This is a genomic window from Fibrobacter sp., from assembly GCF_045112255.1.
Lineage (GTDB): Bacteria > Fibrobacterota > Fibrobacteria > Fibrobacterales > Fibrobacteraceae > Fibrobacter.
This window is the reverse complement of the sequence record NZ_JBGUHR010000040.1, coordinates 57672-103601: the sequence shown is the minus strand read 5'-3', so window position 1 is coordinate 103601 and position 45930 is coordinate 57672. Positions and strand designations below refer to the sequence as shown.

Sequence of the window (45930 nt, the reverse complement as noted above, 5' to 3'; positions counted from 1 at the left end):
GAATTGGTAGACACGCTAGCTTGAGGTGCTAGTGGGAGCAATCTCATGACAGTTCAAGTCTGTCCGACCGCAGAAAAAGACTCGATGGAAATCGAGTCTTTTTTATTTGCATTGGCGCCCTTTCCCTCTCCCCCATAAAATTCTACATTTGCGACCATGAACCGTTTTGAACTGAAAAAGACGTCAAAGAAATCCAAGGCCCGTCTAGGTGTTTTGCACACCGACCACGGCGACATCCAAACGCCGATTTTTATGCCGGTGGGCACCGAAGCGACCGTAAAGGCCGTAACGCCCGCACAGCTCAAGGAAGACATCAAGGCTCAGATTATCCTCGCAAACACGTACCACTTGTACTTGCGCCCCACAACGCCCAAAATTGCTGCTGCAGGCGGCATCCACAAGTTCATGAGCTGGAATGGCCCTGTGCTCACGGACAGCGGTGGATTCCAGGTGTGGAGTTTGAAGGAACTTCGCAAGATCAAGCCCGAAGGCGTTGAATTCCGAAGCATTCTTGACGGTTCCAAGCACTTTTTTAGTCCGTCAAGCGTAATGAACGCCCAGCGCGAAATCGGCGCGGATATCATCATGGCGCTCGATGAATGTACGCCGTATCCGAGCACGGTCAAGGAAGCGGAACACAGCTTAAACTACACGCTCCGCTGGACCGCCGAAGCAATGGAATGGCTCAAGGAACACCCGCCAATCCACGGTTATGACCAGCAGTTCTTTGGCATCATCCAAGGCGGCATGCACACGCATTTGCGCAAGCAAGCTATCGAACGCATCGCAGAACTCGGCCCCGATGGCTACGCCATGGGCGGACTTTCCGTCGGCGAACCGACCGAAACGATGTACGAGATCGCAGATTTCTGCACGGATTACTTGCCCACAGACCACCCGCGCTATGTGATGGGCGTCGGAACGCCGTGGAACTTGCTGGAATTGATCGGTCGCGGTGTCGATATGTTCGACTGCGTGATGCCCACGCGCAACGCCCGTAACGGTATGCTTTTCACAAGCGAAGGTGTGCTCCGCTACAAGGCTGCCCGCCACGCCGAAGAATACGACAAGCCGGTCGACCCGAATTGCGACTGCTACTGCTGCCGCAACTTCAGCCGAGCCTACTTGCGCCACCTGCACCACGCCGGCGAATCGCTCGGCTACACGCTCGCCAGCATCCACAATCTGCACTTTTACCTGCACCTCATGCAAGAAGCGAAGGACCACCTCGCCGACGACACCTTCGAAGAATGGGCAAAGGCCAAGTGCGAAGTTCTTCAAAGAAACCTTGAATAGTTATTAGCATTTGGAAAAGGTGGGTCTTAGGGAGGGCGCAAGCCCTCCCTTGTCATAGATGCCTTGCGATAAGCAAGGCATCGAACCCAATGGGCAAAGGCTAAGTGCGAAGTGCTACAGCGCGACTTGCAATAAAAAACTGTATAAGGTGATCCCGGCACAAGGCCGGGATGACAGCTTTGGGAGGGCGTGAACCCTCCCTTGTCGTAGATGCCTTGCGATAAGCAAGGCATCGAACCCAATGGACGAAGGCCAAGTGCGAAGTGTTGCAGAGAAATCTTGAGTAAACAAGAGTACAAGAAATAATGGATTCCCTCCCTTCGGTCGAGAATGACTGAATCCGGGGAGGCTGCAAGGAATGGCGATGCCGGAACAGAGTCCGGCATGACAGTTTCGGGAGGGCGCAAGCCCTCCCTTGTTGTATATACAAAAACGCCCCGGACTATTGTCCGGGGCATTTTGATGGTTACTTAAGCGCTCCGCAAAGGAGCGCATCAGTCTTTACTTGATGGAGATACGGGCAGTTTTTGCAGCGCCGTTCATCATCACGCGAACAACGTAGTTGCCATTGCTCAAGTTCTTGAGAGAGAACTGGCTTGCACCGGCATTCACATTTTCGCTGAAGCTTTCAACGACATGGCCCATAAGGTCGAAGACCTGGACACGAGCCTTGCCAGCCTTGTTGAAGTTCACATTCAAAACGTTGCCGTTCATACCGAACTTGATACCGCTAGCAGCGCGAGCAACAGTCTTGATGCCAACCTTCGCTTCGACACACTTGAGGTCGTCCACATAGAGATAGTTGATCTTCGGCTGATAGACAATGCCCTTGTAGCCAACAACTTCCCAAGCCATCTTCTTGATAGCACCCCAGTTGAGGTCCTTCGGGTCATTAGTCCAGTCCGGCTGAACAATGTCTTCGACATTGATAACCAAGGTCTTCCAAACCTGGGAATCATCAAGCTGATATTCGTGGTAAGCATAGTCCGTCACAGAACCATCCTGGACCTTGAATGTATGAGCAGAACCCTTGTAACGGTAGCTAATTGCACCGCACTTGCTCAAGTCAATGCCCTTAGAGGTATCAGCATTTGTATTGAGGCCAAGAGCCACAAACGGAGCTTCGGTATAGGTTCCCTGATCCCAATTGATGTCCTTCAAACCAACGAAGCCCTTAGTGCCATTCGTCTGATCTTCCGTACCCGGGAAAACAACCACATAGCCACCAAGCTGTTGGTCATAGACGTTAGAAATAGAGGACTTTCCACCCGGTTCCTTATCCGTGTAAGCATACCAGGTACCAGTCGTCTTGAGAACTTCGTCAAGATCTTCGACATCGTCGATATCCACAACAGTCTTTGCAACAACCGTAGAAGAAGAACCCGGAACGATTGCGCTAGAAGAAGTCGGAGCAATGACGCTGCTAGAAGAACCAGCAACAACAGAAGAAGAACTCTGGCCAACAGCAGCACTAGAAGAAGACTTCGGCGTATCACTTGCACCACCGCTAATAGCAGTGAAGGAAAGACCGTCGCACATCACGTCATCCACATAGAGGTACGGATACTTGGGCTGGTTCACTTCGTCCGGGACCTTTTCGAGGCCCTTGATTTCCCAAGAAAGGCGAGTGGCGTTTTGCATCTTGATCGGCTTAGAGCGAGAATCGTCCCCCCAAGTTTCCTGCTTCAACATATCCGCCGTAATTTCAACTTCCTTCCAACCTTCAGAAGCATCCTTGTTCACGCGATGATAGTTGTAGTCGGTAACATCGGTCGTTTCGATAGCAAAGTTATGGCTTGCACCCTTGTACTTGTACTTGATGGTCTTGCACTTGGAGAAGTCCGCATAAGCCTTCGGGGAATCCTTTGCCGGTTCCTTCAAGAGCGTGAGGAACATCTTGATGTACGGACCGTAAGAGAGAGAACCCTTACCAATCTTGACATCCTTAAGAGCGGCAACATACTTGGACGTATTCTTGTTATCGCCGCTAACCGGGTAGACAACTTTATAGGTCGTATTGCCGAAGTCGTCTTGGATCTTTTCGTTAGAAATAGAGCTTGCGCCACCGTTTTCCTGGTCTTCGACAGCAGCCCATGCACCACCGAGGTAGCCATAACGGTCGCCATCTTCCATGTCATCGAGAATGGAAGTCGTAGCGCCATTGGCAACGCCCGTGGAGAATCCGCTTTCTTCAGAAGCAGAACCGTTCTGGAGGCCGCAATCCTTATAAGTTGCACCACCGAGCTTGCTCTTTACATACTTACCAGAATTGGTGTAAGTGAAGCCATTTTCGAACACAGCATTAGCAAATGCAGCAGAAGTTTCGTTCATGGCAGAAGCGTTCCAGTTCGTCCAGGACACGCCCTTCTGAGCCATCCATTCTACCCACTTGTTGCTGGAGCCTTCATCCGGCTGGCCGTCACCGTTAGCATTGACGGTACCCCATTCGGTAGCGAACACAGGCACGCCTGCAGCCATAGCCGTTTCTGCAGCCTTGTTATAGCCACCATCACCCATTTGGTGAGTTGCAGCATAGAAGTGGAGCGTACAGCCGTAGTTCTTGTCGGAGATGCCTGCGGAAGCGCAAGCATTCGGCTGGCTGGACCATCCCGGGCTACCCACGAGGATGAGGTTGTCAGAGTACTTACGAATAACCGGAATCACGCGATCAGCATGCTGCTTCACGGCATCCATGCTACCGGTCGGTTCGTTCCAGATTTCGAAAATCACGTTGTTGTACTGGCCATATTCCTTGGCTGCATATTCAAAGAAGCTGACAGCATCATTGGTATAACCTTCGGAACTTTCGATGTGCCAGTCAATAATTACGTAAATATCCTTGTCAATAGCAGCATTCACCACAGACTTGAGCAAAGCCTTCTGAAAGCCTTCGCCACCCGTCGTGTAAGAACGGCCCGAGCTGTTGAACTTTTCGTCAGCGGCACCAAGAGCAAAACGCACAACTTCGATACCCATGTCATCAACCAGGCGGTTGATGCCCTTTTCGGAATAGAAGTCGGTAGAATAGGTGTTGCCCGAGCTCCAGAAAAGGCTCATACCCTTGACCTGAACAGCCTTGTCAGAGTATGTCTTGCAAGTACCGGAAAGTTTGCCACCGTTTGCGACGAGTTCACCGTATGTGCTCACTGGGCCAACACGACTTGCTTTCACCGCCATGGCAGAGGTCACAGCAGCGCACATCATTAATGCGAAGATTTTTTTCATAAACATCCTTTTGAGTTCACCCAATCTCCGCAACCATATAATCCCAACCGAAAGATAAATATTATGGGGGAAAATAGATGTAATTTATTTGGAAACATTGATTTCCATTCAAAAAAGGCAATTTGGGATAGAAAATTTTACAGAAAAAACTTTTGGTCATTAGTCAATGGTCTATTGTCACCAAAAGAGCTATTTCAACCAAAGACTAACGACCAGCCACCAGAGACCAATAACTAGTTCTTTGCAAACTTCATGGTCCGCAAGCCTAGAGGAGTCTTGAAGCGTACGATGTAGACGCCGGCACGGAGCGCACTCAAGTCCACAACTCGGGCGTCACCTACGTTCTTAAGGCCAGCAATATTGACGCGGCGGCCGTCGATACCGACAATATCCAAACGGGAGACGTCGGAAGTTCCGATGACAAGGTGTGCAGAACGGGAATCGTAGAAAATCTCACGAGACACCGCCGGCATGACATTTGCAAACCCAGTCGTTTGAGAAGAACTCGAGCTTTCGACCTTTTCGCCGCTGGAACTAGACTTCGGCGTTTCCGAAGAGCTAGAGGATTCCGGATCGGGGTCCGGAATGACGCTAGAAGAACTTTCACTGGACCCTTCGCTCGATGAGCTCAGGATGACGGAAGAAGACGAAGAACTCTGGGTGACGGAAGAGGAAGAATACTCCATCACTTCGCCGTTACCGCCCTTGTAAGCCATAAGCGCGTCTTTGAGCGCCTGGTTCACGTCAGAGGAGGCGTCATCGACAGAATTGTCAAACGTCCACTTGAAATCGCCACCCTGCAAGCGGCCAGCATAAGCACGAACGTTCGCCACAGCCTGTTCCGGAGAATCCGCCGTGTAGCTGTACATGATGGACTTGTCCGTATCGAAGTTGTTGTAGGTGTTTTCGCCCGAATAAGACTTAACACTGGACGGCACCTGATCATCGCGCGAAGTCACCACGTAGGCATCGAAATCGGCCTTGGAATCAATATTGCCAATGGCGGTTTCCTTGCCCTTCAAAATGTACTTGCTTGCACCATACGGAATGAACGTGTAAGTTCCTTCCATATAATTGTTGTAAGCCTTGATCGTACCGCCCGCTTCCTTGCTGAACGTGCCGTTGTTCGTCGCATCACGCTTGGTACCGCCCGCATAGACGTCAGAACCTTGCAAGGACGTCATCATCGGATACTTACAGTTGCGGAAGTAGTTTGCTTCCATGAACACGGACGAACCGAGCGTAGAACCCGCACCGTACTTGGCATTGCCATCGTAATAGTTGTTGTACACATGGGCGCTGTAGTAACGCACTCGCGGATGGCGGCTATCGGAATGGTCGTACCAGTTGTGGTGATACGTGATGTAGTAACCTTCGCTCTTACCTTCCTTGAGGCCTAGCAAGTTCGACTTGCCATTATCCCAGAAGTGATTGTAGCTAAACGTAATGTAGGTGGACATTTTGCAGTCCAACGCACCATCGCCCTTGACCTGGTCCTTGTCGCTACCGGCATGGCCGTAGAAAAAATCATTGTTGTGGACCCAGACGTACTGGTTATTCTGCTGCAAGCCAATGTTGTCGCCTTCATCGGAATCGACGTTCATGATACCCAAGTTACGAATTTCCACATTCTGCGCATTCTTGACGCGGATGCCCCAGCCGTTTACGGTTGCATCGTTACCGATACCTTCCACAGTCACATAAGAATTTTCGGAACTGCCAAGGTCAATCATCATGTCGCCCTGCACGAGCGAATCGGAATCCGTCACATTGCCAATGAAGCGCAAGTCGAGCGGAGTCGTCTCGAAGCCCTTCTTGTAGCAATTCAAGATGCCCTGGAAGCTCTTGCAAGTCTGTTTTGTACCCTTGGATTTGACAGTCACGTCCATCGTCACCGAATTCTTGGTACTCTCGTTAATATAAAGTACGGCGGCGCCGTCCTTGAGCGTACCGTCAGCCTTGTAGGCACCCGGCACTCGTCCATTGCTGAACGCAAAACCGGCTCGGTCATGAGATTTGACCGTCAGCGATTTTGAAGTCGTCGAAGCGGTCTCTTTGCCGCCTTTTACAGACGCGACCTTGAGCGTGTAGCTCCCCGCCTTGAGGCCGACCACGTCCACACGGTACTTGGTACCGTACTTGCGGATGAGCGGAGCATCCACCTTGACGTTACTTGCGCCAGCGCCTGAATAATAGACGTTGTAGCTATCGGAACCATCAGATGCCCATTCGGCATAGGCCGATTCCAAAGCACCTGAGGCTGTCTGAAGAGAAACTTGCGCATTGGCCACAACAAAAAGGCCGGCACACGCGAAAACAGAAACGACGTGTTTCATAAAACATCCCACCACAAAAACGGGCTAACAAATAGCCCCACACCAAATACTAATATACAGCAATTGTCAATTTTTCGCAACATATTTTTTCGTTGCATTGAAAAATCTGATAAAAGACGCATTTTGTCGTTTTCACGAAAGGTGAATTTTATTTTGCGTGAAATTTTCAAATAAAATTTTATATTGTGGTCGCTAGGTGTGGATGGGATACCTTTGAGGATGATTATGTTAAAAAAGACTTTTTTAGCAGGGCTTGCAATATTTGGGCTTGCTTTTACAGATAGCTATGCAGGCCTAAGCGATGACGATTACATCGAAGCCGCATGGATGACGACCCGTTTCTATGGTGCCCAGCGTTCTGGTCAGGGGCCGAACTGGATCCTCGACGGGACAAATAATCCCACCAGCTTTACAAACGAAAAATACAACGGTAAAGACGTAAGCGGCGGTTGGTTCGACTGCGGTGACCACGTGATGTACGGCCAGTCCCAGGGTTACTCCTCTTACGTTTTGGCACTCGCATTTGCTGAATTTACCACAGGTTTTTACGACCTCTACACCGGTGACTACACCGACTACAAATCAAGCAAGGATTATACACGCAAGGGCGGCAAGCCAAACGACGTGCGTGACCTTCTCGAAGAACTTCGCTACGAAGCCGATTTCTGGGTCAAGGCCGCCATTGACGAAAATAACTTCGTGACCGTAAAAGGTAACGGCAACCAGGACCACAACAAGTGGGTGACCGCAGGTGCCATGACAAAGCTCGGTACGGGTGACGGTGGCGAACCGCGCGAAATTACGGGTAACGCAAACGATGCTTATACACCGGGCATGGCCGCAGCAATGCTTGCCGTGATGGCTCGTATCGACCCCGATGAATCGGCTCGCGAAAAATACCTGAAGGCAGCAAAGACTGCATTTGCCTACGCCAAGAAGCACAAGGGCGTCACAAATTCCCAGGGATTCTACGAAAGCAGCTGGTGGAATGGAATCTGGGAAGACGGTCCGTTCCTTGCGGCAACAGAGCTTTACCGTACCACCAAGGATGAATCTTACAAGACCGAAGCCAAGAATTTCTACGACAAGATCGACTTTGACAAAAATAGCTACTCTCGCTTTAGCTATTCTGATGCAAGTCCGCTCTCTAACATTATGGGCGAATACACTTTCAATTTCCACCCGCCTGCAGACTTTTCAGGAGCGGTTGGCTACCTCGACAGAATGTACCTGGAACAAAGAGACAGCAAGGGTATTTACAATAAAGAAACGGGTGGCCCAGGCAAGTTCTCTACACGCACACCATCTGGCGGCGCATTCCTTTACGCCCTCTATTCCAAATTTTCAGGGGACAATTCTTACGACGAAGCCATCGAAAAGAACATCGCATACCTTCTCGGCGACAACAGCAACAAGAAGTCATACGTTGTCGGTTTCGATCGCAACGGAGCTAAGGCGCCGAACAGGCCGCACCATCGCGGTTACTATGGCAACGAAGATCCTGGTCGCGACGTCAACGGAGCCGGTTCTCCTCCAGAAAAGAACAAGCTTTTGGGCGGCATGATTGCTGGCGACTTCACGAGTGGCAGCCACAATGGTTCTACCGCAGACTGGCAGGTGAACGAAGTTTGCGTAGACCTGAACGCACCGCTCGTCGGCGCTCTCGGCTACATCTTGAGCAAGCGCGCCCCGGTCAAAAAAGTCGGAAGCGATATTGAAGTTCCGGAAGAAAAGCCAGACTCCTCTGGAAAAGAAAGCATCATTGGCGGACGCATGCTGAACTCAATTGCCTTCAACATCATTCGCAATTCGTCGTCGTTCACAATCAGCAGTGCAAATAGCACCCCGTTCAAAGTTCAAATTTTCAGCTTGAGCGGCAAGCTTGAACAGGAGTTCACAAGCAAAGGAGCAAGCCTGAATGTGAGCCTCAGAAATAAAGGCATGCAGATTATCAAGGTTATGTCCAAGAATGCAACAAAGACATTCAAGGTGAATAATTTTTAGTAGGATGTAGACAGTAGGAAGTAGACAGAATTTTAGAGTGCGCAGCACTCGAAGCAATTTGATCGAACTTAGAAGCCCGTGCAAGATGCGCGGGCTTTTTTGCGTTATTGCTTAATACGTTCAATCGCTTCTTTGAAAATCGCGGGATCTTGCAACAAGCTCATCACGACCCAGCCGTCTTCATCAAAGTCAAAGAAGAAGCCCGGCTGCACAAGCACATGCTTTTCGCGAAGCAAGCGGAGCGTGAGTTCTTCATCGTCTTCACCGAGACGCACTACAGCATACCAACCGCCAAGAACTTCGGGGCAATACTTGGACGGGAACGCTTCGCGAAGCGTCTGCCAATTCTGCTGCAATCGTTCGAGGACTTTAGATTCGTAAGCTGCGGAATGTTTGAGCAGGGATGCGCCGAGAGCCTGCGCAGGCGCGGAAACGCTCAAGTAGGCGTCTTCGACGAATTCAAGAGCCGCGCGAATTTCTTCGAAATTTTCGCGCGGGGCGTAGAACGCCATCCAGCCGAGCTTTAGCTGCGGCGAGCCCACGGCCTTGCTGAGACCGTTCAGCCAGAAAATCGGGCACTTCGGTCCATCTTTGGGAAGGTTGATAAAGTCTCCCCCGCCAGCATCCCAGAGCGTATTTTCACTCTCGTCTCTCGTCTCTCGTCTCTCGTCTAAAACATACTTCCAAGTGCGCGAGACTTTATCTGTGAACGTGTAATCGCCAAAGACTTCATCGACGACGAGAATCATGTTGTTCTCTTCGCAAAAGCGAACCGCCTCGTTCCATTCTTCACGTGAAATGCAATGACCTGTCGGGTTATGCGGCGAAACAAGCAACAAGATTTTTGCACGTTCCGGTGCTGCCAAGAGGCTGTCGGAATCTAAGACTAAACGGAAAGTAGATGTATTTGCTTTAGATTGCTTCGCACTTTGTGCTCGCAATGACGTACTAGGCGAGCGTTGCGACAGACTGCTTGCAGGCTGGCATAACTGAGCCGACGAGTCATGCGCTCTGCGCAATGACGTACCAGGCGAGTGTTGCGCCAGACTGCTCGCGGCATTCTCACGTTTCAACTTCAAAAAATACGGAGCGCATTCCAAATGTTCCAACTGCGCAAGCGTATCCAAAAGCGGATAGCCGGGCATCGGCGTCAAAATCACGTCGCCCGGATCGCAGAAAGTCTTAAACAAGACGGAATAAGCTTCGCTCGTACTTGCGGTAAGAATTATCTGCCCAGCCGTAAAAGCGCCACCGCGTTCACGGTAATACTCCACCACCGCCTCGCGAGCCAATTTCCAGCCCGCCGCATCTGGATTCCAGTTGCCAAAATCTTTACGGCCTTCATCGACCGCAATATCCAAATCCACCGGCAAGCCAGCCTTCACGGGGCTGCTCACCGTCATGTCGATCAACGGGAGCGCATCCGAGTTCGCGCACTCCGCAAACACATCCGCTTTTGCGCGTTCCAGTTCAGCAAAGAACGGCGACGGAGAAAGATCTTTAGGAAGTCGAGAAGAAAGCATGATAGCACAAATTTAGCAAATACAAATGGCGCTCAATATTCGAACTTCCTAATTCACAAATTTTAGTCCTTGAGGCAACGGACGGAATATCGACCTTTGTCCATCTTGCCTAAAATGCCATCATTTCTAGAATTTCCGTCATTAGAAAATAAAGTCGCATCGCCCGAATCAAAGCCCATCAACAGCATATTGAAACGACATGGTGCATTTTTACGCGACACAATGAACCAGGCTCCAACATTCAAATAATAGAAGCCAAGGATATCATCACCATACCTGCCTGCCGCTAGAGCCGAAAAACCGAACACATCAAAACCATTTCCACTCACCCCTTCATCATAATCTTGCCATCCCGTCTTGGACTTCAAAAAATAGCCAGCATTATGCCATAAAGACTTTTTTTCTTCATCTTGCACGCCACCAACATTTTTCAAAAGCGTTTCGACCTCGCTCACCTGTGGCAAATGCCAACCTGGAGGGCAAGCTTCTTCCGCCTCATCCCATGAATAGAGACGACCATACTCTTTACAATTGGCGGAATCATTTTCATAGCAAGCTGCATCCCCCTGTTTATATTTCAGGTTTTCAGCCGTCCACCATTGGTCACCAATTTTAACAGTCTTGTACTTTACGCTGTCTCGACTATCCTCAAAAAAATCCTCAACAATTTTTGGGGGCGAAACTTTTTCCAACATTTTTTCAGCGGATTTTCTATCTCTTATTTTACCAAAGGCTGTAATCTTATCTTCTATTTTGAAGATAAATTCCATAGCCTCTTCAGAGGACATTTTTCTCTTTTGATCTTGAATAGAAAATTTATACGTCATTAAAAGGAACACAGCAACAGATGCAAGTATTATCCAAATGCGTTGCATACCTATTTAATTCCTATAATAACGTTATACTATTTCTTGCGCTTTTTCAAGAAGCTTGCGAGGGCAAGTGCGAGAACAATGCCCGCGGGGAGAACAACAGCGATTGTCAAGAGAATGAGCTTTTGAGCATCGCTCAAGCCCTTGAGGGATTGCTTGAAGTTTTTGAGTTTAGCGCGCAGGCCCGGCTTTGCAACCTTGCCATTCTCGCCATCCACGAGAGTTCCATCAGCATCATCCGCATTCGCCAAGTCTTCGGAACCGGCGAAAGCCTTGAAACCGGGAATCAGGGCGAACAACTTAGACGCCGAATCCTTGACGGGTCCGACAAAACAGCTGACATAGGAGCGCACCTTGCCATAGACTTTTTTGAAAGGGCGTTTCAGTTGTTCTAACATAATTTTCTCCTTTATTCCCTCGACAAGAAGGCGATGCCGCAACAAGTGCGGCATGACATTTCAATAGTGCGCAACGTTAAGCTTTCTTATACAGCAGGTTCACGCCGCCGAAGAGAGCGCGCATGTTAGCCTTGAGCGTATCGCTCGAAACACCGCGACCTTCAACTTCTTCGCCGTTTGCCTTCAAGACAATGCGGCTTAAGCCACGACCTGCCCACAACGTATCCTTTTCAGGAACGACGAGCTGGCGGTACTTCACGAGTTCGACCGGCATGCCGATTTCACGCATGAGCATCAGGGCTGCCTCGATCGGGCCTTCTGCCGTCACGGACTTCACAAGCGCTTCGCCATCCTTCTTGAAGTGGAAAATGAAGCGGTTTTCGTCCGGGATAACTTCGATGTTGTTGAACACCAAGCGACCGTTCACGTTGACGAAATGTTCGCGGAACACATCGAGCACGCGTTCGGCACTGAGTTCGCCTTCCTTTTCACTGCAAGCCTTCAAAATCGGCTGCAACTTGGAAGCTTCCTGCAAGGTCATCTTGTAGCCGAACTTCGTGATGATTTCGTACACGGCAGTACGGCCGCTCTGGCTCGTGAAGCTGAGCGAATCGTTCTGGTTACGGCCAATGATCGAGTAGTCAATCGGACGGTAAGCGCCCTTCTTCATGTCCTTCGTCTTGGAAGCACCATCCTGATGGATGCCGCTGCGGTGGACGATAGCTTCAGTACCGATCAACGGAGCGCGGATGTATATAGGCACACCGCTCCAGTGGCTCACGAGAATTGCGGTTTCGTAAATGCGTTCGAGATGCAGTCCCGTATCGACGCCGGAGTTATGCAGGCCAATTGCGACTTCGTAGAAGTTCGTGTTGCCGCAGCGTTCACCGAGGCCGTTCAAAGCGACTTCGAGCTGCGTTGCTCCGACGAAGAAGCTTTCGACGGTAGCAGCCGTTGCCATGCCAAGGTCATTGTGGCAGTGGACAGAAATCGTGATATTCTTGGGCAAAGCTTCGTAGACCTGCTTAACCTGATCGACGTAGAGCTTCGGCCGGTAGCGTTCCACCGTGTTCGGCAAGTTAATCGTCGTTGCACCGGCTTCGACAACAGCCTTCAGAACGTCAATCACAAAATCCATGTTTTCGAGGCAGTCGCCAAAATGTTCGGCACTGAATTCCACATCGCCCTTGTCACCGACGAGCGACTTTGCAAACTTCACGCACTTCACAGCCTTTTCCTTGACCTGTTCGGGCGTCATGTGCAGCACGTTTTCCATGGACAAGGGGCTTGTCGCGAGGAACGTATGGATGCGCGGATGCGGAGCGTACTGGACAGCTTCCCAGCAGCGCTGGATATCGCTTTCAATGCAGCGAGCGAGGCCAGAAACCACGACGTTCTTTGCAGTTTCGTCGCCTTCTTCCGCCATCTGCGCGGTGAGCTTTGCAAGTTCCATGACCGATTCAAAATCCATTTCGCTAGACGCAGGGAAACCGACTTCGGCACCTTGCACACCGAGCTTCAAGAGCAACAGATAAACATCTTTTTTCTGGGCGTTGTTCCAGGGCTTCGGAAGAGCCTGGTTACCATCACGCAGTGTTACGTCATAGAAGAATGGTTTTCTCGTTTCAGTCATTTTTATCTCCTTGCCGGCTTCAAGACCGCAAAGTTCCTTTAATTTTTCAATTCAAAAATAGAATTTCGCCATAAAAAAGAACCCGCTTCGTTCTCGAAGCGGGCGCTTTGGGGTTGAAATTCGTTTGAAAATCTTTGAAAAATCCCTAAAACCTCGCTTCGGTAGCGATGCTAAGTAGAAGTAGAAGGTTCAAGGTTTTTCTCATGTGCATGAATATACAAAGTTTTGAAAGGAATGGCAAGGGGCGAACTAATTCAAGCATTTCTATTTGTTCGCGTATCCGCCCTTTTCTTTCATCCGGACAACGATACTCAACGGGTAATGTACCTTGTCACCGATGCCAAGGACCGATGCTCCGTTACCATTTTTAATTCCGAGCGTTATTTTGTCAGAATCTTTCTTGACGCGTAGGACGAATTCACCCGACTTGACATCGTCATCGTTTGCAGCAACGGGAACGTCCACCGTGCCGTAGCCCACCACGAGAACCGTGACGATATCGCCATAGTCGAAAGTCTTCAGGAACGACTTTGCCGACATGTCAAAATTTAGGTTTCCATCCTTCGTAACCGAGCCAGCATCCGGAACGGTCGTCGTAAGAGTTGTCACTTTCTTCTTCAGCCATTCGCTCCATGTGACCTTGTAGTTCGATTTTCTGTTCTCCTGGATATACATATACAGCAGTTGAACCTTTTCGGCAATGTCATCGAAAAGCGGAGACTTGTAGTGGTCCGATTTTTCCGTATAGAGGAGGTAGTTGCCACCCGCTTTCGCCTGGCGTATAACAATATCCCTCATCGACACGTCAGGATTCTTCATCATATCGTAAATTACCATGAAGATCGCCGTACGCCCCTTGCCCGCCTGGCAATGGAAATGGAGCCAGACCTTGTCCATATCCAGTCCCTTCACAAATTCGATGAACTCGTCTATCATTTCCGGTTCTTGCCAGTGATTGTTGAGGGCGACAAACCTCTTGTATTCGAAACCTTCACTTTCGACAAGCTCACGTTCCATCATGATGCTTTTAACCTTCAGCGTCATCGCCTCACCGGGCGACTCGCCATCCTTTTCGTTGAAGGTCTGCTTGGTTCCGACCATTTTGCCAAAGCGCTCCTGCTCGTCGGCCTCGACCTCTTCCAGCGTCAAACCCTGGTTACCCCAGTTGTGCTGTTCGAAATACGAAATCGCGATTCCGTTCACAAGCGCGTGACTTTCGCTTCGGCAATCGATGACATACACCTTTTTTTTGCCAGCAAGAACCCTTATCGAGTCAGCCAGGTCCCTAAACTGCTGTTCCGAGAACTGAGCGCTTCCGGAAATATTCAGGGTTGCAAGGCCCTCTTCGGAAGGAGCATACGCCGGATCCAAATCATACTTTTCGTCTACGGCCTTGAGCTCGTACGTCCCCGCCGTCAGGTACCTCTGGTTGTCAAGCGGCTCCTGCCACTCGTTCACGTTGTCGCGGTCAATCCTGTAAAACGGATGAAACTCGGCAACATCACCTCCATTGTTCTTGGATTTTTCAGCAGAAGTACTGGAAGAATCATCGCTGCACGCGGCAAACAGCGCAAACGACATGAATAAAGTAAGTAGTTGCTTTTTCATTAGGCAGCCTCCTTCATTTTTTCGGTTACTTTACTACCACGGGGAGTTCTGTCCACAGGGATATGTTCCTTGCCGTGGTCACGCCTATCACGTAACAATTCAATAATAGCCTGGTTGTCAATCGGGGCTTCTGCCTCGGGGTAAACCGGAGTCTTGTCAATGAACACGCCATTTTCTATGGTCGCATTGTAATTCGAAACGATCACCCTATAAATAGGTTTCTTGCCGTGAATATCGACCACCGTTCCGTCATCCAGCGTTATGCTTACAACTTCAATATCAGGCTTTTCCTCCGTCCCGATATCACGATATTCAAACGTCAGGCCCGTCACTTGGTCACCCATATCGGACGATTTCCACCCGTTGACAATCTGCTGGGCGAGTTCTTCGCCAGTAAGGTCATACAACAACCAGGTATTGTTGAAGGGAGCGACCGCATAAATATCACCAACAGTCATGTTGAGCTTTCCGCCTTCGGGAACCTTGAAGTCAGCGCGAACGCCCTTCATATTGAAGAAAGCCGCCGAAACGTCTTCGTCTTTTATTTCCCTGAAGTATTCAAGCATCATACCGGTTATAAAGTTTCCGCCCGACGCCGTATGCCCACCAACAGTATCTTTTTTTCCAAAAGAGGCGTCAATGTAACCCAGATACTCTTCCATTTCGTCACTAATGGCAGCCCACGCTGTATGGGAGAGTTTCAACACCTGCTCATTGAAGTTTCCGGCATTTTCCGGAGTGTCATAGAGAGACTTCGCATCTTCGGTAATCGGAGTGTACATCAAGTCTTCTACAGTCACCTTGCCTTCACTATCGATTATGATGGTCGCGTTCGCGTAACCCTGAGCGTAGTAATTGCACTGAATGTAGGGAATACCGTTATCTGCAACACCGTAGATGCCATCATGACGATGGCCACCAGTAACGAGATCCACATCTTTTGAAGAAAGTCCATTCGCGACGTCGGTAGGGCGCTCATGGGCAACGACAATCGTGACATCGGGCTTTTCCGCTTCCTTGATTTCCCTAACGCGTTTCGAAAAGGTGTCCAGGTCGGCCTTTATTTCGTAGGGTTCGACCATTTTGCGCATAATTTCGTCCGAGTAATCGGGAATATACCCAATCAACGCGATGCGATAGCCCGCCTTTTTAACAACAACGTAATCCTTGGTAAAGCCGACCCTCTTGTGCGTATCGGAATAATAGAGGTTTGCCGCCAGCACTGGAATTTCGGGGTCTCCCGAAAAATCGCCGATTTCGTAAGCAGGGATCGTTCCGTCCTTGTCCGTTGCGTATTCTTGAATACCCCAATCAAACTCATGGTTGCCAAGCGAAACGGCATCGTAATCCATCAAGTCCATCGCCGCACGCATCACAGAACCCTTCGTAAGGTTGGATACCGGAGCGCCCTGGTAGATATCGCCTCCATCAAGGAGAAGAACATCGTCGTATTCACCGGAAGCCCTTGCTTTATCGAAAATCTTTGCCAGATAGGCAAGCCTGTACTGGAAGGCGTCCTCTTTACCTCCAGTCGCATCCATGATGTAGCCATGGATGTCGCTCGTTTCGAAAACCTTAATCCGAGCACCCGTTTTCTTTGAGTTATCGCTGCCGGAGCTGTTGGAATCATCGGAGCAGGCAAGCAAGGTAAACGCAGATACAACGCACACTAAGAAGAACTTTGCTCTAGTCATAATGAACCTCTAGAAACGATAAAAGTCACCTCTGCAAAGCAGCGGAAACACCGCATTGTACAATAAATATAACGAAAATAATAAGAAAATAATAAGAAAAATTTCAATTTAATACTAATTTTTTTTGGGGGCTTCGTTAGCCCACGAAAAATGCATTTTCACTGCTTTTTTGCGATTTTTTGCCCGTTTTGGGCATTTTGGGCAGTTTTGGTTTTGCAGCGTTATTGCAACTATACGACTTGTCTGAACCATGCCTATATTTTTATTTTATTCACTATGATACGTAAACTATTCCTTTTTTCGGCCATTTTGGGCCTTCTCGCCGCCTGCGACGACGGAAACACATCTGACCCCGGGTTGACACCCGAACAGCAGCAGAGGTCGGACGATCTGGACGCCATCTCGTCCACACTGAAAAATTTGAAGTTCTGCTTCTATGCCGAAAACGCAGGCGAACAGGACTGCCCCGTCAATGACGACCTGTTCTACCTGCAAAACTGGGAAGGCAGGCACCGCGACTACACCATTCCGGTAAGCAACATCACGACAGACTTGTATTTCTCAGCCAATTTCAAGGCAGAATCTTCATGCGATTTGTCCAATATGGAATTTACCCTAGACGGAAAGAGTGTCGTGCCCACCCTGGCAAAAGACATCTACGACAGGCCTTTTCTAGCGTTCAAGGCCCCCGAGAACTTCTACACCGAAGAGCACAAGCTGCACGTCCAAATGGATTCCACGATGTGCGAGGACATCTCGGTCACGTTCAACTTCATTCCGTCAGACCGCAAACCCAATGCCATTGCCGGAAGACCCATCTTCCAGACCAGTCGCGAAAAATGCAACGACGTGTTCTTTGAAGACATGTACGCGAGCATATACCAGCTCGGCTCTCACGCCATCTACGCCGACACTGTACGCTCCCAGTGCTTTTTGGACAAGAACGGCGACACCCTGATGCTAGACGTCCTCTTCGACACCTACGGCATTACAAGCCTGAGCGGACCTTCCCGCGCCCAAGCCTACCTGAAGGGGGATGCACTGACCAAGTTTATCGGCGAAGACACTTCGGCCACGCTCACTTGCGCCCTTGTTTACCAGAGCTGGATTGAACCCGGCGAACCGCTTAGCCTAGACTACAACGACAAGGAAGTCCATTTTGCAAAATGCGCCCCGCACCCCGTGAAGAACATCATCGTAGACGATTCCCTGCGCATCACCACGAGCACATACAACGTGCGCAAGGTGTATGGAAAGGTATGGAACAAGGGTGTAGTAAACCGCTTCGCTGTCAACTACGAAAAGCTGGGACTGAGCTATGAACCCAACGACCCCGACTGCGATGCATACACTGTCGGATGCGATCTTGGAAGCCACCCAATCTATTCCGTTGGACCCAAGTACATCTGCGAAAACGACTGCCTGTCTGATTACGACTCCATACAGGTTGTCGTACAACATATGGCTTTCCAGGGATATTCATCATTTGGAGAATACATGGCAACCATCTACCTGCCGCGCGTATCGCTCCCTGCAGATTCGGCGACGTTCGATTCCACATTCGCTGCAATGACCGATGCAACAGGCGACATTCTCCCAGACTACAGGCTGTTCGGCGCCAAGCGCGTTTCGGGCAAATAGATATTTTAAAAAGCCCATTCTTTGAGGTACCCCCAAAATTCATCCTGATTTTTTATATTCAATCTGTTATATGCAAATAACTAAAATAACGATACCTCAAGCAGTTGAGTTTTTTAAAAAGAATGATTTGTGGGCAAAAATCGCATTTACCATAGCCTTTCTTTCATATTTGTCTTTGTGTCACTCCTGTTTTAATCCGATTGCAGGGGATACTTATCCTATTTATGAAAATAATTATCCGGGGGATGTTTTTGGCTTTCGGGCGAAAAATAAAGGAGCTAAGCAATGCGAATTGGGTGGCAAGAAAATTTTCCTAGAACGGGAGAATCAGAACGAATCCTTTTGGTATGACTTTTTTGTTGATTCTGGGGATCTTTATGTTTGGCATCTCCAGTATCAGGACGATGATGGTTCTAGAAAAAACATTTTGACTTACAGGTTTGCGCCTCATGGAGGTATTGGGGCTGTTGTTCAGGGAACGGGTATCGGTATTAATGATGGGCAAGATTCTATCGTAATTATTTATGATGCAGAACCATTAGATGGCTTTACAATAGAGCCAAGCCCGTTCAGTGATAAAATTGTAATTCAGAAAAGTGCTCCGAGCGACGTTAAGAAAAGAGGTCCGGGCAAGGAAGTCATTTCAGCTCATTGCGCTATGGAGTGGTTCAATTGATTAAGAAACTGATAGACAAGCTCTTTACCTTGACTGCGTTTATTTCTGCGGTGTGCTTGGCAGTTCATTATACACCGGCAGCCTTGATAAAAGGGACCTACAACTTTTGGTCAGACAACGTTGTATTTTTGCTATTCCCTTTAGTGATGTTGGTTTCGGCTGTTTTGTTATTGCTTGATTTGTTTTCGTTGAAAATAGAGATTGTCCAAAGAAAGGTTTGGATGATTTTTGCGGCGATTGGAATTGTTCCAATTTTGCCTATAGCCTCGTTTGGGTTAATCTTTTTCGTGTTTGGAATCATTGAATATATAAAACAATTTTTCGAATTTATAGTCGGCTTGTTTTAGCGGGTATATAAAAAAAAGATTGATAGTCCACAAATCGACTAAAATCCCTTAAAAACTCAAAAATTTTATATCTTTTCGGCAATTATGATTTTACTCGTCGCCGAAAAACCTTCCGTTGCCAATCAGCATTACAAGCCAATGCTGGAACGTATTGAGGGTGAAAAGTTTACGCAAGGCGACGGGTGCCTAATCGGCAAGAACCATTGCATCACGTGGTGTGTGGGTCACTTGATTACGCTTGCGCCGTTGGATGCCTACCCCGGTTTCGAGGGCGGCTGGCGACTTTCGAACTTGCCGCTTTTGCCCGAAAAATTCAAGCTGATGGAAATCGAGAGTACGCGAAAGCAGCTCGCGGTTGTGCGCGATATGATGGCAAGGGCGGACGTTCTTGTGAACGGTGCGGACGCGGGTCGTGAAGGTAATTTGATTTTCGACTTGATTCTCGACTACACACCGGACTTTCGCAAAAAGCAAATCAAGCGTTTGTGGGTAAACAGCTATGTGGCGAAAGATTTGGACAAGGCTTGGAAAAATCTGGAAGACGCGACGGAGCGTTTGAACTTGAGCTATGCGGCAAGGCTCCGCCAGCGTGCCGACTGGATGGTCGGGCTGAATGCGACGCGAGCATACACGCTCACTGCCGGGCGCGGAAAGATGATTTCTGTGGGGCGTGTGCAGACGCCGACGCTGAACCTGGTCGTGGAACGCGATGCGATTGTCGAGCAGTTCAAGGAACTGTTTTATTACAGCGTCGTGGGAACGTGGAAAGGGTTCCAGGCTCAGCTTGTTAGGAATTCGGAATTAGGAAATCGGAATGAGGAATTAAAAAAGCAATCCTCCCAAGACGTCATTCTGAGCGAAGCGAAGAATCCAGAAAAATCATCGGATAAAGTAAATGACAAGGGCGATTCCGCCCCGGAACAAGTCCGGGGTGACAATGAGTCCGGCATGACAGCAGAAGCGAAGGTCGCGACAGACAAACAAAGCAATTTAAAAGTTGCGATTTTTGAGAAAGAAGAGCCGGCGCAGGCTGTTATAGATAAATGCTCGCCGCCAGAAGAAGCGACAATTGCAAAGATTGACATCCAGCAGAAAAAGCAGTTCCCGCAAAAGCCGTTCGACTTGACGGAACTGCAAAAAGAGGGCAACAAGCGTTTTAAATACAGCGCCCAACAAGTCCTTGACTGCGCACAAAACTTGTACGAAAAGAAGTTGCTCACCTACCCTCGTACAGACTCGCAATACCTGCCGGACACGATGCAGCAAGAGGCTTACGCTCTTGCGCAAAGGCTCGCCACGCCACAAGAAAAATCCGTCATGCGAGACGGCAATGAAAACTTTGTTTTCATCAACTCCAGTAAAGTCACAGACCACTTTGCCATCATCCCTACGGGAGAAGAACCGCAAAACCTCCCTGAGATGGAAGAGAACATCTACAAGCTCGCAAAGGAACGCTTTGTGCAGGCATGGCTCAAGCCGTATGTCTGGAGCGAAATGGAAGTTCTGTTGGAATCTGCGAAAAATGGCGATGCCGGAACAGAGTCCGGCATGACAAATGGCGAAATCTTTAGGCTGAAGCTCAAGCGGAATGAAGATTTGGGTTTTCGCGCACTCGTCAAGGAAGAGAAAAAGAAAGGCAAGAAAAAGGGTGATTCCCGCTCGGAGGCAGGAATGACAGGTGAAGCAGCGACCGAAGGCAAGGGCGAAGGCGACGACATCACGAATATCGTCGAGACTTTCCCGGAATGGAATCTCGGAGACCACGCACCGTTCGACAGTCTAGAACTGCAAAAGAAAAAGAAGAGCAAGCCCAAGTACTTCACCGAAGCGACGCTCCTTGCCGCCATGAAAACGGCGGGCAAGCAAATCGAAAATGAAGAACTTGCCGAAGCCATGAAGGAACGCGGTCTCGGCACACCGGCCACGCAAGCAGGTATCATCGAGACGCTCAAAAAACGCGGATTCATCGAAGCGCAAAAGAATTATCTTGTTAGCACCCAACGCGGGCGCGAAGTCATCGCGCTCATGGACGAAAAAGTCAAATCGCCCGAAATGACCGGCGAATGGGAATTCAAGCTTTCGCAAGTCGAGAAAGGCAAACTCACGCCGATTGAATTCCGCGACGGCATCGTGAATTATGTCAAGGAACTCTTCGAACATCTGCATCAAAAATACGGCAGCCAGTTCGAACGCGAAACCGTTACCGACGCGATTCCCTGCCCGAAATGTTCCAGCCCGCTCGAAATTGCGCCATGGGGCTACGTTTGCAAAAACGCTGAATGCGGCTTCAAGGCAGGCCACACCATTGCCGGCCGCACATTGAGCCATGCCGAAATGGCGACACTCCTCAAAACAGGCAAGTCCGATTTGCTCAGCGGATTCAAGAGCAAAAAAGGAACAACATTCAGCGCCACGCTCACATTAGGCGATGACGGCAACATCGGCTTTGAATTCTCCGACGACGCCCGTGCCAAAACGCCGACCCATTACAAATGCCCCAAGTGCGGCAAGACGCTTTTAGATTCCGGGAACCGCCTCATCTGCGAAGGGAGCGATGTCACCACATCGAACAACGAAAATGGCGACCCGACACTCACGCCAGACACAGCCCCGACTTGCGACTTCGTTTTCTACAAGACGATTGCCGGGCATGTCATGAGCGACACGGAAATTGCAGAACTTTTCAGCAACGGCACGACCGAAATCATCTGCGGATTCTTGACCAAGAAAGGAACGACTTTCAACGCCAAAGTCGTCTGGGACAAGGATTTCAAGGCGACATTCGCTTTCGAGAATGACGGACATTTCCACGGCACCGAAACCAAGTTCAACTGCCCGCTCTGCAAAAAGAAGCTCGAAGAAAACAAGAACGCTATTTTCTGCCCAGCTTGCAACTGGACCTTGTTCAAATCTGTTGCAGGCAAGAAGCTCCGCGTGGCAGACATCAAGGCGCTCCTCACTGGCGGCAAGACCGAACTTTTAACCGGATTCAAGAGCAAGAAAGGGACTGAATTCGATGCCTACTTAAAGCTCGGCGAAGACGGTCGCACGAATTTTGAATTTGTCCACAGAGACCTCCCCTGCCCTTGTTGCGGCGACCAACTGCGTTTCCGTAGCGGCACGACCACGCAGACGCCAAACGGCGAAGTGCAAACGCTTGCGGCATACGTGTGCATGAACCCCGCCTGCAATTACGGGATTCCAAAAACATTCTTCAAGCGTGAGTTTTCTGACGAAGAAGTCGAAACGCTCCTCAAGAACAAATCTACGCCGATTCTTGAACCGTTCAAGAAGAACGACACAACGTTCAGGGCTGCGCTAGAACTGCGCGAAGGCGGGAAAATCGCGTTCAACAAGCTCACCGTGGAAGTGATTAAGAAAGGGTAAACCCTTAGACCCGCAATTATGCGGGCAGGGCCGCGCTTAGCCTATTACATTTGTAGGTTAACCTAGAAATAGCGTAGTCCTTGTTTGGAACCTCTTTTACATTTTACTATCTTTGCACTCGCAAAAAACGCGGTTAAAGCGGGTTAAAGATGAGCGAAAATTACAAATACGGATTTGTCACTGATATTGAAAACGAAGCCTTCGAAAAAGGTCTTAACGAGGATATCATCCGCAGGGCGTCAGCGCTCCGTGGCGAACCGCAGTTCATGCTCGATTTCCGCTTGAGAGCCTACGAAAAGCTCAAGACGATGGAACAGCCCAACTGGGGCGAACTTCAATTCAACCCGGTTGACTTACAGGACATCGTCTATTACTCCGCACCGAAGACCAAGAAGAGCCACGAAAAGATCGAAGACGTGGACCCGGAACTCTTGGCGACTTTTGAAAAACTCGGTATCCCGCTCGACGAACAGAAGCGACTCGCAAACGTAGCCGTCGATGCCGTGTTCGACTCCGTCAGCATTTACACGAGCCACAAGAAGAAGCTCATGGAAATGGGCATCATCTTCTGCTCCATCAGCGACGCCATCAAGGAATACCCCGAACTTATCGAGGAATATCTGGGTAGCGTGGTCCCCGCTGGCGACAACTACTTTGCGGCCCTCAACAGCGCAGTCTTTGGCGACGGCAGCTTCGTCTACATTCCGCCTGGAGTCAAGTGCCCGATGGACCTTTCCACCTACTTCCGCATCAACAACAAGGAAGCAGGCCAGTTCGAACGCACGTTGATCATCGCCGATGACGATGCAAGCGTGAGCTACCTCGAAGGCTGCACCGCCCCCGAATATTCAAGCAAGCAGCTCCACAGTGCCATTGTTGAACTCGTGGCCAAGGAAAACGCCAGCATCAAGTATTCCACCGTGCAGAACTGGTACGCCGGCGACCGCGAAACAGGCGCTGGCGGCGTCTACAACTTCGTCACGAAGCGCGGCAAGTGCCTGGGCAAGAACAGCCGCATCAGCTGGACGCAGGTCGAAACGGGTTCCGCCATCACGTGGAAATACCCGAGCTGCATCTTGCAGGGCGACAATTCCGTCGGTGAATTCTACAGCGTGGCCCTCACGAACGGCCACATGCAGGCAGACACCGGCACGAAGATGATCCACATCGGCAAGAACACCAAGAGCACGATCATTTCCAAGGGCATCAGCGCGGACTACTCCAGCAACGCCTACCGTGGCGAGGTGAGCATCCGCAAATCCGCTACAGGCGCCCGCAACTACACCCAGTGCGACAGCATGCTCGTCGGCACCAAGAGTGCCGCCCACACGTTCCCGTACATCACCGTCGCAAACGCAAGCGCCCAGACCGAGCACGAAGCTACGACCAGCCGCATCAGCGAAGACCAGCTGTTCTACTTCGAAAGCCGAGGCATCAAGCGCGAAGACGCCATCCAGGCCATGGTCGGCGGTTTCTGCAAGGATGTGTTCAAGGAACTCCCGGGCGAATTTGCGACCGAAGCGCGCCAGCTCCTCACCCTCAAGCTCGAACACAGCGTCGGTTAACGCCATTTAGAACGATTTAACTCAATCGTGGACATTTAATTCAAAAGGAAAGGGCCGGAAATTTTAGTTTCCGACCCTTATTGGTGTATATGGAGTACTTTATATATAGCATTTTTTAAATTACATAGTGTCATTTATTTCCTTTTTTTAATAAAAAAATATTTTTTCATACAAACATTGTACTTATAACTTCACAACTTAAGAACTAATAAACAAATTATAAACTGTATATAAAAAATTCTCTATAACTTTATAGAGAATTTTTTACAAATGAGTTTATTCGATTTGTCAGTTTTGGTGTATTTTGGGGCTTTTCGCTTAAATACGTCAAAAAATTAAATGATACAAATAACTTATCTTGCAACAATCTGGTGCTGAATCTGTTCTGAAAGTTCCACACTGTCGATTTCAGCAATGCACTTTAGAGCAAATTCTTCTGCCGTACCCGGTCCACGGCTCGTTATGATGTTACCATCGACTACAACGCGATCTTCCGTAAATTCACGACATACAAGTTCCTTCTCGCAGCCGGGGTAACATGTAGCCTTTCTATCCACAAGAATTCGAGCCTTGCTGAGAACTGTCGGCGCAGCACAGATGGCGAGAACCCATTTATTATCGTCATTAAGGCTGCAAATTGTGGTTTCAACAGCGGCGCTAGCCTTGAGATTCTGTACACCGACACCGCCACCCGGCAAGAAAACAGCATCAAAGTCAGTCGGTTCAAGCTTGCTCAAGGCCACATCTGACAGGATTTTCAGCCCATGAGCACCACCAACAACTTCGGCCCCTGAAACTGAGGCTACTGTCACCTTAAATCCGGCACGGCGCCACAAATCTACAGGAACCACGAATTCCGTTTCTTCAAAACCATCTGCCAACAAGACAAGTATCTGCATAAAACCTCCGATATCTTTATTTAATTATTATAGCTTTTTTTAGTTTATTTATCACATTTTTTAGTAAAAATAGCGCATTCTCAATCCATTTTTCATCCTATTCTCAGTCGGTAATCCCGTTAAATTCTATATTTGGGCTATGAATTTCAAAGATAGAATCATCCGTGCGACGGGCAAGAAAACGCCCTTCCGCCTTATTGTGGTCGATTTAACAGAGACCATGAATGAAATCGGTCGGCACCACAACGCTAAAGGTTTTGCACTCAAGCTGCTTGCAGAAAACTCTATCGCAAGCATTTTCCTCAGTGCAGGGCTTAAATTCGCAGGAACCGTTTCTTACACCACGACTTTTGGTGGCGAAATTACAAAGATTCAGACGGACTCCACTCCGATGGGTCTTGTCCGCGCCATGATTCCGCAGGCAGAACTCCAAGCTATAGGCGCAAACGAACCCGCGCTCGTGCCGCAACACGTGCAAGTCGTAAAGCTGAACGAACAGGGCAAGCGCGTTCACGAAAGCATCATCGAAGCTCCGTCCGTCTCCGTAGGCCAGAACCTCGCCACTTACCTCTTGCAGTCCGAACAGATTCGTTCTGCCGTGGGCATTGAAGCACAGTACAACGTTCAGGACCCGAGCCATCTCGACTACGCCGCAGGTTTCTACATCGAGGCTTTCCCGGACCTCGAGGATAAGGACATCAACCTGATCGAAGTCATCGTGCAAAACCTTCCGAAGTTCTGCGACATGTACAAGGCAGACAAGGGTTTTGACCTTGACGAACTTTTGGACCAGCTCCGCGGCCCCTACGACATCGAAGTCGTGCGCGAAATCGACCCGAAGCCCTTCTGCCCATGCAGCAAGGACCGCATGCTCGCAACCCTTGCAACACTCCCGCTCAAGGACTTGCAGGAACTCAGCAGCGAAAATAAGGACTTGAACGTCGTCTGCGACTTCTGCCGCACAAACTACACGATTACACCTGCGGATTTGCAAGAAATTATAGACGAGAGGAATAAATAATTCGGAATTAGGAATTAGGAAGTAGGAGTTATCTAATTAGGCGGCTCTGCCGCGATTATAAAAATTCCGCATTCCGAATTCCGCACTCCTAATTATCCTGATCACTAACCACTAACCACTAATCACTATGTTTACTAAGCAATGTGTTGTCACTCTTGACCTGGAAGGCGTTCTTGCGCCAGAAATCTGGATTGCCGTCGCCGAAAAGACGGGCATCAAGGACCTCCGCCTCACCACGCGCGACATACCCGACTACGATGTGCTCATGAAGGGCCGCATCAAGATTCTCGAACGCGAAAACATCAAGCTCTCTGACATCCAGAACGTTATTGCAAATCTCGGACTCCTCGAAGGCGCCCGCGACTTCATGGACACACTCCGCGACGAAGCACAGGTGATCATCCTCTCGGACACGTTCCAGGAATTCGCCTACCCCATCATGAAGAATCTCGGATTCCCGACGATTTTCTGCCACAATCTCGTGGTCGAAAACGACATGATCAAGAGTTACCACTTGCGCATGAGCGACCAGAAGACGAAGGTCGTAAAGCACTTGCAGGAACTCAACTTCAAGGTGTTCGCCTCAGGCGATTCCTTCAACGACACAGGCATGCTCAAGCAGGCCGATAAGGGCTGCTTCTTCTGCGCCCCCGATTCTATTGTTGCCCAGTTCCCGCAACTCGAAGCAACAAAGACCTACGCAGAGCTTTTGGACAAGTTCCACAAGTTCCAGGACTCGCTGTAAATTAGACGAGAGAACGCCACTTTGCGGCTACAGACGAAAGACGAGAGAAGCCCCGCATCCGCGGGGCCTTTCTTTTGCGTTTTTAGCAACTAATTCAAATTAGGCGTTTCCCAATCAATCCATTCAGACTTCTTGAAGCTAATCGTCTGCGTGTTCTTGGTATAGTCAATCTTACCCGTCTTGGCATCCTTGCCTAGCAAGAACTTGTTGATAAAGTCCTTCACTTCGTCAAATTGCCCATTCGGAAGTTGGCAATGTCCATGACCGCCTTCTTGGCTGTAAGTGTAATTTTCGCTCACGCCGAGCGCGTCGAAGACTTCCTTGGAAGCTTGTCCGCAATAGTTCGACGGAACCTCGCCAAGCCATTCCTGGCCAGCATTGTCAATCACAAGAAGCGCACGCGGTGCCACCATGCTCACAAGCATATGCTGGTCGAACGGGAGCGTATTTTCCTTACCGTCATAATTCTTGAAGGAGGAAATCATCCACTTGCCTTCGGTACCGGCGCTTGCAAGCCCCTGAACAAACTGTTTACCCTTCTGCTTGTTCACCTGAGCGCCCACACGCCAAAGCGATGCGCCACCAGAACCGGATTCCTGCGGGATGGTAAGCGCAATGCGTTCGTCGAATGCGCCCACGGCAAGCGTTCCCTTGCCCCAGCGAGAGCAACCCGTCATGGCAAGATGCTTCACATCAATACCCGCATCTGGAGTCTTTTCGAGAGCATCGATAATGCGGCTCACGCCCCATGCCCAGGCAATGATCGTGCCCTGGCCGCCGTTATAAAGCTGGAAGAACATGCCACCGCCGCTTTCAGGAGCGACATCGTCCGGGTTGAACGTAATCATGGCGATGTCAAGGCCGTCAGTTGCCTTACCGAGGCTTCCGCAACCGCCCATCATGCCGCCGCCAAAACCGATGAGAGCCGGCTTCGGCTTGTCCTTGGTGCCGGCGTTGCTGATTTTCACGGAGAACTTGCCGGATTTACCCTTATCTGTTACGTTGATCGTAAGCGTTCCGTTAGAATAGCTACCTTCGACCTTTTCAGGATTGCGCGGCTTTGTACCGAACATGAGCTTTTCGTACATGGCGCCGATTTCTTCACGGCGGCACTTCCAGTCGGCCTTGGACGAAATGCGCGTACCATCAAGCTTTTTGAACGGATCCGGGAGTTTTGCATTGTCCACGCTCGACGGGATATTGCCAATCTGGCATTCGCTGCGGTGGTCTTCGACAAATTCATTCACCGGAGACGGCGGCGGTTCAGTAGCACTCGAACTCACCGGCGCTACAGCAGAACTCGATTCAACCGGAGGTTCCGCAACAGAGCTGCTGGAACGATGTCGATGTACGCTTGAGCTAGAGCCTTCAAGCCCAGAGCTTAGCGATGCAGAGCTAGAAGAACCTTCGACAGGTCCAACACCGCTACTGGACAAAGTCCCGTCCATACCGCTTGATGGAGATTGCAGATTGTCCGAAGAACTGGACTCACCCGCATCTTCTGCGAATGAGCTAGAACTAGCACCATCGTCAGGCGCTTCGCTCGAAGAGCTCCAATATCCCTCAAGACATTCAGGTGTTAAACATTGCACGTCTGATGGCAATTTGTCATCACCGCACGCCAATAAGCCAAAGGCAGCTACTGCCATAGGCATTAGTTTCATCCACTTATTCATTGTATACCAACCCCAACAACAGCCGAGAATTCGGCAAAATTGTTGTCCTTAAAATTAATCTATTCTAAAAAAACAAAACCCGATGTAATAATATTTTTGTTGTAAGAGTTACAACAGCCTAGAATCATCCCGAATCCTTTTTTCCGATTTTTCACGACATTTAGGCCAGGGAACGCATTTTTTGTCTTATTTTTGGCATATTTCCAAAAAAAAAGACGCTTAAGTATCAAATTATTAGATAAATTGAGAATGATGGATCAGGCTAAATTTACAACTAATCAGGAGCACATTGTAAATGTGCTCCTTAAGAAGAATCCAAAGCTAGACGAAGGGATTCTCAGAAAAGCTATAGCCTTTATTGCCGATGCCCACGATGGTCAATACCGCAAAAGCGGCATGCCCTACACAGAACACCCATACGAAGTGGCCAAGATTCTTGCGGACTTAAAGCAAGACCAGGCAACGGTACTAGCAGGCTTATTGCACGACGTGGTGGAAGACACCCCGCATACCCTCAGTGAAATTTCAGAACTTTTTGGCGAAGACACGGCTTTCATGGTCGATGCGGTGACAAAGATTACCGCCGTCCAGGAGGCAAGCAAGACGGCGCAAAAGGCAAGCACCTACCGTAAGCTCATTACGGCCATGGCGAAAGACCCGCGCGTCATCATGATCAAGATCGCTGACCGCATCCACAACATGCGCACCATGCGATACATGAAGCCCGAAAAGCGAAAGATTATTGCCCAGGAAACGCTCGATATTTACGTGCCGCTCACCCATAGATTCGGTCTATACAAGCTGAAAACCGAACTCGAAGACTTGAGCTTCAAGTACGTAAATCCGGATGAGTACCAGAAGCTCGTTGACGCCCTCATCGAGAACAAGGAAAAGCGCGAAAACTACGTACAATCCGTGATCGGGCCGCTCCAGATCAAGATGGCCCTCGAAGACTTCGACTGCACCATCCAGGGACGCACCAAGAATATATACAGCATCTATAACAAGATGATCGCACGCGGTTGCGGGTTCGAAGACATCTTCGACATTTTCGCCATCCGCATCATCGTCGAGACGATTCCGGAATGCTACCTCGCTCTGGGTTACGTACACAACCTCTGGACGCCTTTGCAAAGCCGTTTCAAGGACTACATCGCAACCCCGAAGCCAAACCTTTACCAGAGTATCCATACAACGGTCATCGGTCCTGAAAACAAGATGGTCGAAGTCCAAATCCGCACAAAGGACATGGACTTAACCGCCGAAAAGGGATTCGCCGCCCACTGGGCCTACAAGATGGAAACGCAGCACGAAGGCGAAGAACTCGCCTGGCTCGACCACATGGTCAAGCTGCAATCCGAAATCTCGGACTCCAAGGAATACCTCGACTTCTTGAAGGTGGACTTGAAGCCCGAAGGCATGACGGTGTTTACCCCGAAGGGCGCTTCGATTGAACTTCCCGAAGGCGCCATCGTTTTGGACTTTGCATTCGCTGTGCATTCGGAACTCGGCCTGCACTGCATCGGTGCCCGCATTAACGACAAGGTCGTGAGCCTTGACGAACCTGTACCGCACGGCGCTACCATTCAGATTTTAAAGAGCCCGAACCAGGAACCAAGCCCGGAATGGCTCAACATGGTAAAGACCATCAAGGCAAAGCAGGAACTCCGCAAATGGATGAAGACAAGCATCATCATCCAGTCCCGCAGCCTGGGTAAAGAAATCTGGACACGTGAACTCCGCCTCCTCAAGATCGAAAAGGACAAGAGGCCAAAAGACGAAGCCATTCTACAGTACTTCGGCATGACGAGCCTCAATGAATTTTTCGAAAAGCTAGGTCAGGGCGAACTGCCGCTCCAGGACATCCACCGCTTCTTGAACGGCGGAAACGACATTTCCAAGGAAACGACAGCGCTCCGCTTCTACCCGAAATTCGGAAAAGACATGGACAACACGCTCACCGACGAAATGCCGTTGATGATCGGTCACGAGACCAGCCTCCTCATCCATTTCGCAAGCTGCTGCGGCCCTGTTCCGGGCGATAAGATTGTCGGCGTGATGCGCCCGCAGATCGGTATCGAAGTCCACAAGAGCGATTGCCCTTGCCTCAAGGACTTACCGACCGACCAACGCCTGCCCGTTGACTGGAGCGCCGATGTCACAAAACCATTTACAACGCACCTCACGATTGAAACAGACAACCGCAGGAACTTGCCGTTAAGCATCCTGATGGTTCTGAAAGACGAAAACCTGTCGCTGGATAGAATGAGCATCGCCAGTGCCCAGTACACTGGACGCATCCGCATGGAATTCAAGGCATTCCGAAAGGACCAGGTCGATGCCATTGTGACCAAGATAAGGCAAGTCGAGGGCGTCAGAGGGGTTGAAAAAGCATGATATCGTCCCTACACCATTGCGACTACACACAAAAAAACCGTGCGTTCAACTGCCGCATGAGGAATCGCTATTACGAAGAAGTGTATTACGCGTTCCGTGCGCTGTTTCCGAACGAAATTGCAGAAGTCAAGGAATCTACGCCAGAAGAAAACAATGCATGGTACCAGCATTTGAGCAAGGACATCAAGCGTTATGAACGCCTTCTGATGACATGCCTCGAATATGCGCAAGCTGCGATTTTCTACGGCAAGGCGGAAAATTCTTCGCTTTACTCTAAGGACAAACGCTGGGGTATCTTGCAAGAAGAAATTTTCCTCGTGCACTTTTTGCAGGAACTGCTTTCGACGACGCGATATGTCATCGCCAGAATCGATACGGACAAAGTGTTGCAGCAATGGAGTGGGGAAATGCAGGGCATGAAATCGAGTCCTGTCGTTTACGGTTTCGTGAGTGATATTCAAGGCAAGTTGAATACCATGAACGCAGGCACCATCGATGAATTTAAGGACTTGTTGAAACACGTTCTGGACCGTTTCCAGATTGCCAACACGCTATTCGGAACCGTCCAGGACTTGCAGAACTTTTATTAGACGAAAGACTAAAGACGAGAGACGAAAGATATGTCTGAATATATCATTCTATCCATATTTCTTTTTCTGGGCGCGTTTATCGCGGCGGCGGCAACCGTCACGGGCCTACTGCTAGGCTACCGCACCAAGAAGACAAAGAACAAGATGGCTCCGTACGAATGCGGTATGGAAACCATCGGCAACGCAAGAATTCAGTTCAAGGTGGGCTACTACCTGTTCGCCTTGCTCTTCCTCGTGTTTGACATCGAAGCGCTGTTCCTCTTCCCCGTCATGATGAACTTCAAGGAAATCATGGCAGGCCACACAGCGCTCCCGCCATCAGTCGTCGTTATCGACCTTATCATCTTCATTGCGATTCTCGTTTCGGGCCTTGCTTACGCCTGGAAAAAAGGAATTCTCAAATGGGAATAATCAATTTAGCTCCAAAGATCTTGGACCCGATTCCCGGTGGAAAGTACGTTGTAAACGCCATCGACTATGTTGTGAACTGGGCCCGTGCAAACTCCATTTGGCCTTTGACATACGGTACTAGCTGCTGCGCCATCGAAATGATGTCGAGTTCTATGGCTCGTTATGACATTGCCCGTTTTGGCTCTGAAGTGTTCCGCTCGTCCCCGAGACAGGCGGACTTGTTTATTTTGGCAGGTACGATTACCCGCCGCATGGCACCAGCCATCCAGATGCTTTGGGAACAAATTCCCGGTCCGAAATACGTCATCGCTATGGGCGCCTGCACGATTAGCGGCGGCCCGTTCATCTACGACAACTATTCCGTTGTCCGTGGTGCACAGAACTTGATTCCGGTTGACGTGTTCGTTCCCGGCTGCCCGCCGCGTCCCGAAGCTTTGTTCCACGGACTTTTGACGCTCCGCGACAAGATTCTGCACGAAACCTGCCGCAACCCGTGGCATGAAGGTGAACCGAAGGACGTTTCGACGATGGACCGCTATCGCGAAGCCGCGAAGACTTGGGCCGCTCTCGAAGAAATGAAAGACGAGCAGATGGCCGAAGCCCGCGCAAAGTTCAAGGAAGAAAATCCGGACTACAAGAGCGCCTTCAAGCCGATTCGCGTCAAGAAGCCGGACATGCCGGAAGTAGAACGCGTACCCGCCAAGCGTCTGGGCCTCACCCAGCAAGAACTTTTCACAAAGCTCCGCGCCAAGTTCCCGAACGTGACCGTACATACGCGCGGCGAAGACACTCCAGAAGATGTCGTTGCCAAGCTGCCTGCGGATTGCCCGCTTGAAGTCATGCTCGAAAAGGAAGACTACCTGAACGTCGTTGAATTTGTCAAGAACGATCCTGAATTCAAGATGGATTACCTGATTGACGTGACTGCGATTGACTACGACGATCACTTCGACATGGTAACGATGCTCAGAAGCCTTGAAATCGGCCACAAGATTTTCCTCTGTGTGCAGCTGAAGAAAGACTTCTCGATTGACGAAGAAAAACGCCCGACATCGCTTTTGGCAAGCGTTCCAACAATCTCGCACCTCTACCCCGGTGCAGAAATCAAGGAACGCGAAGTTTACGACATGTTCGGCATCAAGTTTGAAAATCACCCCGACCTTCGCCGCATATTCCTCGACAAGGACTTCGTGGGTTACCCGCTCCGTAAAGACTTTACCCACCCGGAAATGATTAGGAGGCCAATATGAGTCATCAGTTACCTCCGGGATTTCGCCTCGAACGCAAATCGAATACTGAAGAATTTTTTATCAACATGGGCCCGCAGCACCCGAGTACTCACGGTGCTTTGCGACTCACGCTCCGCATGGACGGTGAGACCATTGTAGAAGTTGTCCCGCACTTTGGCTATATCCACCGCGGTATGGAAAAGCAAGCGGAATCAATGAGCTACTTGCAGTACATCGCGATGTCGGACCGTCAGGACTATTTGACGGCCATCCAGAATAATTTGGGCGTTGTCATTGCTCTTGAAAAAGGCATGAACGTAGGCGTTCCGCTCCGTGGCGAATACATCCGCGTGATGCTCCAGGAACTTGGCCGCATTGCATCGCACCTGGTGTTCTACGGTTGCTTTGGCGGTGACCTTGGCGGACAGACTTGCCTCTTGTTCGGCTTCAAGGAACGTGAAATGATCCACGACATGCTCGAAGAAGTCACAGGTTCCCGCCTCACGACGAACTTCTTTAGACCGGGTGGCAGCCGCTATGACGTGCCGGATACATTTATCCCGCGCGTGAAGGCTTTCCTCGACCACATGGAAGACACGATGAAGGACTACGAAAGATTCCTTTCGAAAAACATCATCGTGTTGGAACGCAGCATCGGCATTGGCGTACTCTCCAAGGAAGACGCGATTGCTTACGGATGCTCTGGCCCTGTGCTCCGTGCTAGCGGCGTGAACTTTGACGTGCGCCGTGCAAACCCGTATAGCATTTACGATCAGCTCGACTTTGACGTGCCCGTGTTCCATAACGGCGACTGCTACGACCGCTACCAGATCCGCATTGCAGAAATTCATCAATCGCTCAAGATTCTGCGCCAGTGCGTCGAAAAGTTCCCAGAAGGTCCGTGGCGCAGCAAGGAAAAGCCAGTACGACTCCCCGTAGGCCGCTACTACAGCGAAATTGAAACTGCAAAGGGTCTTTACGCCACTTACGTTGTCGCCGCAACGACCGGTGAAAAGCCGTACCGCATTCACACACGCGGCCCAAGCTTCCCGCATATTGGAGCGATTAACAAGATGGCCCAAGGTCACAAAATTTCGGACCTCGTGACCATCATGGCAACTCTTGACCCCGTGATTCCGGAAATTGACAGGTAGTTTATGTTTGTACCTTCAGTAACACATCCTATTGGCGACTTTGTCCGTGAATGGGTCCCGCGCTTGGCAGAATATCTGCCCGCAAACATCCAGTCCGAAGACCTCAACAGCGTCGTCGCCTTCCTCATCAACGCTGTGATTTGCATTATCGCTGTCTGCGTGGTGAACATCGGCTCTGCCCCGATTCTCATTTACATGGAACGCAAGGTTTGCGCTCACGTGCAATGTCGCCTTGGACCGATGCGACTCGGTTGGCACGGCACCATCCAGACCATCGCGGACGTGATCAAGATGCTCTTCAAGGAAGTGTACGCTCCGAGTGGCGCTGACAAGCTCATGTTCTACTTGGCTCCGCTAATTGTCTTGATTGCACCGTTTATCGTCTGCGCGTTGATTCCGTTCGACAAGAATCTCGTCGTGGCCGACGTCTCGATGGGCATTCCGCTCATTATCGCAGTGAACGGCTTTGGCGTACTCGGCATTTTGCTTGGCGGCTGGAGCAGTAACAACAAGTATTCCTTGCTCGGTGCGCTCCGCAGTGGCGCCCAGATGATCAGCTACGAAATTTCGTTTGCGATGATCCTCTTGTTCGTCGTCATGATTTCAGGTTCCACGAACCTCATGAGCATTACGATGGGCCAGGAAGGAACCATTTTTGACTGGTGGATTTTCAAGATTCCGGTCCTCGGTTTCATTGCGTTCATCCTCTTCTTTATTTCTAGTACCGCCGAAATGAACCGCGCTCCGTTCGACATTGCCGAAGCAGAACAGGAACTCACAGGCGGTTACCACACGGAATACAATGGCACTCCGTTTGCCATGTTCTACCTCGCCGAATACATTGCCCTCATCACGAACTCCGCACTCGCAACCACATGCTTCCTCGGTGGATTCTTCCCGCCGTGCATCGGCATTGCTGCTGTGGACAACGTCTTGAACATGGTACCCGGCGTCGTATGGTTCTTCGCAAAGATTTACTTTATGGTCTGGTGCTACATGATGGTCCGCTGGACGTTCGTACGCCCGCGTGTTGACCAGCTCATGGACTTTGAATGGAAATTCTTATTGCCCGTCAACCTTGTTTTGCTGGTAGCAGGAGCAGCATATATCGCCCTTGGGCTCTAGACGAGAGACGAGAGACGAAAGACGAGAGATTATGCAAAAGCAGATTTCAACAATCGAATACATTAAACGCTACCTCAAGCGTTGCATTACAGGTCCGTGGAGCCTTATTTGCGGATTGTCCGTGACGCTCAAGTATTTTTTCAATCCTAAGCGCATCGTTACGGAACAGTATCCCGAAAACCGCAAGACGCTCAAGATGCACGACCGCTACCGCGGCCGCCTCGAAATGATCGAAGACGCAGACGGCAACAACCACTGCACCGCTTGCGGCATGTGCGAACGCGCCTGCCCGAACGCCTCCATCAACGTACTTGCCACAAAGAACATTGCGGGCAAGAAGGTTCTCGGACGTTACGTGTACCACTTTGCAAGCTGCACCCAGTGCGGCCTCTGCGTGGAAGCCTGCCCGTTTGGAGCCATCCAGATGAGCCCCGCTTTCGAAGTCGCGACAACCGACCCGAACGATCTCGAAATGATTTTAAATAAGAAGGAGGGACAAGGTTAATGTTCCCGGATTTGCCTTTAGCATTCCCGATGGGAGGCATGGACATTGCGTTCTATGTCGTCGCATTCGTGATTTTAATAACAGCGGTTTGTTGCGTCGCCGTCAAAAACATTTTGCAAAGCGCCGTGTTCCTCATCTTTAGCTTTGTCACGACCGCAATTCTCTATATGCTCATGCATGCCGAATTCATTGCGCTTGCCCAGGTGATGGTTTACGTGGGCGGTGTCGTGATTTTCGTGGTGTTTACGATTCTTCTCACAAGCCATTTGGGAGAAGACGCTTTCACGACAAAGATTCCGCGAGTGTTCACCGCATTTGCGCTCTCCATTGCGTTTGTATTCGTGATGGTCAAATGCGTGTTGCCGACTCCAGACTTGGCAAGCGGCATCGTGAACTCCCCCGCCGACTATTCTTCACTCCAGAACTTCGCCTTACGCTTGCTCGGTAACGATCCAAACGGATTCATCATCCCGTTTGAAATCGTGAGCGTGCTCCTCTTGATGACGCTCATTTGCGCAATCACGGTCGCCCGCCGCACCAAGGAAGATGCCGAAGAGGAGGCTAGCAAATGAACCTTTTGAATTGCTTGATTCTCGCATTTTTGCTGTTCGGGATTGGCGTCTGGGGCCTGATGCGCCGCCGCCATCTCATTGGCATGCTCATTTCCATTGAGCTTATGCTGAATGCAGCAAACATCAACTTTATCAGTTTTGCCTACTTTACCGCACACGATGCGACTGCAGGCGCTCTGTTCAGTATCTTTGTCATTGCCGTGACGGCTTGCGAAATGGCCATCGCCCTTGCGATTATCGTGACCATGTACCGCCGCCATAAGAGTCTTGACGTTGACCAGTTGAGGGACCTCCATGATTGATGATATCACTCTCGGCTATCTGATTCTTTTGTTCCCGCTCATCACGTTCGTCGTGAACGGGCTTTTCCTCGGAAACAAGTGCGCAAAAGCAGCTGCAATTTTCGCAGTCATCTGCAACGGCCTTGCATTTGCCGCCGCAGGCACACTCGCCTTCCACTACTTCAGTTCGGACTTTGCACCGCAAAAAGCGATTCTCTTTGACCACACGTTTATCCCGTTCATCGGGAACCTGGTCGCAAGAATCGGCATGCTCGTAGACCCGCTCTCCGTGATGATGCTCGTGGTTGTCACGTTCATCAGCTTCATGGTGAACATCTACAGCATCGGCTACATGCGCGAAGACCGCGCCGCCGGGCGATTCTTCGCACTGCTTTCGCTGTTCAGCTTTAGCATGCTCGGACTCGTCATCGCGACAAACCTTTTCCAGATGTTCATCTTCTGGGAACTCGTCGGCGTTTCGAGCTACTTGCTCATCGGTTTCTGGTACCACAAGCCAAGTGCCGTGAGCGCATCCAAGCAGGCGTTCATCCTCACCCGCTTTGCCGATAGCTTCTTCTTGCTCGGTATTGTGCTTGTGAGCTATGTCGTCGGAAGTTTCGACTTTTCGACACTCAATTCGCTTAGCCTCCTTGATTTCCAGAAGCAGTTTATCAATCTCGGCCTTGTGACAGTCCCGAAGTCCGAAGCTCTCGTTCTCGGTTCCATCTTGATTTTCACCGGCGGCTGGGGCAAATCCGCCATGTTCCCGATGCATATCTGGCTCCCGAACGCGATGGAAGGTCCGACACCCGTCAGCTCCATCATTCACAGTGCAACGATGGTCGTCGCAGGCGTTTACCTTGTCGCTCGACTCTTCCCGTTCTTTGCCATTTGCGATAACGCGCTCACGCTCATCATGTGGGTCGGCGCATTCACGATGGTCTTTGCAGCCGTCATCGCATGCACACAAAAGGACATCAAGCGCATTCTCGCCTACTCCACGCTTTCGCAGCTCGGTTACATGATGTTTGCGCTTGGCGCTTGCAAGATTGGTCAGGTAGTCGCCGTTACCGGTTGGACCGCTTCAACGTTCCACATTTTTACGCACGCCTTCTTCAAGTGCAGCTTGTTCCTCATCGCCGGTAGCCTTATTCATCAGGTCGGCACGAACGATCTTGATATGATGGGCGGTCTCGGCAAGAAGATGAAGCTCACTTACGCTTGCACGCTCATTTCCATTCTCGCGATTTCGGGCATTCCGCCGTTCTCTGGTTTCTTCTCCAAGGATGAAATCATTCTCGCCGCATTCCAAGGACATCATTACGTCGTCTTTGGGCTTGCTCTCCTCACGAGCGGTCTCACGACATTCTACATGTTCCGTCTGTTCTTCCTCGCATTCCATGGCGCTCCGCGTCACGAAGGCGTCAAGGCAGGCCATGTGCATGAAGATTTCGCGATGACACTCCCGATTGCAATCCTTGCCATTCCGGCACTTGCAAGCGGTTTCGCCGCCCAACCTCTTTTCGAAAAGTTCTTTGTTCCGGGCCAGTTGAACGTTCCGCAGCTCGTCAAGCTCGACCATGCTGAATGGCTCCCGTTTGTCGCCGTCGGCATTGCTGTTGTCGCGCTCGTGATTGCCTGGGTGCTTTACGCAAGCCCGTGGGCAAAAGTCCAGCGCGCTCTCGACGAATCCAACCGCAGCGGCATTTACAAAGTCATTTACCACAAGTTCTACTTCGATGAAATGTACTACGCCATCGTCCGCCAGTTCATCTTTGGCGGTATCGCACGTGTCGCCCGCGCATTCAACGATTACGTGATTGAAGGACTCCTCGCCTTTACGGTCTGGTTTGTCCACAAGCTCGGTGACTTGGTCCGTTTTGCCCAGGCCGGCTACTTGCCGTTCTACTTGGGCACTTTGATTGTTGGCGTTCTCCTTTGGCGATTCTTCGGCCAGCTTCCCCTGTAAGGCGCACCCATGAATACAATACTTTTTAACTCCATTTGGGTCCTCCCCCTCTTAACGGTTCTCGCCTGCGTACTGATTCCCGCCACGTACGAAAAGACGCTCCGAACCATCCACGTCACGTCGGCAACGATTGTCCTTGCAATTGTCTGCTACTTGACTTATGCCATCTACGCCCTCTCGGGAACGCCGACAGATCCAGCAGCCGCACCGCTTGCGCTCCGATTCTTCACGGACATTCCGTGGCTCTCGATGTTCAATGCACACTACATTGTTGGCGCTGACGGTCTCAACATGCTGTTGCTTGCGCTCACGGCGTTTATCGTCTGGGCAGGCGTACTTGTAAGCCTCAAGATTAAAGGGAATCAGAAGATTTTCTTTGCGCTTATTCAGCTCTTGGCCACAAGCGTTTACGGCGTGTACATGAGCTTTGACTTGGTGCTTTTCTTTGTGTTCTACGAAATGGAAGCACTCTGCATGTACCTGATGATTGCCTGCTACGGCAGCGGCAAGCGCGATTACGGTGGTAAAAAGCTCACGTTGACGCTTGCGTTTGGCTCTTCGATGATTCTTGCAACGCTCTTCGGGCTTTACTTCGAAAGTGGCGCGACAAGCTGGAACCTCATTGAAATTGCAAAGACGACTCTCCCGATGGATTTCCAGATGTGGGCATTCCCGCTCATGTTCATGGGATTCGCCGTTTCGAGTTCGCTCTTCCCGTTCCATTTCTGGAGTCCGGACGGTCACTCCGCCGCACCGACTGCGGTTTCAATGCTCGCCGCCGGCGTAATGATGAAAATGGGTGCCTACGGATGCCTCCGCGTCGCCATGTTCCTCATGCCCGAAGCCGCCAAGATTTGGCTCCCGTACGTTGTAGCGCTTCTCATCTTTAACGTGGTTCTTGGCCCGTTCATCGCCATCCGCCACAAAGACCTCAAGTACATTACCGCTTACAGTTCCATCAGCCACTTGGGCCTCATCTTCCTCGGACTTGCAGCCCTCACGCCAATTGGACTTCGTGGCGCTAGCCTCCAGATGATTTCGCACGGATTCTTGACAGGACTTTTCTTCGCGACCATCGGCATGATTTACGAACGCACCCACACCCGTGACATCACAGAAATGGGCGGTATCATGCGCAAGATGCCGTTCCTCGGCGTAGGCTTTGTGCTTGCCGGTTTCGCAGGTCTTGGCCTCCCGGGCTTTAGCGGATTCATTGCCGAAAGCACAATCTTCATTGGCGCATTCCAGCAAGATTCCACGCTCACGCGCATCGTGACGATTCTTGCGATTCTCTCCATCACGACGACCGCCGTCTACATTTTGCAAACCGCGAACCGTATGCTTCACGGCCCGCTCCCGCAGAAGTACGAAGGCCTCACCGATGGATGTTTCCGCGAAAAGTTGGTCATCGTCGTTCTCGTTGCCTGCTTGTTGTTCATCGGTGTTTGCCCCGGCTGGATTTCGGAACTCTTAGACCAGAGCATTGCACCTATCTTTGAAAAAATTTCATCGGCAGGTTTATAGTAGGTTTAATTATGACAAATTTTGCAATTCCAAACTTCATTCTACCTGACGTTTTGCTGCTGATTTTCCCGTTCGTCGTAATCGGGCTACGCCTTTTCGTGACTACTCAGTCCAAGGTCCCTTGGCGCATGGCAAACATCGGCTTTATCGCCATTTTCTTATTGCTGAACGTCATCCCGCTCGCGAGCGGCAACGGCAAGTTCTTTATCTGCAACTGGAAAGTGGACGACTTTGGCGTGCTCATGCGCGAAGTACTCATGGTGAGCGCTCTGCTTGGCATGTGGCTTTCCAAGGACTACTTTGAACACGGCGCCGACAAGAAGCCACCCATGCACCAGATTGCCGAATTCATCGGCGCCATCGCATTTGCGACGTTCGGCGGATTCACGGTCGTGAGCGCATGCGACTTGCTCACGTTCTTCCTCGGCCTTGAAATCGCAACCATCCCGATGTACGCGCTTGCCGCCTGGAACAAACGCGACCAGTACGGCTCCGAAGCAGCCACCAAGTACATCTTGATGGGTTCTGTCGCCACGGCATTTGAACTGTTCGGCTTCAGCTACCTCTACGGTTTTGCAGGAAGCCTCCACTTCAACGAAATCCAAGCCGCTGTTGCAAGCGGTTCTAGCCCGCTCTTGTGGATTGCCGTGCTGTTCCTCTTCTGCGGTATCGGATTCAAGCTCACGCTGTTCCCGTTCTACACCTGGGCTCCGGACGTTTACGAAGGCGCTCCGACGCCGGTAACCGCCGTGCTTTCCGTGACCTCGAAGGCAACCGCCATCGCATTCCTCGTCGTGCTCGTCTATGGCCCGCTCTCCCCGATTCAAGACAAGATGGCCCCGCTCATTGCGCTCCTCGCAGGCGTCACGCTCTTTGTCGGTAACCTCGGTGCATTAAAGCAAAGCCGCCTCCGCCGATTCATGGCTTACAGCTCTATCGCTCAGGCAGGCTACATCATGGTCGCCTTGCTCGGCCCTGCAACAACAGCAAAGACCGCAATCATCTATTACCTCTTTGTGTATGCCGTTTCGAACTACCTCGCATTCTTCGTGTTCGGCATCATCGGGCATCACCGTGAAGAGACATTCCAGTCGCTCCGTGGACTTTCAAAGCAGAACCCGAGCCTCGCCATCGCCCTTGCAATTTCGATGTTCAGCTTGGCAGGCATCCCGCCTCTCGCCGGCTTCTTCGGCAAGTTCCACCTGTTCTTCAGCGGAGCTTCGACAGGGCACTATGCGCTCGTCGCATTTGCCGTCTTGAACAACGTCATTGCACTATTCTACTACTTGCAGCTTATCAAGGCAGCCTGGGTCGATGAACCGGACGGACACTTGAACCCGCTCCGCCTCACCAAGCGCCAGCGCGAAGTTATCATTCTCTTAAGCGCAGCCGTGATCGTTCTTGGATTCCTGCCGTTCCTGAGCAATAACATCTTTGCCGGATTCACGAATTAAGTAAGCCGAGAAGTATGGATTCTCCTAACGGAGAATGACAAAAATTTAGCCTCTGACTAGGTCGGAGGCGTTTTTCGTTTTTATAAAAAACACCCGATGTCATTTGACCTCGGGCGATATTTTTAGCGCAGCATTCGTCTCTATGCTAGTGGACTCCTACGGAGTCCCTCGCTGTTCGGCTCAGCAATGCAGAAATGCGAGCATTTCTGCGCTGCATTCGCCTCCATGCTAGTCCTGCAAGCAACGTACAGAGAAGGCGTAGTCCTTTTGCTGGTAGGCCCCGTTCGCTTTGTCATGGCTGCTACCCAGGGTCACTCTGTAGCCGTAGTTTTCTTCTTCATCCCACTGCGTGGTTCCCCAGAAGCCGCAGCTGCCGCCAGCTTTGGCGAAGGTAAAATTGACAAACTTGTAGCCAGCAGGGAGCGCCGAGAAACCGTAGGCGTCCTCGTTCACGATGTCATCGACGGCTCTCCAGAGAGTCTGAGCCTTGAGTTTCTGACCCGCCGTGGAACTCCCGCCCACAGCCTCGATCAGGGTCTCCCATTCCTCTTGGCTCGGCACGTGCCAGCCGTCCGGACAAGCCCCCTGAACATAGCCCGATCCAAGGTCGCATCTGAAACGGCTGCACTCGAACTTGTCCACAGCAGCTTGCCAGGTATACAGGCGACCGTAGATGTCACAGTCAGCTCCCTCATAATCAGGACTTTTGGTACTGCCACCGCACCAGCTGTCATCAGTTTCATAGCTCAGGTTTTCGGCCATCCAGGTCTGTTCGCCGATTTTCACCTTCTTGTAAACGCGTTCCACAACTTCGCCTCGCTTTGCGCAGAACTGCGTTTCAAGGTCATATTCACTTTCTCCACAAGTATATTTCTGTAATTCGTTTTCTACGCATTCAAACTTCATAGGGTTGTAATCCTTGCCGTCGCACAGGTCATACACAACCTTAGCATAACAGAACTGAGCATCCATGTCATAGAGACGATCTTCGCAATCTTCAGAATTGCATTCCGAAGGGCACGACTTCAGTCGTTTTCCGTCCTCACAGATGACATCGCTAGGATTATAGGATTTTCCGCCACACTTTTCAAGGACAGAAAAGACTCCTTCTTTTTCATTGAAATAGCAGAAGTGAGTTTCCGGATCAAAAGGCTCGTTGTTGCACGTTGCCTTGTAGAACTTTTCAATCTGGACATTCTCACCCTTGCCACACTCGAGCGTAACGACTCCACCCTTGTCGCCAACAACCCTGCAAGCATCGTCACTGGCATCTTTTCCATTTGTGCCGTCCTTGATGACGACCGGTTCGGATTTGCCACAGGTTATTTCAACGCCGCCTTCGACCGACTTGGTCGAGCAGCTTTCGCCCGCAGGGCCGGTAACGCTTTCGCCGTCTTTTCCATTCGTGATCGTAACAGTTTTATCACCACAAGTCAAATCGTAACCGTTCTTTTGTTCATTGACCTTGATGGAGCAACTTGACCCCTGTGCGCCCGCCAGCGAAGCAAGCCACTCGGCTTCAGTTCCCTTGAAACCGTTCTCCTTTGCGATTTCGTAAGCAGACTTGCCGTTTGCGCCATTTGAGCCATTGGTTCCGTTTTTGCCATCGGCTCCTTTAGCACCGTCCTTACCATTCAAGAGAGTCCCGACCTTTTTGCCACCGCATAGCACGTCATATCCAGAACCGTCTTTCAGAGGCTCTACGGTACAGGATGTTCCATTTACCCCATTTTTACCGTCTTTGCCGTCTGAGCCATCTTTACCATTCTTGCCGTCAGAGTCCTTGACATCAGAGAGACTCACCTTTTTCCAGACACTGTCGGAACAAAAGTAAATAGCATCGGAACTATCGACATAAACCATACGGCCTTTGTTTTTGGAATTACAATCGCCCAGGTCTTTAAATGAAGCAACCGTATTTAAATCGGCATTTGTAAGTTGGTCAAGTTCTTCACCGCAAGCGGTCAAAAGAGCCGTTGCAGACAATGTACCTGCAAGCGCAATAAGCATCTTTTGGGTTCTTGTATTCATGTTATTGATCCTTTAGGTTAAACTCATATGTACAGAAAGTAACGAAAGTAAGTTTTTTGTAAGTATAAAAACATCACAAATAAAATATAGGCTATGCGAAAGAAATTGTCAAGGATTTTGACAACAAAATTACATGAAGGTTAGGCGAAAATTCAGCCTAAAATTCATTCCAAATGTCGTTCGGGAGCTTGCCGATATCGCGGAAGTCCAGCTTTCCACTTGTGGCGGAATTCATGCTCACGAGGCGTGCCAAAGGCTTGCCAGCGCGTTCAATGACGATTTCTTCGTCCTTGATGGCGACCTGGTTCAAGAGCGTCCCAAAATTCTGACGCATATCCATTGCAGAAACAACTTTCGACACGGCGAGTCCTTTTTCCCCAACGTCATCCTCCGCCAGGAGGATCCATAATTTTTCATACAGAATTTAATTATTATTATGGTTAACGTCAAAGGCGCCCCCAATAAATGGATCAAGAAGTTCGTACATTTTCGGTCACGCAGTACATGCGTTCGCTCAAGAACACCGTAGAGGCTACCCCTGCGGTTTGGGTGCATGGGGTCATTTCGCAAATTGCGGAAAAGCCGTCGGGCGTATACCTGAGCATTGCGGACTTTGCCGATGGTGACGTGAAGCCGAAAGCCACCCTTGCCCTTTACTGCTACACCGCCAAGTACGATGCGATTCTCGCCAAGATTTCTAGCCTTTCGCAGCCGTTTACGCTCAAGCACGACTTGAAAGTCAATTTTCTCGTACGTGCAGAACTGTACATCCCGTACGGGAAGCTGCAAGCGCAAATTCTGGACATCGACCCGGTTTACACAATTGGCGAACTTGCACTGACCAAAAGCGCCATTTTGAAGCGCCTTGCGATGGAAGGCTTGCTCGAAAAGAACAAGCAACTCGAACTTGCCGATATGCCACTCCGCGTGGGGCTTATCACCGGCGAAAACACGGCCGCGTACAAGGACTTCACCACGCGACTTGAAGCCTCGCCGTTTGCATTCGAAGTCACGACCGTCTATGCACGAATGCAAGGGAACGAAACTGAAGGGAGCATCATCGCCGCACTGGAACAGCTCCAAGGCGACCCCAATTTAGATGTCGTCTGCATCGTGCGCGGTGGCGGCGCCAAGACGGACTTGAACTTCTTTGATAGCGAAGCGCTTTGCCGCGCGGTCGCCAACTACCCCACCCCCGTCTTTACGGGAATCGGTCACGAAATCGACCGCTGCCTTCTGGACGAAGTAGCGTACCTCTCGTGCATCACACCGACAGATTGCGCGAAACGTCTCGTGGAACGCGTCACAGACAGCTGGAACCGCATGACAGATGCGATGGCAAGCATCGCCGATGGCGCCCGCGACCTACTCACTGAAAGCAACAAGCGACTCAGCACAATGGGGAACCAGCTCCAGCAAAAAGTTTTCGGGTTCATCCAGAACGAGAAATCGAAGCATGTGCTGATGGCCGCCTCCATCAAGAAGGACACCGCATTTTATATAAAATCCGAACACGAGCGCCTCGACCGCAACCGCGAAGGTTTAAAGCAAGGTTCCCGCAAGATTCTCGACCTCGCGAAATCGCAGTTCGAACTCGTGAACGAAAAAGTCAAAAACGCTGACCCCAAGACGACTCTCGCCAAGGGCTATTCGCTCACGCTAGATGAAAACGGCAAATTTATCCGCAAGGCAAGCCAGCTTAAAAGCGGCGACACCATCAAGACACGCCTCGCCGACGGGGATGTTTTGTCTGTGGTAAAATAACTGGATTACGTCGCAATCGTAAAACAAGAAATTATGGATCCCCTCACTTCGTTCGAGGATGACTAGGTTTCGGAGATTGCTTCCACCACGCTTTGCTCGTGGCAGGCTTGCTACGCTCCTCGCAATGACGTTAGCAGTACGGTCGAAGATGACACCTAACCAAACATTGGCAAACTTTCAATTTTCTTGAAGCGGTGCGTCACGGAATCCAGCTCAAAATAGCGCACAGCATCGCCTAGCGCAAGCATCACGTAATTCGGCGTCAAAATTTGCAAATACTTGTTCAGCTGTTGCTGCAACACAGGCCATGTGTATTCGCCCGGAGCCTTGCATTCCACCAGGAGCCACGGCTTTGCAAGAGGCGCCCCCGCCCGAAAA

Annotated in this window: 35 protein-coding genes (1 of these 35 cut by a window edge); 22 read left to right on the top strand and 13 right to left on the bottom strand. The window is 50.4% G+C overall.

The window, feature by feature from the left end; all coding sequences use genetic code 11:
* Nucleotides 1–156: 156 nt before the first annotated feature.
* Nucleotides 157–1296, top strand: a complete 1140-nt coding sequence (tgt, locus tag ACJMM9_RS05050) for a tRNA guanosine(34) transglycosylase Tgt (RefSeq protein WP_405324417.1) — start codon at nucleotides 157–159, stop codon at nucleotides 1294–1296.
* Between the two features lie 501 nt (nucleotides 1297–1797).
* Here tgt and ACJMM9_RS05045 read toward each other — a convergent pair.
* The gene (locus tag ACJMM9_RS05045) at nucleotides 1798–4521 is read right to left on the bottom strand and encodes a cellulase family glycosylhydrolase (protein ID WP_405324415.1); all 2724 of its coding nucleotides are present in this window, start codon (nucleotides 4519–4521) and stop codon (nucleotides 1798–1800) included.
* Between the two features lie 233 nt (nucleotides 4522–4754).
* Nucleotides 4755–6857 carry a pectate lyase gene (locus ACJMM9_RS05040; RefSeq protein WP_405324413.1) on the bottom strand — a complete coding sequence of 701 codons (2103 nt, stop codon included), beginning with the start codon at nucleotides 6855–6857 and terminating at the stop codon, nucleotides 4755–4757.
* A gap of 225 nt (nucleotides 6858–7082) precedes the next feature.
* On the opposite strand from ACJMM9_RS05040, the gene ACJMM9_RS05035 reads away from it, so the two are divergent.
* Nucleotides 7083–8861, top strand: a complete 1779-nt coding sequence (locus ACJMM9_RS05035) for a glycoside hydrolase family 9 protein (protein ID WP_405324411.1) — start codon at nucleotides 7083–7085, stop codon at nucleotides 8859–8861.
* Nucleotides 8862–8965: 104 nt separating this feature from the next.
* Here the strand turns inward: ACJMM9_RS05035 and ACJMM9_RS05030 are convergent, their stop codons facing one another.
* From ACJMM9_RS05030 to ACJMM9_RS05005, 6 genes are all read right to left on the bottom strand, one after another.
* Complete coding sequence (locus ACJMM9_RS05030; RefSeq protein ID WP_405324409.1) at nucleotides 8966–10384, bottom strand: pyridoxal phosphate-dependent aminotransferase; 1419 nt, start codon at nucleotides 10382–10384, stop codon at nucleotides 8966–8968.
* A 62-nt stretch (nucleotides 10385–10446) separates the two neighbouring features.
* Nucleotides 10447–11259, bottom strand: a complete 813-nt coding sequence (locus ACJMM9_RS05025; protein ID WP_405324407.1) for an FISUMP domain-containing protein — start codon at nucleotides 11257–11259, stop codon at nucleotides 10447–10449.
* A 29-nt stretch (nucleotides 11260–11288) separates the two neighbouring features.
* On the bottom strand, nucleotides 11289–11654 hold the full coding sequence (locus tag ACJMM9_RS05020; RefSeq protein ID WP_405324406.1) for a hypothetical protein: 366 nt from the start codon (nucleotides 11652–11654) through the stop codon (nucleotides 11289–11291).
* Nucleotides 11655–11730: 76 nt separating this feature from the next.
* Entirely contained in the window at nucleotides 11731–13287 is a 1557-nt protein-coding gene (leuA2, locus tag ACJMM9_RS05015; protein ID WP_405324405.1) for a 2-isopropylmalate synthase LeuA2, read from the bottom strand.
* 264 nt (nucleotides 13288–13551) lie between these two features.
* Entirely contained in the window at nucleotides 13552–14895 is a 1344-nt protein-coding gene (locus ACJMM9_RS05010) for a hypothetical protein (RefSeq protein WP_405324403.1), read from the bottom strand.
* The gene (locus tag ACJMM9_RS05005) at nucleotides 14895–16589 is read right to left on the bottom strand and encodes a bifunctional metallophosphatase/5'-nucleotidase (RefSeq protein ID WP_405324401.1); all 1695 of its coding nucleotides are present in this window, start codon (nucleotides 16587–16589) and stop codon (nucleotides 14895–14897) included. Before ACJMM9_RS05005 ends, ACJMM9_RS05010 begins: the two co-directional genes overlap by 1 nt.
* 276 nt (nucleotides 16590–16865) lie before the next feature.
* On the opposite strand from ACJMM9_RS05005, the gene ACJMM9_RS05000 reads away from it, so the two are divergent.
* From ACJMM9_RS05000 to sufB, 5 genes are all read left to right on the top strand, one after another.
* Nucleotides 16866–18230, top strand: a complete 1365-nt coding sequence (locus tag ACJMM9_RS05000) for a hypothetical protein (protein ID WP_405324399.1) — start codon at nucleotides 16866–16868, stop codon at nucleotides 18228–18230.
* A 70-nt stretch (nucleotides 18231–18300) separates the two neighbouring features.
* Entirely contained in the window at nucleotides 18301–18906 is a 606-nt protein-coding gene (locus ACJMM9_RS04995) for a hypothetical protein (RefSeq protein WP_405324397.1), read from the top strand.
* On the top strand, nucleotides 18903–19253 hold the full coding sequence (locus ACJMM9_RS04990; protein WP_405324395.1) for a hypothetical protein: 351 nt from the start codon (nucleotides 18903–18905) through the stop codon (nucleotides 19251–19253). The genes ACJMM9_RS04995 and ACJMM9_RS04990 overlap by 4 nt, the downstream gene beginning before the upstream one ends.
* An 84-nt stretch (nucleotides 19254–19337) precedes the next feature.
* The gene (locus ACJMM9_RS04985) at nucleotides 19338–22640 is read left to right on the top strand and encodes a DNA topoisomerase (protein WP_405324393.1); all 3303 of its coding nucleotides are present in this window, start codon (nucleotides 19338–19340) and stop codon (nucleotides 22638–22640) included.
* A gap of 149 nt (nucleotides 22641–22789) precedes the next feature.
* A complete protein-coding gene (gene sufB, locus ACJMM9_RS04980; RefSeq protein ID WP_405324391.1) occupies nucleotides 22790–24205 on the top strand; it encodes a Fe-S cluster assembly protein SufB in 1416 nt (471 codons plus the stop codon).
* A gap of 353 nt (nucleotides 24206–24558) precedes the next feature.
* Here the strand turns inward: sufB and ACJMM9_RS04975 are convergent, their stop codons facing one another.
* Nucleotides 24559–25104, bottom strand: a complete 546-nt coding sequence (locus tag ACJMM9_RS04975) for a DJ-1 family glyoxalase III (protein WP_405324389.1) — start codon at nucleotides 25102–25104, stop codon at nucleotides 24559–24561.
* A 139-nt stretch (nucleotides 25105–25243) separates the two neighbouring features.
* On the opposite strand from ACJMM9_RS04975, the gene ACJMM9_RS04970 reads away from it, so the two are divergent.
* Together ACJMM9_RS04970 and thrH are read left to right on the top strand one after the other, a co-directional pair.
* Nucleotides 25244–26125 carry an Hsp33 family molecular chaperone HslO gene (locus ACJMM9_RS04970; protein WP_405324387.1) on the top strand — a complete coding sequence of 294 codons (882 nt, stop codon included), beginning with the start codon at nucleotides 25244–25246 and terminating at the stop codon, nucleotides 26123–26125.
* Between the two features lie 127 nt (nucleotides 26126–26252).
* Nucleotides 26253–26870 (top strand): bifunctional phosphoserine phosphatase/homoserine phosphotransferase ThrH, encoded by a 618-nt coding sequence (gene thrH / locus ACJMM9_RS04965; RefSeq protein WP_405324385.1) that lies wholly within the window; start codon nucleotides 26253–26255, stop codon nucleotides 26868–26870.
* Nucleotides 26871–26959: 89 nt separating this feature from the next.
* Here thrH and ACJMM9_RS04960 read toward each other — a convergent pair whose 3' ends face one another.
* Nucleotides 26960–28525, bottom strand: coding sequence for a hypothetical protein (locus ACJMM9_RS04960; protein ID WP_405324383.1), 1566 nt, complete (start codon nucleotides 28523–28525; stop codon nucleotides 26960–26962).
* A gap of 270 nt (nucleotides 28526–28795) precedes the next feature.
* On the opposite strand from ACJMM9_RS04960, the gene ACJMM9_RS04955 reads away from it, so the two are divergent.
* From ACJMM9_RS04955 to ACJMM9_RS04900, 12 genes are read left to right on the top strand one after another with little or no spacing between them, the layout of a single operon-like run.
* Entirely contained in the window at nucleotides 28796–30943 is a 2148-nt protein-coding gene (locus ACJMM9_RS04955; RefSeq protein ID WP_088640187.1) for a bifunctional (p)ppGpp synthetase/guanosine-3',5'-bis(diphosphate) 3'-pyrophosphohydrolase, read from the top strand.
* A complete protein-coding gene (locus ACJMM9_RS04950) occupies nucleotides 30940–31533 on the top strand; it encodes a hypothetical protein (RefSeq protein ID WP_088640188.1) in 594 nt (197 codons plus the stop codon). Before ACJMM9_RS04955 ends, ACJMM9_RS04950 begins: the two co-directional genes overlap by 4 nt.
* A gap of 30 nt (nucleotides 31534–31563) precedes the next feature.
* Complete coding sequence (locus tag ACJMM9_RS04945; protein ID WP_173357648.1) at nucleotides 31564–31944, top strand: NADH-quinone oxidoreductase subunit A; 381 nt, start codon at nucleotides 31564–31566, stop codon at nucleotides 31942–31944.
* A complete protein-coding gene (nuoB, locus tag ACJMM9_RS04940) occupies nucleotides 31935–33194 on the top strand; it encodes an NADH-quinone oxidoreductase subunit NuoB (RefSeq protein WP_405324380.1) in 1260 nt (419 codons plus the stop codon). The genes ACJMM9_RS04945 and nuoB overlap by 10 nt, the downstream gene beginning before the upstream one ends.
* Nucleotides 33191–34327: an NADH-quinone oxidoreductase subunit D gene (locus tag ACJMM9_RS04935; RefSeq protein WP_405324378.1), complete on the top strand. Its 1137-nt coding sequence runs from the start codon at nucleotides 33191–33193 to the stop codon at nucleotides 34325–34327. Before nuoB ends, ACJMM9_RS04935 begins: the two co-directional genes overlap by 4 nt.
* Nucleotides 34328–34330: 3 nt before the next feature.
* On the top strand, nucleotides 34331–35452 hold the full coding sequence (locus ACJMM9_RS04930) for an NADH-quinone oxidoreductase subunit H (RefSeq protein ID WP_405324376.1): 1122 nt from the start codon (nucleotides 34331–34333) through the stop codon (nucleotides 35450–35452).
* 31 nt (nucleotides 35453–35483) lie between these two features.
* Entirely contained in the window at nucleotides 35484–35957 is a 474-nt protein-coding gene (locus ACJMM9_RS04925) for a NuoI/complex I 23 kDa subunit family protein (RefSeq protein ID WP_405324374.1), read from the top strand.
* The gene (locus ACJMM9_RS04920; protein ID WP_405324372.1) at nucleotides 35957–36529 is read left to right on the top strand and encodes an NADH-quinone oxidoreductase subunit J; all 573 of its coding nucleotides are present in this window, start codon (nucleotides 35957–35959) and stop codon (nucleotides 36527–36529) included. The genes ACJMM9_RS04925 and ACJMM9_RS04920 overlap by 1 nt, the downstream gene beginning before the upstream one ends.
* On the top strand, nucleotides 36526–36831 hold the full coding sequence (gene nuoK, locus ACJMM9_RS04915; protein ID WP_014546971.1) for an NADH-quinone oxidoreductase subunit NuoK: 306 nt from the start codon (nucleotides 36526–36528) through the stop codon (nucleotides 36829–36831). Before ACJMM9_RS04920 ends, nuoK begins: the two co-directional genes overlap by 4 nt.
* On the top strand, nucleotides 36824–38779 hold the full coding sequence (nuoL, locus tag ACJMM9_RS04910) for an NADH-quinone oxidoreductase subunit L (protein WP_405324369.1): 1956 nt from the start codon (nucleotides 36824–36826) through the stop codon (nucleotides 38777–38779). The genes nuoK and nuoL overlap by 8 nt, the downstream gene beginning before the upstream one ends.
* A 9-nt stretch (nucleotides 38780–38788) precedes the next feature.
* Complete coding sequence (locus ACJMM9_RS04905) at nucleotides 38789–40303, top strand: NuoM family protein (RefSeq protein ID WP_405324367.1); 1515 nt, start codon at nucleotides 38789–38791, stop codon at nucleotides 40301–40303.
* 11 nt (nucleotides 40304–40314) lie between these two features.
* Nucleotides 40315–41757 carry an NADH-quinone oxidoreductase subunit N gene (locus ACJMM9_RS04900; RefSeq protein ID WP_405324365.1) on the top strand — a complete coding sequence of 481 codons (1443 nt, stop codon included), beginning with the start codon at nucleotides 40315–40317 and terminating at the stop codon, nucleotides 41755–41757.
* A gap of 228 nt (nucleotides 41758–41985) precedes the next feature.
* On the opposite strand, the gene ACJMM9_RS04895 is transcribed toward ACJMM9_RS04900, so the two are convergent.
* Together ACJMM9_RS04895 and ACJMM9_RS04890 are read right to left on the bottom strand one after the other, a co-directional pair.
* Nucleotides 41986–43788: an FISUMP domain-containing protein gene (locus tag ACJMM9_RS04895; RefSeq protein WP_405324363.1), complete on the bottom strand. Its 1803-nt coding sequence runs from the start codon at nucleotides 43786–43788 to the stop codon at nucleotides 41986–41988.
* 157 nt (nucleotides 43789–43945) lie between these two features.
* A complete protein-coding gene (locus tag ACJMM9_RS04890; protein ID WP_254794303.1) occupies nucleotides 43946–44149 on the bottom strand; it encodes a type II toxin-antitoxin system Phd/YefM family antitoxin in 204 nt (67 codons plus the stop codon).
* A gap of 104 nt (nucleotides 44150–44253) precedes the next feature.
* On the opposite strand from ACJMM9_RS04890, the gene xseA reads away from it, so the two are divergent.
* The gene (gene xseA / locus ACJMM9_RS04885) at nucleotides 44254–45552 is read left to right on the top strand and encodes an exodeoxyribonuclease VII large subunit (RefSeq protein WP_405324361.1); all 1299 of its coding nucleotides are present in this window, start codon (nucleotides 44254–44256) and stop codon (nucleotides 45550–45552) included.
* Nucleotides 45553–45707: 155 nt separating this feature from the next.
* Here xseA and ACJMM9_RS04880 read toward each other — a convergent pair whose 3' ends face one another.
* On the bottom strand, nucleotides 45708–45930 hold the 3' portion of the coding sequence (locus ACJMM9_RS04880; RefSeq protein WP_405324359.1) for a type I restriction enzyme HsdR N-terminal domain-containing protein. The gene runs 194 nt beyond the window's last position; the window shows 223 of its 417 coding nt (coding positions 195–417); its start codon lies beyond the right edge, outside the window; it ends in the stop codon at nucleotides 45708–45710.

What these genes read in the sequence shown, in the direction of transcription:
- ACJMM9_RS05020 (WP_405324406.1), bottom strand. Translation starts at nt 11,654, where the DNA reads ATGTTAGAACAACTGAAACGCCCTTTCAAAAAAGTCTATGGCAAGGTG.
- nuoB (WP_405324380.1), top strand. Translation starts at nt 31,935, where the DNA reads ATGGGAATAATCAATTTAGCTCCAAAGATCTTGGACCCGATTCCCGGT.
- ACJMM9_RS04985 (WP_405324393.1), top strand. Translation starts at nt 19,338, where the DNA reads ATGATTTTACTCGTCGCCGAAAAACCTTCCGTTGCCAATCAGCATTAC.
- ACJMM9_RS05000 (WP_405324399.1), top strand. Translation starts at nt 16,866, where the DNA reads ATGATACGTAAACTATTCCTTTTTTCGGCCATTTTGGGCCTTCTCGCC.
- ACJMM9_RS04960 (WP_405324383.1), bottom strand. Translation starts at nt 28,525, where the DNA reads ATGCCTATGGCAGTAGCTGCCTTTGGCTTATTGGCGTGCGGTGATGAC.
- thrH (WP_405324385.1), top strand. Translation starts at nt 26,253, where the DNA reads ATGTTTACTAAGCAATGTGTTGTCACTCTTGACCTGGAAGGCGTTCTT.
- leuA2 (WP_405324405.1), bottom strand. Translation starts at nt 13,287, where the DNA reads ATGACTGAAACGAGAAAACCATTCTTCTATGACGTAACACTGCGTGAT.
- ACJMM9_RS04935 (WP_405324378.1), top strand. Translation starts at nt 33,191, where the DNA reads ATGAGTCATCAGTTACCTCCGGGATTTCGCCTCGAACGCAAATCGAAT.
- ACJMM9_RS05025 (WP_405324407.1), bottom strand. Translation starts at nt 11,259, where the DNA reads ATGCAACGCATTTGGATAATACTTGCATCTGTTGCTGTGTTCCTTTTA.
- ACJMM9_RS05040 (WP_405324413.1), bottom strand. Translation starts at nt 6,857, where the DNA reads ATGAAACACGTCGTTTCTGTTTTCGCGTGTGCCGGCCTTTTTGTTGTG.
- ACJMM9_RS05045 (WP_405324415.1), bottom strand. Translation starts at nt 4,521, where the DNA reads ATGAAAAAAATCTTCGCATTAATGATGTGCGCTGCTGTGACCTCTGCC.
- ACJMM9_RS05005 (WP_405324401.1), bottom strand. Translation starts at nt 16,589, where the DNA reads ATGACTAGAGCAAAGTTCTTCTTAGTGTGCGTTGTATCTGCGTTTACC.
- ACJMM9_RS04955 (WP_088640187.1), top strand. Translation starts at nt 28,796, where the DNA reads ATGATGGATCAGGCTAAATTTACAACTAATCAGGAGCACATTGTAAAT.
- ACJMM9_RS04920 (WP_405324372.1), top strand. Translation starts at nt 35,957, where the DNA reads ATGTTCCCGGATTTGCCTTTAGCATTCCCGATGGGAGGCATGGACATT.
- ACJMM9_RS04905 (WP_405324367.1), top strand. Translation starts at nt 38,789, where the DNA reads ATGAATACAATACTTTTTAACTCCATTTGGGTCCTCCCCCTCTTAACG.
- ACJMM9_RS04895 (WP_405324363.1), bottom strand. Translation starts at nt 43,788, where the DNA reads ATGAATACAAGAACCCAAAAGATGCTTATTGCGCTTGCAGGTACATTG.
- ACJMM9_RS05010 (WP_405324403.1), bottom strand. Translation starts at nt 14,895, where the DNA reads ATGAAAAAGCAACTACTTACTTTATTCATGTCGTTTGCGCTGTTTGCC.
- nuoL (WP_405324369.1), top strand. Translation starts at nt 36,824, where the DNA reads ATGATTGATGATATCACTCTCGGCTATCTGATTCTTTTGTTCCCGCTC.
- nuoK (WP_014546971.1), top strand. Translation starts at nt 36,526, where the DNA reads ATGAACCTTTTGAATTGCTTGATTCTCGCATTTTTGCTGTTCGGGATT.
- ACJMM9_RS04945 (WP_173357648.1), top strand. Translation starts at nt 31,564, where the DNA reads ATGTCTGAATATATCATTCTATCCATATTTCTTTTTCTGGGCGCGTTT.
- sufB (WP_405324391.1), top strand. Translation starts at nt 22,790, where the DNA reads ATGAGCGAAAATTACAAATACGGATTTGTCACTGATATTGAAAACGAA.
- ACJMM9_RS04925 (WP_405324374.1), top strand. Translation starts at nt 35,484, where the DNA reads ATGCAAAAGCAGATTTCAACAATCGAATACATTAAACGCTACCTCAAG.
- xseA (WP_405324361.1), top strand. Translation starts at nt 44,254, where the DNA reads ATGGATCAAGAAGTTCGTACATTTTCGGTCACGCAGTACATGCGTTCG.
- ACJMM9_RS04930 (WP_405324376.1), top strand. Translation starts at nt 34,331, where the DNA reads ATGTTTGTACCTTCAGTAACACATCCTATTGGCGACTTTGTCCGTGAA.
- ACJMM9_RS04975 (WP_405324389.1), bottom strand. Translation starts at nt 25,104, where the DNA reads ATGCAGATACTTGTCTTGTTGGCAGATGGTTTTGAAGAAACGGAATTC.
- ACJMM9_RS04900 (WP_405324365.1), top strand. Translation starts at nt 40,315, where the DNA reads ATGACAAATTTTGCAATTCCAAACTTCATTCTACCTGACGTTTTGCTG.
- ACJMM9_RS05035 (WP_405324411.1), top strand. Translation starts at nt 7,083, where the DNA reads ATGTTAAAAAAGACTTTTTTAGCAGGGCTTGCAATATTTGGGCTTGCT.
- ACJMM9_RS04970 (WP_405324387.1), top strand. Translation starts at nt 25,244, where the DNA reads ATGAATTTCAAAGATAGAATCATCCGTGCGACGGGCAAGAAAACGCCC.
- tgt (WP_405324417.1), top strand. Translation starts at nt 157, where the DNA reads ATGAACCGTTTTGAACTGAAAAAGACGTCAAAGAAATCCAAGGCCCGT.
- ACJMM9_RS04950 (WP_088640188.1), top strand. Translation starts at nt 30,940, where the DNA reads ATGATATCGTCCCTACACCATTGCGACTACACACAAAAAAACCGTGCG.
- ACJMM9_RS04995 (WP_405324397.1), top strand. Translation starts at nt 18,301, where the DNA reads ATGCAAATAACTAAAATAACGATACCTCAAGCAGTTGAGTTTTTTAAA.
- ACJMM9_RS05030 (WP_405324409.1), bottom strand. Translation starts at nt 10,384, where the DNA reads ATGCTTTCTTCTCGACTTCCTAAAGATCTTTCTCCGTCGCCGTTCTTT.